This is a genomic window from Enterobacter cloacae complex sp. ECL414, assembly GCF_021869685.1.
Taxonomy (GTDB): domain Bacteria; phylum Pseudomonadota; class Gammaproteobacteria; order Enterobacterales; family Enterobacteriaceae; genus Enterobacter; species Enterobacter kobei.
The window spans coordinates 4,755,332-4,813,002 of the sequence record NZ_CP091481.1 but is presented as its reverse complement, the minus strand read 5'-3'; the positions used below and the strand labels follow the sequence as shown (position 1 = coordinate 4,813,002).

Sequence of the window (57,671 nt, the reverse complement as noted above, 5' to 3'; positions counted from 1 at the left end):
AGCCATCGTCAGACCAGTCAGCGCAACGCGCAGACGGTTTCCTGGTGGCTCGTTCATCTGGCCGTAAACCAGGGATACTTTGTCCAGAACGTTGGAGTCGGTCATTTCGTGGTAGAAGTCGTTACCCTCACGAGTACGTTCACCTACGCCCGCAAATACAGAGTAACCGGAGTGCTCGATCGCGATGTTACGGATCAGCTCCATCATGTTTACGGTTTTACCTACACCCGCACCACCGAACAGACCAACTTTACCGCCCTTCGCAAACGGACACATCAGGTCGATAACTTTGATGCCGGTTTCCAGCAGTTCCTGAGAGCTTGACAGCTCTTCGTAGGAAGGTGCCGCGCGGTGGATAGCCCAACGCTCTTCTTCACCGATGTCGCCTTTCATGTCGATTGGCTGACCCAATACGTTCATGATACGACCCAGTGTTGCTTTACCTACAGGCACTTCGATCGGGTGCTCAAGGTCTTTCACTTCCAGACCACGACGCAGACCGTCGGAAGAACCCATCGCGATGGTACGCACGATACCGCCGCCGAGCTGCTGCTGAACTTCCAGCACCAGGCTCTCGTTACCATTCTGTACCTCAAGCGCGTCGTACACGCGTGGTACGGCGTCCTGAGGGAACTCGACGTCCACCACGGCGCCGATTACCTGGACAATCTTTCCAGTAGCCATCTTGAATCCTCTACGTAATTCGTAAACCTGGTTAAACCGCGGCGGCCCCCGAGACAATCTCGGTGAGTTCCTGAGTAATGCTGGCCTGACGAGCTTTGTTGTAAACCAACTGCAGCTCTTTAATCAGGCTGCCGCCATTATCGGTCGCGGCTTTCATCGCCACCATTCGTGCGGCCTGCTCGCTGGCCAGGTTTTCTACAACGCCCTGATAAACCTGAGATTCAACGTAACGACGCAGCAGGGTATCCAGCAGCGGTTTCGGATCGGGTTCATACAGGTAATCCCAGGCTTTCTGCTTCAACTCGTCATCTTCTGATGCCGGTAAAGGCAGCATCTGAGTGATCGTAGGCACCTGAGACATGGTGTTAATAAATTTGTTGCTGACAACGTACAGTCTGTCCAGACGGCCTTCATCATAGGCCTGCAACATCACTTTAACCGGGCCGATCAGTTCGGACAGGGACGGGTTATCACCCATACCGGTCACCTGAGCGACAATGTTGCCACCAACGGAGTTAAAGAAAGAGACGCCTTTAGAGCCAATCAGTGCCAGATCGCACTGAACGCCTTTATCGGACCAGCCTTTCATATCCGCCAGCAGTTTTTTGAACAGGTTAATGTTCAAGCCGCCACACAGACCACGGTCAGTCGACACCACCAGGTAGCCCACGCGCTTAACGTCGCGTTCTTCCAGGTAAGGGTGCTTGTATTCCAGATTACCGTTTGCAAGGTGACCAATCACTTTGCGCATGGTCTCTGCATAAGGACGGCTGGCCGCCATGCGATCCTGCGATTTACGCATTTTGGAAGCGGCGACCATCTCCATCGCTTTAGTGATCTTTTGCGTGTTCTGGACGCTTGCGATCTTACTACGTATCTCTTTTGCGCCGGCCATGAGCTTCTCCTCAATGCCAGGCGGCTTGTCCTGAGACAAGCCGCCGGACGATTACCAGGATTGGGTTGCTTTGAAGGAATCGAGGATAGCTTTCAGCTTGCCTTCGATTTCGTCGTTATAGCCACCGGTCTGGTTGATCTCTTGCATCAGCGGAGCGTGATCACGGTCGACGTAAGCCAGCAGAGCGGCTTCGAAGCTACCGATTTTCGCCAGTTCCACATCTTCGAGGTAACCGCGTTCAGCCGCGAACAGTACCAGGCCCTGCTGAGCAACAGACATTGGTGCGTACTGTTTCTGCTTCAGCAGCTCGGTCACTTTCTGACCGTGGCTCAGCTGTTTACGGGTTGCTTCGTCCAGATCGGATGCGAACTGAGAGAACGCAGCCAGTTCACGATACTGTGCCAGCGCGGTACGGATACCACCGGACAGTTTCTTGATGATCTTGGTCTGAGCAGCACCACCAACACGGGATACGGAGATACCCGGGTTAACCGCCGGACGAATACCGGAGTTAAACAGGTTGGTTTCCAGGAAGATCTGACCATCGGTAATGGAGATTACGTTGGTCGGAACGAACGCAGAAACGTCACCCGCCTGGGTTTCAATGATCGGCAGTGCGGTCAGAGAGCCCGTTTTACCCTTCACTTCACCTTTGGTGAAGTTCTCGACGTATTCCGCGTTAACGCGGGAAGCACGCTCCAGCAGACGAGAGTGGAGGTAGAATACGTCGCCCGGGAATGCTTCACGTCCTGGTGGACGACGGAGCAGCAGGGAAACCTGACGATAAGCAACAGCCTGTTTAGACAGGTCATCGTATACGATCAGTGCATCTTCACCGCGGTCACGGAAGTATTCGCCCATTGCGCAACCCGCGTATGGCGCCAGGTATTGCAGTGCAGCAGATTCAGAAGCGGTAGCCACAACCACGATGGTGTTAGACAGCGCGCCGTGCTCTTCCAGTTTACGAACCACGTTAGAAATGGTGGACGCTTTCTGGCCGATGGCCACGTACACACATTTGATGCCGGAGTCACGCTGGTTGATGATGGCGTCGATTGCCATCGCGGTTTTACCGGTCTGACGGTCACCGATGATCAGTTCACGCTGACCACGACCGATTGGGATCATGGCGTCAACAGACTTATAGCCTGTCTGAACAGGCTGATCGACGGACTGACGATCGATAACGCCTGGTGCGATAACTTCGATTGGTGAGAAGCCATCGTGCTCAACCGGACCTTTACCGTCGATTGGCGCACCCAGGGTGTTAACAACGCGGCCCAGCAGGCCACGGCCAACCGGCACTTCCAGAATACGGCCAGTACACTTAACCTTCATGCCTTCGGCGAGGTCAGCGTATGGACCCATCACAACCGCACCTACGGAGTCGCGCTCCAGGTTCAGTGCGATAGCGTAACGGTTACCCGGCAGGGAAATCATCTCACCCTGCATACAATCGGCCAGGCCGTGGATGCGGATAACACCGTCACTTACAGAAACAATAGTACCTTCATTGTGAGCTTCGCTCACAACATTGAACTGAGCAATGCGCTGCTTGATCAGTTCGCTGATTTCGGTGGAATTCAGTTGCATGCTCCAGTCCCCTTAAGACTGCAAGACGTCTGCAAGGCGTTCAAGACGGCCGCGTACGCTGCCATCAATGACCATATCACCCGAGCGGATGATTACGCCTGCCATTACAGACTTATCGATTTTGCAATTCAGCTTAACTTTGCGTGACAGACGTTTTTCCATCGCGGCGGTGATTTTCGCAAGCTGTTCATCACTCAGTTCAGTCGCTGAAGTCACTTCGACTTCAGCTGTTGCTTCACTAAGGGCACGTAAGTGCTCAAACTGCTCGAGAACATCCGGGAGCACACGGAGACGACCATTTTCTGCCATCACCTTAATCAGGTTCTGGCCGTTGGCATCCAGTTGCTCTCCGCACACGGCGATAAACGACGCGGCGAGAGTTTCAGGCGCTAACGCACCGGAAAGCAACTCGGCCATTTGTTCGTTTTTCGTCACCTCAGCGGCAAACGCCAGCATATTCTGCCAGCGATCGACATTTTGGTGTTCGATAGCAAAGTCAAAAGCTGCTTTGGCGTAGGGGCGAGCTACCGTAACAAATTCAGACATCAGCCCCTCCCTCCTTACAGTTCAGCGACAAGTTTGTCCACGATGTCGCTGTTAGCAGCTTCATCCACGGAACGTTCGATGATCTTCTCGGCGCCAGCAACAGCCAGAATCGCAACCTGCTTACGCAGTTCTTCACGAGCACGTTTACGCTCAGCTTCAATTTCAGCCTGAGCCTGTGTCACGATCTTAGTACGTTCCTGTTCTGCTTCAGCTTTGGCTTCGTCCAGGATCTGCGAACGGCGTTTGTTAGCCTGTTCGATGATGACCTGAGCTTCCGCTTTCGCTTTTTTCAGCTGGTCTGTCGCGTTGGCCTGGGCAAGGTCCAAATCTTTCTTAGCGCGTTCTGCAGAAGCCAGACCGTCAGCAATTTCTTTCTGACGTTTTTCGATGGCAGCCATTAAAGGCGGCCATACATACTTCATGCAGAACCAGACAAAGAGAATAAACGCGATGGCCTGGCCGAGGATTGTTGCGTTCATGTTCACAGCACAATACCTCTTAAATTTCTGTGGCTTGGGGTTTTAAAACAACTACTACGCGACAGCAAACATCACGTACAGACCCAGACCTACAGCGATCATTGGGATAGCATCCACCAGACCCATAACGATAAAGAACTGAGTACGCAGCAGAGGAATCAGATCAGGTTGACGCGCTGCGCCTTCCAGGAATTTGCCCCCGAGGATGCCGATACCGATCGCAGCACCGATAGCCGCCAGACCCATCATCACAGCGGCAGCCATGTACAGCAGATCCATATTCAGGTTTTCCATGACAGTCTCCAGTTTGTTTCAATTAAAACGTAGTAGTGTTGGTAAAAAATCAGTGCTCTTCAGACGCCATCGACAGATAGACGATCGTCAGAACCATGAAGATAAAGGCTTGCAGCGTAATGATCAGGATGTGGAAAATGGCCCATGGCACATTCAGAATCCACTGTGACCACCACGGCAGAAGACCCGCGATCAGAATGAAAATCAGCTCACCCGCATACATGTTGCCGAACAGTCGCAGACCCAGTGAAACAGGTTTGGACAGCAGGCTAACGCCTTCCAGGATCAGGTTGACCGGAATAAACGCCCAGTGGTTGAACGGCTGCAAGGTAAGCTCTTTCACAAAGCCGCTTACGCCTTTCATTTTGATGCTGTAGAAAAGAATCAGGATAAACACGCCCAGCGCCATCGACAGAGTGATGTTCACGTCCGCAGACGGTACAACACGCAGCGCAGGCAGGCCGAAGATGTGCTCGCCGATGAACGGCAGCAGGTCAATTGGAAGCAGGTCCATCAGGTTCATCAGGAAGACCCAAACGAACACGGTCAAGGCCAGCGGAGCAATCAGCTTGCTCTTACCGTGGTACATGTCTTTGACGCTACCATGGACAAAGCCGATGATCATTTCGACGAACGTCTGGAATTTCCCTGGAACACCACTGGTCGCTCGTTTAGCAACACCGCGGAACATGGCCAGGAACAGAAGACCCAACACCACCGAGAAGAACATGGAGTCGATGTTGATCGTCCAGAAGGTGGCCGGGGGGTTATGCGGATCCACCAGCGAGAATGTACGCAGGTCCAGCTGAAGGTTATTCAGATGGTGACCTATGTAATCCTGCGGCGTCATATTTTCTGAAGCCATGATGCCTTTTACCCTTTGTTATTGATTACAGCTGGAGCCAGAACTTGTACCACCAGCACCAAAACCCACGTTGCTATCAGCGGCATGAAGACCACTTTCAAAACCGCCAGCGCCATCACCAGTAGAGCAAAGGTCAGCAACACCTTACACACTTCGCCAAGAGCGAAGGACCAGGCCACGCGGCCTTTGGCGGGTGTATGCGCCTGATGACGCCAGGCAAAAATCATAAACAACACGTTTGGCAGCACAACTGCCAAACCCCCGCACACGGCGGAGATGCCCCAGAAGGGGTCTTTGAGGCTAAACAGCAGTCCACTTGCTATCACAGCCAGAAACTGAATGAACAGAAGCTTACGAGCAACGTTTCTACTCAAGAGCGACACAGACATCACGTTTTTACTCCTGCTCCCTTCGAGGTATGCCGCGTGTCGTATAAAACGTCCTTTAAGGCTCAGAGTCAAGCATCAAAAAGCGGACAAATTATACGGTGCGTACCCGTGATTTCAAACATTAAGTAGCGAAAAGGTGAATAAATGTTTAAATATTTTTCCCCACCGCTATTTTTCAACTTTCGCTGAAAGCATCGACCTTCGAGCAAAACTGCAAACAGCGCGAAAACGTTGACTACAAAGCGTGCACGAGATCACAAAACACACATTTGCGATAAGGTTGTATTTATCAAAGCCGTAAATCGCACAGGAGTATCTTTCTGAAATCAAAGATAAAATATCGCAACTATTTTCAAAACAGCCCCGTACACAATAAAAACCTTTTATTGACATTCTTAATAAATAATTAACATCACACTCTGATTACAGTCTTCCACTTTTAGCAGACTGATATTTTCATAGTTGACTATCTTCACGGTGAATAATAGGCGCAACGTTAACCATAAGAAAAACCATGGTAAAAAAGAGGTTAAATGCTAACGGGTAAATCCATGTGAGTTGTGCTGTTTTTTAACATCACCAGAACAGCACAAATTCCACATTTTTTATTAATTTTTTAAAAATTGTTTGGCTTAATTATCACCAGATGACGTTCACCGTCGAGCTGAGGAATGTTTAATTTCTCGATGGATTCAACGGCAAAACCGTCCGGAAGCTGTTCAATTTCATCGCCCGGCAGTTGCCCTTTCAGCGCATAGAAACGCCCTTTCTCTTCTGCGGGCAAATGTTTACACCAGCTCACCATGTCATTGAGTGAAGCAAAGGCGCGGCTGATAACACCGTCAAACGGCGGTTCTGCCGGAAACGCCTCTACCCTGCTTTGAACGGGCGTGATGTTCTCAAGCTTCAGCTCATGCTGAACCTGTCGTAAAAAGCGCACGCGCTTACCGAGGCTGTCCAGCAGCGTGAAATGACTTTCCGGCCGGACAATCGACAGCGGAACCCCTGGCAGACCGGGCCCCGTGCCAACGTCGATAAAACGCTCACCCTTCAGATACGGTGCCACAACGATGCTATCGAGAATATGGCGTACCAGCATCTCGTTGGGGTCGCGTACCGACGTCAGGTTGTACGCTTTGTTCCATTTGTTCAGCATATCGACATAGGCCACCAGCTGGTTTTTCTGGTGATCGGTGAGCGAAATACCTGCCTGATCCAGCAGACGAGAGAGTTTGTTGAGCACGGTGAATACCTGTTGGAAAACTTAGGTGGCGGGTGGCGCTTCGCTTACCCGCCCTACGGGTTCAGTAGGCCCGGTAAGCGCATCGCCACCGGGCAATGTTCTGGGCATTACGCGCTGCGGCGCAGCATACCCTGTTTCTTCAACCACACCAGCAGAATCGAAATCGCGGCAGGCGTAACGCCAGAGATACGTGATGCCTGGCCGATGGATACCGGTTTATGATCGTTCAGCTTAGCGATCACTTCGTTGGAAAGCCCCGTCACCTGACGGTAGTCCAGCATTTCCGGCAGCAACGTGTTTTCGTTACGCTGCTGTTTTTCAATCTCATCCTGTTGGCGCGCGATATAGCCTTCGTACTTCACCTGAATTTCGACCTGTTCAGCGGCTTCGGCATCTTCAAGACCCGGGGCGAACGCGGTGAGTTTCACCAGATTCTCATAGGTCACTTCGGGACGACGCAGCAGATCTTCACCGCTGGCTTCACGTGAGAGCGGCGCAGTTAAGTGAGCGTTCACTTCGGCAGCGGTTTCCGCCTGTGGATTAACCCACGTGGTTTTCAGACGCTGACGTTCCTGTTCAATGCGCTCCAGCTTCTCGTTAAAGCGTGCCCAGCGTTCATCATCGACCAGACCCAGCTCGCGGCCCATTTCAGTCAGACGCAGGTCGGCGTTATCTTCGCGCAGCATCAGGCGATATTCCGCACGAGAGGTAAACATACGGTACGGTTCTTTGGTGCCCAGGGTGCAGAGATCGTCAACCAGTACGCCCAGATAGGCCTGAGAACGCGCCGGGGCCCAGCCCTCTTTTTCGGCAGAGAAACGGGCAGCGTTCAGACCGGCCAGCAGACCCTGTGCAGCCGCTTCTTCGTAACCGGTGGTGCCGTTAATCTGGCCCGCGAAGAACAGACCGTGGATGAATTTGCTCTCCAGGGTTGGCTTCAGGTCACGCGGGTCGAAGAAATCGTACTCAATAGCGTAGCCAGGGCGAACGATTTTCGCATTCTCCATGCCCTGCATTGAGCGAACAATCTGCATCTGCACATCGAACGGCAGGCTGGTGGAGATACCGTTCGGATAAATTTCGTTTGAGGTCAGCCCTTCAGGCTCCAGGAAGATCTGGTGCTGGTTACGATCGGCAAAGCGCATCACTTTGTCTTCGATCGACGGGCAGTAACGCGGACCGATCCCTTCGATCACACCGGCGTACATTGGGCTGCGATCGAGGTTATTGCGGATCACGTCATGGGTTTTTTCGTTGGTATGCGTGATGTAGCACGGTACCTGCTGCGGATGTTGCGCCGCATTGCCCATGAACGAGAAGACCGGCATCGGGTTATCACCGTGCTGTTGCGCAAGCACGCTGAAATCAATGGTGCGCGCGTCAATACGCGGCGGTGTGCCAGTCTTCAGGCGGCTTACGCGCAGTGGCAGTTCACGCAGACGACGAGAGAGCGGAATGGATGGCGGATCGCCTGCACGGCCACCGCTGTAGTTATCCAGACCAATATGAATTTTCCCGTCCAGGAAGGTGCCGACGGTCAGTACCACCGCTTTGGCGCGGAATTTAAGGCCCATCTGGGTCACTGCACCCACGACGCGATCGTTCTCAACGATAAGATCTTCTACCGCCTGCTGGAAGATCATCAGGTTTGGCTGGTTCTCCAGCGCGGTACGTACGGCCTGACGATAAAGCACGCGGTCTGCCTGTGCACGAGTGGCACGCACTGCCGGCCCTTTACTCGCGTTTAGTATCCTAAACTGGATGCCTGCATGATCGATCGCTTTCGCCATCAGGCCGCCAAGCGCATCCACTTCTTTTACCAGGTGTCCTTTCCCAATGCCGCCAATCGCCGGATTACAGGACATTTGTCCCAGCGTGTCGATATTGTGTGTCAAAAGCAGGGTCTGTTGACCCATACGCGCTGCGGCCATTGCGGCCTCAGTGCCTGCGTGACCCCCGCCAATGATGATGACGTCAAAAGGATCCTGATAAAACATGGTGGTCTGCCTCGCGTAAAGCGGTATGAAAATGGATTGAAGCCCGGGCCGTGGATTCTACTCAACTTTAGTCTTTCGAGAAAGCATTGGGATCCTGGGCTATTAAAAAGAAGATCTTTTTATTTAGAGATCTGTTCTATTGTGATCTCTTATTAGGATCGCGTACTTGTGTGGATAAGTCCGATCCGGCAAATAAGATCATGCAGTTAGGAAGGATCGTTTGCTGTGAATGATCGGTGATCCTGGACCGTATAAGCTGGGATCAGATCGCTACTTTATACACAGGCTAAAAACGATACAACAGTTGTTCTTTGGATAACTACGGGTTAATACGAGCTTTTAACCAGAGTTATCCACATCTGATCGCGCGATCTTTAATCGTTTTTGAGTAAATTTTTCCATTCACCCAACCAGATCTCGGCCGGATCCTCCGGAATATCATGATCGAGGATGTTGATCTTGAGTGTTTCACCCAGCTGTTTTGCTCCGCAAGAGGTGACAACAGCTTCGACTTTCTCTATTGCCCCGCAAAAGGTGTCATATTCACGACTGCCGATCCCCACAGCGCCAAAACGGACCTTTGAGAGGTCAGGCTGCTGTTCCTGCAGTTCGTCATATAAAGGTTGCAGGTTATCCGGCAGATCGCCCGCGCCATGCGTGGAGGTGATCAGCAGCCAGACCCCGTCAGTCGGGAGATCTTCAAGCAGCGGTCCGTGCAGGGTTTGTGTTGAAAAGCCCGCATCTTCCAGCTTCTCAGCCAGATGTTCCGCTACATATTCCGCACCACCGAGGGTGCTGCCGCTGATAAGGGTAATGTCCGCCATTGATCGCTCGCTCAGATAAAGAGGGAGATATTGTACGCTGTGAACGAGCTGGGATCTACCTGTGGAAAATGTGGGAATGAATTTGCCCGATCATGGGCGGATGGTACGCATGATCGGGTTTTGCAGGGAGATCAGTGTCTCGGTGGACTGAATTTCATCAATTGTTTGGATCTTGTTGATAAGTACCTGCTGGAGGGCATCGATGGATCGGCACATCACTTTTATAAAGATGCTGTAGTGCCCCGTGGTGTAGTACGCCTCGGTGACCTCATCCAGCGCATTGAGCCTGGCCAGGGCGGAAGGATAGTCTTTTGCGCTTTTAAGAATGATGCCGATAAAGCAGCAGACGTCGTAACCCAGCTGCTTCGGGCTAACGTCAATGCGCGCGCCGGTAATGATCCCCGCCTGCTTCATTTTCTCTACGCGAACGTGAATGGTTCCCGGGCTGACACCAAACTGTTTCGCCAGTTCGGCGTAGGCGGTACGGGCATTGGCCATTAACGCCTCGAGTATGCCGCGGTCGAGATTGTCGATCTGATAATTTTCCATAGCTTTTTCTTATGAAGATTGATGATTCTTTCTATTCTAGCCTCATATTTTATCGATTCAAAAGTGAAGTCGGCTTTTTGTTGTTGAGTTATTGAATTAAGTGCCGGTTCTGTTGCTTAATCATTACCAACAGGACGCAGGAGTATAAATAATGAAAACCGCTTACATCGCAAAACAACGCCAGATCAGTTTCGTTAAATCCCATTTTTCCCGCCAGCTGGAAGAGAAGCTTGGGCTGATTGAGGTTCAGGCACCAATTTTGAGCCGGGTGGGCGACGGGACGCAGGATAACTTGTCTGGATGCGAAAAAGCGGTACAGGTGAAAGTGAAAACACTGCCAGATGCCCAGTTCGAAGTGGTTCATTCCCTGGCGAAGTGGAAGCGTCAGACCCTGGGACAACACGACTTCAGCGCGGGCGAAGGGCTTTACACGCACATGAAAGCCCTTCGCCCCGATGAAGACCGCCTCTCACCTATTCACTCTGTTTACGTTGACCAGTGGGACTGGGAGCGCGTGATGGGTGATGGCGAGCGTCACCTCGGCACGCTGAAATCCACCGTTGAGGCGATCTACGCCGGGATCAAAGCGACTGAAGCGGCCGTGAGCAAAGAGTTTGGTCTGGCACCGTTCCTGCCGGAAACGATCCACTTTGTTCATAGCCAGGCACTGTTGAGCCGTTTCCCGGATCTTGATGCCAAAGGCCGTGAACGTGCGATTGCGAAAGAGTTGGGTGCAGTATTCCTGATCGGCATTGGCGGCAAACTCTCTGATGGCAAACGCCACGACGTCCGTGCGCCGGATTATGATGACTGGAGCACCGCGGGCGAGCACGACTATGCCGGGCTGAACGGCGATATCCTGGTCTGGAACCCGGTACTGGAAGATGCATTTGAGCTCTCCTCTATGGGGATCCGCGTGGATGCCGACGCGCTGAAACGCCAGCTGGCGGTGACCGGTGACGAAGATCGTCTCAAATTAGAGTGGCACCAGGCGTTGCTGCGCGGCGAAATGCCGCAGACCATCGGGGGAGGGATCGGCCAGTCCCGTCTGACCATGCTGCTGCTGCAACTGCCGCATATTGGTCAGGTACAGTGTGGCGTCTGGCCGCAGCAGGTGCGTGACAGCGTGGGATCTCTTCTTTAATTAACGCTGCCAGCGTCTGAGCAGGCGGCTACGCAACCCGGTATCAAAGCGCCAGATATGATCGAAGATGCGCATGATGCCGGGTTTACCATGAGCGGACATCGCGACGGCGTGAAAACGGTGCTGATGCACCCGCTGTAACTCCTTCACTTTATTAACCACATCATCCGGCAGTCGCTGGGCTATAAAATCGGAAATGACGACCGCATCGGCGTCGTACCAGTCACCCCCCTGCATCCGCTCAACGATGCTGCGAAAGCAGCTGGCCAGGTCAGTGCCCCCGCGAAAACGCTGGCTTAAAAAACGGATTGCCTGCTCTATTCCCTGCTGGTTCGTCAGCTCATAACCCACGACTTCGCTGGAGAAGAGCATGATGAAGCAGCGACGGCGGTCGGCGAGCGCCACGCGCATCAGTGCCAGGCAAAACGCTTTTGCACACTGTTCGTTAAATCCGCCCATCGAACCGGACGTATCCACACAAACAATAAACGGCCCGCGCGGCTGTTCATCAAAATCCTGATGGACGACCGGACGCTGGCTAAGTTTCTCGCGCCACGCTTCGCCGTGCAGCCGGTAGGTAAGAAGCTGTTTTTCCACCAGCCGACGGTAGAACTCATACTCCAGCTCGGTCATTCCGAGCGTGCTCAGTTCGGTGGGCAGCAGGCGCAGAATGTCATCGCTCTGCTGGAGCCCGTCGACCTGTTCTGGCACGGTTGCCGGTTCACGCACCAGGGTGCGGAAGGTTTCCATCGGGGCATCCTTCTTTGGAACCGATTTTGCCTCCCTTGAGCGCCCCAGCTGTTCAGCAAGCTTCATCAATTCCGGCTGCTGCGCCAGAAAATCGCCGTATTTGACGATCAACTGGTAATCTCCGCGTTTGAGCTGACCGGCACTCATGTCCCAGAGACGTCCTGCGGCGTTTTCATTTTCCACCAGCACCTGCTCAAGCTGACCGCTTAAGGTCATGCGTTCCTGAACTTCACTGAGCAGCTGTTCACGTTCTTCATCCAGCAACTGCTGGTTTAACGTTGTGGCCTGAACCACCAGACTGAGGCGCCAGCGTTGTAAAAAGAGAGTATGCAGTGCGGGGGTAAAGGTGGCGTTATCCGTGACCAGCGCCCGGGCCTGGCTGGCAAACGGAGAGTGGACGTTATCGAGTACTGCCAGGGTTTGTGGGAGCTGGACGATAAACTGCGTCGTGGAGAGCCGTTGACACTGTTGATAGGCCGCGACTTCCTCCGTCAGTTCCGGCGGAACTTCAGTCTCTTTGAATCGCTGTCGCAGATTATCTCGCCAGCGCGGAAGATCGTCGGTCATCGCCTTTTTGAGCTTCGGGAATTTTTCAAAAAACGCCGCCAGCTGTGGCGACGCCAGAAGGGTAATCACCACCTCCTCGATCAACCCTTCCTCGCTGACCGCCAGCATCACGTTGAGCGTGTCCAGCGTTAGCATTGACGCGCCTGTTTGATCTGCGCGCTGACATCCTGCAGGCTGGCTTCGATGCGACCTAACCAGTCGCTATGAATAAAGAGGCATTTTTGCTGTTCGCTAAAGCGGGTGTGCTGCTGGTGCCATTCGGTATCCAGGGCGTCCAGCTGCTGTTTGATCTCTTCCGGCACGCTGTCAGAAGCGGTGCCAGGAAGCGCAAGACGCGAGCCCTGCAGGCTGACGTCGCGGATCACCAGGTGCTGGCTGCTGTCTACTTCCATCGTGAGCGGCTGCGCGAAACCGATGCCGTTGAGTTTTCCGCGGATCTCACCGCCTTTGTCGAGCCACTGAGATAGCGCCTCGCGCTCAACCGTAATGTGTACCACCTGCATATCATGCAGTTTGAGCGGCTGCTGGAGCAGCAGCGTTAGCGTCGTACCGGTCAGATCGGCGGGGAGCTCGTAATGCGGTTTGCGGGCGAACATACCGCCCAGACGATTGACTTTCAGCGCCGTTTTATCACTTTGCTGCTGTTGGAGCTGGATGCGGCGTTGAGTAATCGCCCCCAGCTGGTTGAGCATCGCCTGCTGCCCCCATGCGTGTCCGGTCATCAATACGTCCAGCTGCTGCTGCATCAGGTTCATGCCTTCTGCGTCGTGCCAGAGGCAGTCTTTCAGCAGGATCAGATCGATGGGCGCGACGGCATCACGACCGCTGAACAGGGCGCTTGCCTGGAGCAGACGAATCGCCTTTTTCCAGCGACGGTCCGAGACATACGGTGCGGAAGGAAGTAAATCAAGCTGCTGGCGCAGCATGAAGATCAGTTCAAAAACGGCATCGGGCAGTTTGATTTTGCCGATCTCTTCCTGCCACTGGTAATACTCCTCGTCCGTCACCTGCAAAGAAGCCGCCACCGGGTTTTCGTTCTCATCCTGCTGGCTGACCAGCATAGAGCGGAAGTTTGACTTGTCCTGGACTTTATCGAGCCACAGGCGGATCAGCATACGGTCATACAGCGCTTCCAGGCTGCTGTCGGCTTCGGGCAGTTCGTTTGACGCGGCCACCAGCAGACGCATGGGGATTTTCTCTTCGCTGGCCCCGTTGCGAAACCGGCGTTCGTTAATCGCCGTGAGCAGGGTGTTCAGGATTGCCGGGCCGGCTTTCCAGATCTCATCGAGAAAGACAATTTCTGCTTCCGGAAGATAACCCGCTGTCAGACGCTCATAACGCCCCTCGTCTTTGAGGGCCTGAATAGAGAGCGGACCGAAAACCTCTTCGGGGGTGGAGAAGCGCGTCATGAGATATTCAAAGGCGCGAGCATTCTGAAAAGCGAACTTCAGGCGGCGTGCGATCAGGCTTTTGGCAATGCCCGGCGGACCCAGCAGAAACACGCTTTCACCGCTCAACGCTGCCAGTAAGCAAAGGCGAATGGCGTGGCTACGCTCGAAAAGGCCTTTCTCTAGCGCACTGCTGAGGCGGGAAATTCTTTCTGCTAATAAATGTGAGTGAGCCATAATAGTTTTGCATCCTTTCGCCGTCGTGGCGGCCAATTGAAGCGAGTATAGACGTTTCAGTCAGAGCTGGTAATAGGCTGAAGTGCGGCGCAATTTTCTTTGCGCTACATTAATGCGGTTGCATTTAGGGGTTCGATTTTGCAACGAATCGTGCATACTGTGCGCTTTTTGTGGGCCAAGGGACCGGGAACACATTTGTTATTTAAACGAAAAGACTAGTCTATGAGCACTGATAATAAGCAATCATTACCCGCAATAACGCTTGCTGCGATCGGGGTTGTCTACGGTGATATCGGTACCAGCCCGCTTTATACGCTTCGTGAATGTCTGTCCGGCCAGTTTGGCTTTGGTGTTGAGCGTGATGCCGTGTTTGGCTTCTTGTCACTCATCTTCTGGCTGCTGATCCTGGTTGTTTCTGTTAAATATCTCTCCTTCGTTATGCGTGCAGATAACGCGGGCGAAGGCGGGATCCTGACCCTGATGTCCCTTGCCGGGCGCAACACCTCCGCCAGAATGACGTCCGTGCTGGTGATTATCGGCCTGATCGGCGGCAGTTTCTTCTACGGAGAGGTGGTTATCACACCCGCCATTTCGGTCCTCTCGGCGATAGAGGGCCTGGAGATTATTGCGCCACAGCTCGATACGTGGGTGGTTCCGCTGGCGATAATCGTATTAACGCTGCTGTTTGCGATCCAGAAGCACGGTACCGGGCTGGTGGGTAAACTGTTTGCGCCGATTATGCTGGCCTGGTTCCTGATCCTCGCGGCCCTCGGTTTGCGCAGCATTATTGCTAACCCTGAAGTGCTGCATGCCCTGAATCCTTACTGGGCCGTGCATTTCTTCCTCGAATATAAAGTTGTTTCCTTCGTGGCGCTTGGCGCGGTCGTGCTCTCCATCACTGGCGTGGAGGCGTTGTATGCCGATATGGGTCACTTCGGGAAACTGCCTATCCGCGTGGCATGGTTTATTGTGGTGCTGCCGTCGCTGGTGCTGAACTACTTCGGTCAGGGCGCGCTGCTGCTCAAGAACCCGGAAGCGATTAAGAACCCGTTCTTCCTGCTGGCGCCTGACTGGGCGCTGGTACCGATGCTGATTCTGGCGACGCTGGCGACCGTCATTGCTTCTCAGGCGGTGATTTCGGGGGTGTTCTCTCTGACGCGCCAGGCCGTGCGTCTGGGGTATCTCTCGCCAATGCGCATCATCCATACTTCAGAGATGGAGTCGGGTCAGATCTACATTCCGTTCGTTAACTGGCTGCTCTATTTCGCGGTTGTGATTGTTATCGTGAGCTTTGAGCACTCCAGTAACCTGGCGGCGGCGTACGGTATTGCGGTAACCGGTACGATGGTGCTGACATCGCTTCTTTCCACCACCGTGGCGTACCGAAACTGGCACTGGAATAAATTCCTTGTGGCAATGATTCTGGTGGGCTTCCTGTGCATCGACGTGCCGTTGTTCTCTGCGAACCTCGACAAGATTGTCTCCGGCGGTTGGCTGCCGCTGACGCTGGGTCTGGTGATGTTCATCGTGATGACCACGTGGAAGAGCGAGCGCTTCCGTCTGCTGCGTCGTATGCATGAGCACGGTAACTCTCTGGAGGCGATGATCGCTTCCCTGGAGAAATCCCCGCCGGTGCGCGTGCCGGGAACGGCGGTGTATATGTCTCGTGCCCTGAACGTCATCCCGTTCGCGCTGATGCATAACCTCAAGCACAACAAGGTTCTGCACGAGCGCGTGATCCTGCTGACGTTGCGTACCGAAGATGCGCCGTACGTTCACAACGTGCGTCGCGTGCAAATCGAGCAGCTGTCCCCGACATTCTGGCGCGTGGTGGCGAGTTACGGCTGGCGCGAAACGCCAAATGTGGAAGAGGTGTTCCACCGCTGCGGTCTTGAAGGGTTAAGCTGCCGGATGATGGAGACGTCGTTCTTTATGTCGCACGAGTCGCTGATTATCGGCAAGCGTCCCTGGTATCTGCGCCTGCGCGGTAAGCTTTATCTTATCCTGCAGCGTAACGCTCTGCGTGCGCCTGACCAGTTTGAGATCCCACCTAACCGCGTGATTGAGCTGGGAACGCAGGTCGAGATTTAAGTCCTTCTGCGGGCTGATGCCCTCACCCCGAGCCTCTCCCACAGGGAGAGGGCGCAAACATAAAAAACGGTAACCTGACGGTTACCGTTTTGCATTTACCTCCCCCTCTATTTCACTTAGCGAAACGTTTCGACGTTGATCACAAATCTGTTACGCCATGATGGTTTTCTGAACACTCTTGCGGCTACACTCTTTTTAGCGAAACGTTTCGCTAGTGGAGCAGAAAATGAAGAAAGGCACAGTTCTCAACTCAGAAATCTCATCGGTCATTTCCCGTCTTGGGCATACCGATACGCTGGTGGTTTGCGATGCAGGCTTACCGGTTCCGCGCAGCACAACCCGTATTGATATGGCGTTAACGCAGGGAGTTCCTTCGTTTATGCAGGTACTGGATGTGGTGACGTCGGAGATGCAGGTTGAGGCGGCCATTCTCGCGGCGGAAATCAAACAACATAATCCGCAACTCCACGAAACGTTGCTTAAGTTTATTGAGCAACTGCAGCAACACCAGGGAAACACCATAGAAATTCGTTACACAACGCACGAGCAGTTCAAACAACAAACCGCAGACAGTCAGGCGGTGATTCGCAGCGGGGAGTGTTCCCCGTATGCGAATATCATTCTCTGTGCTGGCGTCACCTTCTGAGGCCATCATGGACGCATTACTGCAACTCAAGGGGATCGATAAATCGTTCCCGGGCGTAAAAGCCCTCTCCGGTGCGGCGCTGAATGTCTACTCCGGTCGCGTGATGGCGCTGGTGGGCGAAAACGGTGCGGGCAAATCCACCATGATGAAAGTGCTGACCGGGATTTACCAACGTGATGCCGGTTCGCTGCTCTGGCTGGGTAAAGAGACCACCTTTAACGGCCCGAAATCTTCTCAGGAAGCGGGTATCGGTATCATCCACCAGGAGCTAAACCTGATCCCGCAGCTCACCATTGCGGAGAACATCTTCCTCGGCCGTGAGTTTGTGAACCGGTTTGGCAAAATCGACTGGAAAACCATGTACGCCGAAGCGGACAAGCTGCTCGCGAAGCTGAACCTGCGCTTTAAGAGCGACCGTCTGGTAGGCGAGCTCTCCATCGGCGATCAGCAGATGGTGGAAATCGCGAAGGTGCTGAGCTTTGAATCCAAAGTCATCATCATGGATGAGCCGACCGACGCTCTGACTGATACCGAAACCGAATCCCTGTTCCGCGTGATCCGCGAGCTGAAATCGCAGGGTCGTGGGATTGTCTATATTTCTCACCGCATGAAAGAGATCTTCGAGATTTGCGATGACGTCACCGTCTTCCGCGACGGGCAGTTTATTGCCGAGCGCGAAGTGGCGACGCTGACCGAAGATACGCTCATCGAAATGATGGTGGGACGTAAGCTGGAAGATCAGTATCCGCGTCTGGATAAAGCACCGGGTGAGATCCGCCTGAAGGTGGATAACCTCTGCGGTCCGGGCGTTCACGATGTGACCTTTACCCTGCGCCAGGGTGAGATCCTCGGTGTCGCGGGTCTGATGGGCGCGGGACGTACCGAACTGATGAAAGTGCTCTACGGCGCACTGCCGCGCACCAGCGGTTATGTCACCCTCGACGGTCATGAAGTGGTGACGCGCTCTCCGCAGGATGGCCTGGCGAACGGTATCGTCTATATCTCTGAAGACCGCAAGCGCGACGGTTTAGTGCTGGGCATGTCGGTAAAAGAGAACATGTCGCTTACCGCGCTGCGCTATTTCAGCCGCAGCGGCGGCAGCCTTAAGCATAAAGACGAGCAGCAGGCGGTCAGTGATTTTATCCGTCTCTTTAACGTCAAAACGCCGTCAATGGAGCAGGCGATTGGCCTGTTGTCCGGTGGTAATCAGCAGAAAGTGGCGATTGCCCGCGGGCTGATGACGCGCCCGAAAGTCTTGATCCTCGACGAGCCAACCCGCGGCGTAGACGTTGGCGCAAAGAAAGAGATCTATCAGCTGATTAACCAGTTCAAGGCCGACGGGCTGAGCATCATTCTGGTCTCTTCCGAGATGCCAGAAGTATTAGGCATGAGCGATCGCATTATCGTCATGCATGAAGGGCATCTCGGCGGTGAATTCACTCGCGAGCAGGCCACCCAGGAAGTTCTGATGGCTGCCGCTGTGGGCAAGCTTAATCGCGTGAATCAGGAGTAAGAAGATGACTACCCAGGCTGTTTCTGGTCGCCGCTATTTCACAAAGGCATGGCTGATGGAACAAAAATCGCTGATTGCCCTGCTGGTGCTGATCGCGATTGTGTCGACCATGAGTCCGAATTTCTTCACCGTTAATAACCTCTTCAACATTCTGCAGCAGACGTCTGTGAACGCCATTATGGCGGTCGGGATGACGCTGGTGATTTTGACCTCGGGTATCGATCTGTCCGTCGGTTCCCTGCTGGCGCTCACCGGTGCGATCGCCGCTTCGCTTGTCGGGATTGAAGTCAACGCGCTGGTGGCGGTTGCCGCTGCACTGGCAGCAGGCGCGGCGATTGGCGCTGTAACCGGCGTAATCGTGGCAAAAGGGCGTGTTCAGGCGTTTATCGCCACGCTGGTCATGATGCTGCTGCTGCGTGGTGTGACCATGGTCTACACCAACGGTAGCCCGGTCAATACCGGGTTTACGGATAATGCCGATCTGTTTGGCTGGTTCGGTATTGGCCGTCCGCTGGGCGTCCCGACGCCGGTCTGGATCATGGCTATCGTCTTCCTGGCGGCGTGGTACATGCTGCATCACACCCGTCTGGGTCGTTACATTTATGCGCTGGGCGGTAACGAAGCGGCAACGCGTCTGTCCGGTATTAGCGTCAATAAAGTCAAAATTATCGTTTACTCCCTGTGCGGCCTGCTGGCCTCTCTGGCGGGCATCATCGAAGTGGCGCGTCTTTCTTCTGCGCAGCCAACGGCGGGTACGGGCTATGAACTGGATGCCATCGCGGCGGTGGTTCTGGGCGGTACGAGTCTGGCGGGCGGTAAAGGTCGCATTGTTGGGACATTGATCGGCGCACTGATCCTCGGTTTCCTGAATAATGGTTTGAATTTGTTAGGTGTTTCCTCCTATTACCAGATGATCGTTAAGGCAGTGGTGATTTTGCTGGCGGTACTGGTAGACAACAAAAAACAGTAACTGACGACACTACAGGACATCTTAGATATGAACATGAAAAAACTGGCTACCCTGGTTTCCGCTGTCGCGCTGAGCGCAACCGTAAGTGCTAACGCCATGGCGAAAGACACCATCGCGCTGGTTGTCTCTACCCTGAACAACCCGTTCTTCGTCTCCCTGAAGGATGGTGCGCAGAAAGAAGCTGACAAGCTGGGTTACAACCTGGTCGTGCTGGATTCTCAGAACAACCCGGCGAAAGAGCTGGCGAACGTTCAGGACTTAACCGTTCGTGGCACCAAAATCCTGCTGATCAACCCAACCGATTCTGACGCCGTAGGTAACGCCGTTAAAATGGCAAACCAGGCGAAAATTCCGGTGATCACGCTGGACCGTCAGGCGAACAAAGGCGATGTAGTCAGCCACATCGCGTCTGATAACGTGCTGGGCGGTAAAATCGCCGGTGATTACATTGCGAAGAAAGCCGGTGAAGGCGCCAAAGTCATCGAACTGCAGGGTATTGCCGGGACGTCCGCAGCGCGTGAGCGTGGCGAAGGCTTCCAGCAGGCTGTTGCTGCACACAAATTCAATGTCCTGGCGAGCCAGCCAGCAGACTTCGACCGTACTAAAGGTCTGAACGTTATGCAGAACCTGCTGACCGCACATCCTGACGTGCAGGCTGTGTTTGCACATAACGATGAGATGGCGCTGGGTGCGCTGCGTGCCCTGCAGACTGCGGGTAAATCTGATGTGATGGTTGTCGGATTTGACGGTACGCCGGATGGTGAAAAAGCGGTAAATGATGGCAAACTGGCTGCGACCATCGCTCAGCTGCCTGAGCAGATTGGCGCGACTGGCGTACAAACTGCCGACAAAGTGCTGAAGGGCGAAAAAGTTCAGGCCAAATACCCTGTTGACCTGAAGCTGGTCATCAAGCAGTAAAAGGCGAATCAGGCAGTCGCTGGCTGCCTGAGGGACACCAATAAAGAAAAGTGTGGCATACGCCACCGGGTAACACCGGTGGCGCTCTCAGATGGACAATCCAACCATGAAAACCGCAGGTAACCTCGTCGTCCTTGGCAGTATCAATGCCGATCACATTCTTAACCTTGAATCATTCCCTGCACCGGGCGAAACCGTCACGGGTAATCAGTACCAGGTAGCATTTGGCGGTAAGGGCGCAAACCAGGCCGTCGCCGCCGGACGCAGTGGGGCGAATATTGCGTTTATCGCCTGCACGGGTGATGACGATACCGGTGAGCGCGTACGTAAACAGCTGGCCAGCGATAATATTGATATCGCGCCGGTCAGCGTTGTTGCGGGGGAGTCTACCGGCGTGGCGCTGATTTTCGTCAACGCTGAAGGTGAGAATGTCATCGGTATTCATGCGGGTGCTAACGCTGCGCTGACGACGGCGCGCGTAGAAGCGCAACGAGCACTCATCGGTGGAGCCGAAGCCCTGCTGATGCAGCTGGAGTCACCGGTTGAAAGCGTGCTGGCCGCCGCCAAAATTGCGCATGAAAATCATACCACTGTCGTACTTAACCCTGCTCCAGCCCGTGTATTATCAGACGAGTTGTTGGCGCTGGTGGACATCATTACGCCAAACGAAACCGAAGCGGAAAAGCTGACGGGCATTCGTGTTGAAAATGATGATGATGCCGCGCGTGCGGCGAAAGTGTTGCATGAAAAGGGCATCGGGACCGTTATCATTACTCTTGGCAGCCGTGGGGTGTGGGCAAGCGTAAACGGCGAAGGGCGTCGCGTGCCGGGCTTCAGGGTTAAAGCCATTGATACGATTGCCGCAGGCGATACCTTTAACGGTGCGCTGGTGACGGCGCTGCTGGAAGGCAAAGTGATGGATGATGCGATCCGCTTTGCGCATGCCGCCGCCGCAATTGCGGTGACGCGTAAAGGGGCACAGCCTTCCGTACCGTGGCGCAAAGAGATCGATGAATTCTTAAGTCAGCAGGGGTAACGCTTGGCTACGATGAAAGATGTCGCCCGCATGGCGGGCGTTTCTACTTCGACTGTCTCTCACGTTATTAATAACGATCGTTTCGTTAGCGAGGCGATTCGGGAGAAAGTCGAAGCCGCAGTAAAAGATCTCAACTATGCGCCGTCGGCGCTGGCGCGCAGCCTTAAGCTTAACCAGACGCGCACCATCGGTATGCTGATCACCGCCAGTACCAACCCTTTTTATTCTGAACTTGTTCGCGGCGTAGAGCGCAGCTGCTTCGAGCGTGGCTACAGTCTGGTGCTGTGCAATACCGAGGGTGACGAACAGCGTATGAACCGTAACCTGGAAACGCTGATGCAAAAACGCGTCGACGGGTTATTGCTGCTCTGTACCGAAACCCATCAGCCGTCGAAAGAGATTATCCAGCGCTACCCTTCAATTCCTACGGTGATGATGGACTGGGCACCGTTCGATGGGACCAGCGATCTGATTCAGGATAATTCCCTGCTGGGCGGCGACATGGCAACTCAGCATCTGATCGATAAAGGTCATACCCGCATCGCCTGCATTACCGGCCCGCTGGATAAAACCCCGGCGCGCTTGCGTCTGGAAGGTTATCTCTCGGCGATGGAACGCGCGGGTCTTGCCATCCCTGACGGCTACCGGATCACCGGTGATTTCGAATTTAACGGCGGCTTTGAGGCGATGCAGACATTGCTGATGCAAGAGCCGCGTCCGCAGGCGGTATTTATCGGTAACGATGCGATGGCATTTGGTGCTTATCAGGCGTTGTATCAGGCGGGGTTACGCGTTCCGGACGATATGGCGATCATTGGCTACGATGATATCGAACTGGCGCGCTACATGACGCCGCCGCTGACCACCATTCATCAGCCGAAAGATGAACTGGGTGAGCTGGCCGTTGATGTGTTGATCCACCGAATGGCGCAGCCCACGCTGCAACAGCAACGTCTGCAGCTTACTCCTGTTCTGATGGAACGGGGTTCGGTTTAGCCTTTGCTTTGTGGCGCTCTTTGATCAGATTTCGGCCGTCTTTCGGTTTTAACAGCATAAAGACCAGCGCCGATACCACCGTGAGTGCGCCCATCGTAATAAAGGTATAGTGGAACTGCTCAACGGTATTCGCGCTGTCAAAACCCTCATAAAAGCGCAGCACTGCTGCACTTACCGCCACCCCTAAACTGATCGACAGCTGCTGCGTTACCGCCAGCACGCTGTTGCCGCTACTGGCATTCTCGTCAGTCAGATCGGCAAGGGTAATGGTGTTCATCGACGTAAACTGCGTCGACATTGCCATGCCCAGCACAAACAACGGCAGGATCAGCATCCAGACGGGAAGAGAGGCGGATTGCAGAGAGAATTGCGCAATCATCAGGCCGATAAAGACCGTCACGCCAACCAGCGTCTTACGATAGCCAAACCAGCGCAGTACCTGCGTGACGGTTGATTTTGCCAGAATTGAACCCATTGCCGTGGGCGCCATCATGCAGCCGGCAATCAGGGCCGGATAGCCAAAACCTACCTGCAACATCAATGGCATCAGGAACGGTACGCATCCTGTCCCCAGGCGTGAAGCTATGTTTCCTGCAATCCCGACGGAGAAGGTCCGGGTGTTAAACAGCGATAAAGAGATAAGCGGTGTCGGGTGGCGACGCGCATGACGTATATAAAGAAGGAAAAGCAGAATACCGCTGAGGATGACGGCCAGTGCCAGCCACGTTTCAACGATTTTCTCACCAAACAGCTCCATCCCGCTGGAGAACAGCACCAGGCTTAGACCAAACAGGAAAAATCCGCCCATATCGAAGCTGCGTCTTGGCGTGGTGAAGTTGGGCATATATTTGCGAGCGTAGAACAGCCCTGCCACACCAATCGGGATATTAATCAGGAAGATCCAGTGCCAGCTTGCCCAGGTCACAAACACGCCGCCGAGTACCGGGCCCAGTATCGGGCCGACGAGGCCCGGCATGGTGACGAAGTTGAGCACGGGAAGCAGCTCGCTGCGTGGGTAGGCACGCAGCAATGCCAGGCGCGCCACGGGCATCATCATCGCGCCGCCAATGCCCTGTAACACGCGGAAGATAACCAGCTCTGTTAAGGATGTGGAGAGCGCGCAGGCCAGCGAACCCAGGGTAAAGAGCGTTACGGCCAGCATGAAAACTCTGCGGGTACCGAAGCGGTCAGCCAGCCAGCCGCTTACCGGGATCAGCATCGCCACCGTCAGGGTATAGCTGATGATGGCGGACTGCATTGCCAGCGGGGAGCGGTTGAGGCTTTGTGCAATGGCGGGAAGCGCTGTGTTGAGGATGGTGGCATCCAGTGCCTGCATAAAGAACGCCATGGCTGCAATCCACGGCAATCCGGCCATGCTGCGCGCTTTTTTCTTTGTCATTTATCTACCTGCTGGTGGGTTGGCGCGGCCAGCAATGCCTGGCACGCACTCAGGGCTCGCTGCCCGTCGCTCTCCTGAATGGCATCCACTATCGCCTGATGCAAATCCAGCTTTACCACTTCGTCTTGTGTAATAGAGGAAAAGTAGGTGTGGTACACCGAATGGAATAACGAGGCAAAGGAGGTCAGGAAGGGATTGGCGCTCATCATATAGATATGTTCATGCCAGGCCATATCGACCTCAACCCAGCGTTCCCGGTTGAAGTGTTTTTTCAGGAACACCATTTCTTCCATCAACGCGTTAAGTTGCGCTTTCTGCTCTGCTGTTCCGAGCGTGGCGGCAAGCAGGCAGGCCTGGGGTTCAAGGCTGCTACGCATCACGAGGAAGTGATCGACCACCTGATGAAAGTTATCTTCGGTCATCCACCAGGAGAGCAGCTCCTGATCGAGAAAATTCCAGTTACTCTGCGGCATCACGCGCGTACCAATGCGCGGGCGCGGGAGAACCATCCCTTTTGCCGTCAGGGTTTTCACCGCTTCACGAACGGCGGTACGGCTCACCCCAAACTGCTCGCCCAACTCCATTTCACCCGGCAGGATGCTGCCCGGGGCATATTTTCCCGCTAAAATCCGCTGCGCCAGCTTTTCTGCCAGCACATAGGAGAGGTTTTTTTGGGCGGCCAGCTGTTGTGCGCTTAATGGCATCGCGTTTATTCCTTAATGTTTCATGCTGATAATTATGCCACCTCGAATGTGATTGTGGTTGTAGATACATCAAATAGAACAATTTGTAGCTTGATTTCACCGCTATTGGTGAAAAAAAACACGGACGGAAACTTTTTTTAAATTTCCTCTTGTCACTGTGAAATAACTCCCTATAATGCGCCTCCACTGACACGGAACAACGGCACACACGCCGCCGGGTCAGCAGAGAAAAGCAAAATAAACGCTTGACTCTGAAGCGGGAAAGCGTAATATGCACACCCCGCGCCGCAGAGAAAACGAAGCGGCACTGCTCTTTAACAATTTATCAGACAATCTGTGTGGGCACTCAAAGTGACATGGATTCTTAACGTCGCAAGACGAAAAATGAATACCAAGTCTCTGAGTGAACATACGTAATTCATTACGAAGTTTAATTCACGAGCATCAAACTTAAATTGAAGAGTTTGATCATGGCTCAGATTGAACGCTGGCGGCAGGCCTAACACATGCAAGTCGAACGGTAGCACAGAGAGCTTGCTCTCGGGTGACGAGTGGCGGACGGGTGAGTAATGTCTGGGAAACTGCCTGATGGAGGGGGATAACTACTGGAAACGGTAGCTAATACCGCATAACGTCGCAAGACCAAAGAGGGGGACCTTCGGGCCTCTTGCCATCAGATGTGCCCAGATGGGATTAGCTAGTAGGTGGGGTAACGGCTCACCTAGGCGACGATCCCTAGCTGGTCTGAGAGGATGACCAGCCACACTGGAACTGAGACACGGTCCAGACTCCTACGGGAGGCAGCAGTGGGGAATATTGCACAATGGGCGCAAGCCTGATGCAGCCATGCCGCGTGTATGAAGAAGGCCTTCGGGTTGTAAAGTACTTTCAGCGGGGAGGAAGGTGTTGTGGTTAATAACCGCAGCAATTGACGTTACCCGCAGAAGAAGCACCGGCTAACTCCGTGCCAGCAGCCGCGGTAATACGGAGGGTGCAAGCGTTAATCGGAATTACTGGGCGTAAAGCGCACGCAGGCGGTCTGTCAAGTCGGATGTGAAATCCCCGGGCTCAACCTGGGAACTGCATTCGAAACTGGCAGGCTAGAGTCTTGTAGAGGGGGGTAGAATTCCAGGTGTAGCGGTGAAATGCGTAGAGATCTGGAGGAATACCGGTGGCGAAGGCGGCCCCCTGGACAAAGACTGACGCTCAGGTGCGAAAGCGTGGGGAGCAAACAGGATTAGATACCCTGGTAGTCCACGCCGTAAACGATGTCGACTTGGAGGTTGTGCCCTTGAGGCGTGGCTTCCGGAGCTAACGCGTTAAGTCGACCGCCTGGGGAGTACGGCCGCAAGGTTAAAACTCAAATGAATTGACGGGGGCCCGCACAAGCGGTGGAGCATGTGGTTTAATTCGATGCAACGCGAAGAACCTTACCTACTCTTGACATCCAGAGAACTTTCCAGAGATGGATTGGTGCCTTCGGGAACTCTGAGACAGGTGCTGCATGGCTGTCGTCAGCTCGTGTTGTGAAATGTTGGGTTAAGTCCCGCAACGAGCGCAACCCTTATCCTTTGTTGCCAGCGGTCCGGCCGGGAACTCAAAGGAGACTGCCAGTGATAAACTGGAGGAAGGTGGGGATGACGTCAAGTCATCATGGCCCTTACGAGTAGGGCTACACACGTGCTACAATGGCGCATACAAAGAGAAGCGACCTCGCGAGAGCAAGCGGACCTCATAAAGTGCGTCGTAGTCCGGATTGGAGTCTGCAACTCGACTCCATGAAGTCGGAATCGCTAGTAATCGTAGATCAGAATGCTACGGTGAATACGTTCCCGGGCCTTGTACACACCGCCCGTCACACCATGGGAGTGGGTTGCAAAAGAAGTAGGTAGCTTAACCTTCGGGAGGGCGCTTACCACTTTGTGATTCATGACTGGGGTGAAGTCGTAACAAGGTAACCGTAGGGGAACCTGCGGTTGGATCACCTCCTTACCTTAAAGAACCTGCCTTTGTAGTGCTCACACAGATTGTCTGATGAAAAGTAAATAGCAAGGCGTCTTGCGATTGAGACTTCAGTGTCCCCTTCGTCTAGAGGCCCAGGACACCGCCCTTTCACGGCGGTAACAGGGGTTCGAATCCCCTAGGGGACGCCACTTGCTGGTTCGTGAGTGAAAGTCACCTGCCGTCATATCTCAAAACTGACTTGCGAGTCATGTTTGAGATATTTGCTCTTTAAAAATCTGGATCAAGCTGAAAATTGAAACGACACACATGTTATGTGTGTTCAAGTCTCTCAAATTTTCGCAAGCCGATGATGAATCGAAAGAAACATCTTCGGGTTGTGAGGTTAAGCGACTAAGCGTACACGGTGGATGCCCTGGCAGTCAGAGGCGATGAAGGACGTGCTAATCTGCGAAAAGCGCCGGCGAGGTGATATGAACCTTTGACCCGGCGATGTCCGAATGGGGAAACCCAGTGTGTTTCGACACACTATCGTTAACTGAATACATAGGTTAACGAGGCGAACCGGGGGAACTGAAACATCTAAGTACCCCGAGGAAAAGAAATCAACCGAGATTCCCCCAGTAGCGGCGAGCGAACGGGGAGCAGCCCGGAGTCTGAATCAGCTTGTGTGTTAGTGGAACGGTCTGGAAAGTCCGACGGTACAGGGTGATAGTCCCGTACACGAAAATGCACAGGTTGTGAACTCGAAGAGTAGGGCGGGACACGTGGTATCCTGTCTGAATATGGGGGGACCATCCTCCAAGGCTAAATACTCCTGACTGACCGATAGTGAACCAGTACCGTGAGGGAAAGGCGAAAAGAACCCCGGCGAGGGGAGTGAAAAAGAACCTGAAACCGTGTACGTACAAGCAGTGGGAGCCTCTTTATGGGGTGACTGCGTACCTTTTGTATAATGGGTCAGCGACTTATATTCTGTAGCAAGGTTAACCGTATAGGGGAGCCGAAGGGAAACCGAGTCTTAACTGGGCGTTAAGTTGCAGGGTATAGACCCGAAACCCGGTGATCTAGCCATGGGCAGGTTGAAGGTTGGGTAACACTAACTGGAGGACCGAACCGACTAATGTTGAAAAATTAGCGGATGACCTGTGGCTGGGGGTGAAAGGCCAATCAAACCGGGAGATAGCTGGTTCTCCCCGAAAGCTATTTAGGTAGCGCCTCGTGAACTCATCTTCGGGGGTAGAGCACTGTTTCGGCTAGGGGGCCATCCCGGCTTACCAACCCGATGCAAACTACGAATACCGAAGAATGTTATCACGGGAGACACACGGCGGGTGCTAACGTCCGTCGTGAAGAGGGAAACAACCCAGACCGCCAGCTAAGGTCCCAAAGTCATGGTTAAGTGGGAAACGATGTGGGAAGGCACAGACAGCCAGGATGTTGGCTTAGAAGCAGCCATCATTTAAAGAAAGCGTAATAGCTCACTGGTCGAGTCGGCCTGCGCGGAAGATGTAACGGGGCTAAACCATGCACCGAAGCTGCGGCAGCGACACTATGTGTTGTTGGGTAGGGGAGCGTTCTGTAAGCCGTTGAAGGTGGCCTGTGAGGGTTGCTGGAGGTATCAGAAGTGCGAATGCTGACATAAGTAACGATAAAGCGGGTGAAAAGCCCGCTCGCCGGAAGACCAAGGGTTCCTGTCCAACGTTAATCGGGGCAGGGTGAGTCGACCCCTAAGGCGAGGCCGAAAGGCGTAGTCGATGGGAAACAGGTTAATATTCCTGTACTTGGTGTTACTGCGAAGGGGGGACGGAGAAGGCTATGTTAGCCGGGCGACGGTTGTCCCGGTTTAAGCATGTAGGCGGAGGTTCCAGGTAAATCCGGTACCTTTTAACGCTGAGGTGTGATGACGAGGCACTACGGTGCTGAAGTAACAAATGCCCTGCTTCCAGGAAAAGCCTCTAAGCATCAGGTAACATCAAATCGTACCCCAAACCGACACAGGTGGTCAGGTAGAGAATACCAAGGCGCTTGAGAGAACTCGGGTGAAGGAACTAGGCAAAATGGTGCCGTAACTTCGGGAGAAGGCACGCTGATATGTAGGTGAAGCCCCTGCGGGTGGAGCTGAAATCAGTCGAAGATACCAGCTGGCTGCAACTGTTTATTAAAAACACAGCACTGTGCAAACACGAAAGTGGACGTATACGGTGTGACGCCTGCCCGGTGCCGGAAGGTTAATTGATGGGGTTAGCGGTAACGCGAAGCTCTTGATCGAAGCCCCGGTAAACGGCGGCCGTAACTATAACGGTCCTAAGGTAGCGAAATTCCTTGTCGGGTAAGTTCCGACCTGCACGAATGGCGTAATGATGGCCAGGCTGTCTCCACCCGAGACTCAGTGAAATTGAACTCGCTGTGAAGATGCAGTGTACCCGCGGCAAGACGGAAAGACCCCGTGAACCTTTACTATAGCTTGACACTGAACACTGGTCCTTGATGTGTAGGATAGGTGGGAGGCTTTGAAGCGTGGACGCCAGTCTGCGTGGAGCCAACCTTGAAATACCACCCTTTAATGGCTGGTGTTCTAACGTAGACCCGTGATCCGGGTTGCGGACAGTGTCTGGTGGGTAGTTTGACTGGGGCGGTCTCCTCCCAAAGAGTAACGGAGGAGCACGAAGGTTAGCTAATCCTGGTCGGACATCAGGAGGTTAGTGCAATGGCATAAGCTAGCTTGACTGCGAGAGTGACGGCTCGAGCAGGTGCGAAAGCAGGTCATAGTGATCCGGTGGTTCTGAATGGAAGGGCCATCGCTCAACGGATAAAAGGTACTCCGGGGATAACAGGCTGATACCGCCCAAGAGTTCATATCGACGGCGGTGTTTGGCACCTCGATGTCGGCTCATCACATCCTGGGGCTGAAGTAGGTCCCAAGGGTATGGCTGTTCGCCATTTAAAGTGGTACGCGAGCTGGGTTTAGAACGTCGTGAGACAGTTCGGTCCCTATCTGCCGTGGGCGCTGGAGAATTGAGGGGGGCTGCTCCTAGTACGAGAGGACCGGAGTGGACGCATCACTGGTGTTCGGGTTGTCATGCCAATGGCACTGCCCGGTAGCTAAATGCGGAAGAGATAAGTGCTGAAAGCATCTAAGCACGAAACTTGCCCCGAGATGAGTTCTCCCTGAGACTATAAGTCTCCTGAAGGAACGTTGAAGACGACGACGTTGATAGGTCGGGTGTGTAAGCGCAGCGATGCGTTGAGCTAACCGATACTAATGAACCGTGAGGCTTAACCTTACAACGCCGAAGCTGTTTTGGCGGTGAGAGACGATTTTCAGCCTGATACAGATAACAGAATTTGCCTGGCGGCTTTAGCGCGGTGGTCCCACCTGACCCCATGCCGAACTCAGAAGTGAAACGCCGTAGCGCCGATGGTAGTGTGGGGTCTCCCCATGTGAGAGTAGGGAACTGCCAGGCATCAAATAAAAGAACCCCGTACCGTAAGGTGCGGGGTTTTTTGCTTTGGGCTTCTCTCTCCCACAGGAAGAGGGCATCAAACCGCACTCCACGTCGTAATAAACTCCGCTATCCCATCCACATCATTTAAATCCAACAGCGGAACCTCAAGCGGCAATACAACATCACTGGCCACCGCAATCACATGCTCATCAAGCGTTAACTCGCTAACATCATGCCCGGCATCGCTTCGGAACAGCAGGATCTTAGGTACAGCCTCATGCTTAAACCCCTCGACCAGCACCAGATCCAGGCTGGAATGATCCATCCGGCTGACCAGATAAGCCAGATCCAGCGGTGCCTCATCTGGCGTTTCTGTCATTAATGCCCAGCGCTGATTGCTTGCCACGATTGTCTGCGCGGCACCCGCTTTACGCAGCTCATAGCTGTCTTTTCCCGGTTTATCGACATCCATGTTATGGTGCGTATGCTTAATCAATCCGGGGCGAATACCTTTCGCACACAGTGCGGGTATTAGTTTCTTCAGCAGCGTGGTTTTCCCTGTGCCGCTCCATGCGGAAATAGCTAAAACGGGGATCATCTCTTCTCCTGCATCCTCTGCAAATCTTCACTCGTATTCACGTTCACAAAAGCCGATTTGAAATCGCTAAAATCAACAGGATGGCCGCCAGACTGGCGCATAAACACCATCACTCTGCGTTCTCCCGCCGCCAGATACGCCTCCAGAGAAGACACTAGCGAGCGGTGCATTAAGGCAATAGCAGGATGGTCGCGCTCGCCGTCATGTACCCAAACCACGGATGCTGTGCCACGAAGCTGAACCAGACGCTCAACGAGACAGGATGGAATAAACGGGGTATCGCAGGGACAGAACAGAAACCACTCACTGTTCGACTGCTGCATCACTGAGAGCATACCGGCCAGCGGCCCCGGGTAATCCTCAATATTATCCTGATACACGGCATACCCGCTGTGCTGATACGTGTCGATATGCCTGTTCGCGCTGATGGCCAGGGTTGTCACCTGGCCGGCGAGCGTATCAGCGACACATTGCCATAAGGGTTTGCCATTCAGGAGCTGGAGCCCCTTATCTTTCCCTCCCATCCGCGTTGCTCTGCCACCTGCCAGAACGACCCCAATGATTTCCTGGCTAAGATTCACGAATATCGCCTCTTTTATTGTGGGATTGACCCTGCTAACGTGTCACTCTAAATGAAAGGAGCACCACCATGAAATGTAAACGTCTGAATGAAGTTATTGAACTCCTCCAGCCAGCCTGGCAAAAAGAGCCAGAGCTTAATCTGATGCAATTCTTGCAGAAACTGGCAAAAGAGTCAGGTTTTGACGGCGAACTGGCAGACCTTTCTGATGACATCCTGATCTACCACCTCAAAATGCGCGATTCTGCCAAAGATGCTGTTATTCCTGGTATTCAGAAGGATTATGAGGAAGATTTTAAAACGGCGCTGCTGCGCGCCCGTGGCGTAATTAAAGAGTAAAAGCTTGTAAGCGGAGCCACCGAAATCGCCACAAGATGATATCCTGAATCATTCGTATAATTTCCGGATGAACGGATGAACGACCAGGCTTTTACTTTCCAGACATTACACCCGGATACCATTATGGATGCCCTGTTTGAACAGGGCATTCGTGTGGATTCGGGGTTAACGCCTTTAAATAGCTACGAAAACCGTGTCTATCAATTTCAGGATGAGGATCGTCAGCGCTTTGTCGTGAAGTTCTACCGGCCTGAACGTTGGACCGCAGAACAAATTCAGGAAGAGCATCAGTTTGCTCACGATCTGCTGGATGACGATGTCCCGGTTGCCGCACCGATAAAATTCAACAACCAAACGCTGCTGACGCATGAAGGCTTTTATTACGCTGTATTCCCAAGCCTGGGTGGCCGCCAGTTTGAAGCGGATAATATCGATCAAATGGAGTGGGTTGCCCGCTATCTGGGTCGCATTCACCAGACGGGAAGAAAAACGGCATTCACAGCCCGACCGACGATCGGTATTCAGGAATATCTTATCGAGCCGCGCCAGGTATTCGAAACCTCTGCACTGATCCCCACTGGGCTAAAGGCTGATTTCCTCAGCGCCACCGATAAACTTATTGCTACGGTAAAAACCTGCTGGCGCGATGATATTTCCGTCCTGCGCCTGCACGGCGATTGTCACGCCGGAAATATACTCTGGCGCGATGGCCCGCTGTTTGTCGATCTTGATGATGCGCGCATGGGGCCCGCGGTTCAGGATCTGTGGATGCTGCTGAATGGCGACAAAGCCGAGCAACGCATGCAGCTTGAAACCATTATTGAAGCCTATGAAGAATTTAGCCCGTTTAATTCAGACGAAATTGCCCTGATTGAACCTTTACGTGCGATGCGTTTTGTATATTATCTCGCGTGGTTAATCAGGCGTTGGGACGATCCCGCATTTCCCCGTAATTTCCCGTGGCTTACCGGGGAAGATTACTGGCGCAGCCAGATATCTACATTCACTGAGCAGGTTAAGGTTCTTCAGGAACCCCCGCTGCAATTAACGCCGATGTATTAATAGGACACACCCAGGAGAGAGTTAATCATGAAAAAAATTTGGCTGGCGCTGGCAGGTATGATTCTGGCATTTAGCGCTTCTGCTGCACAATTTACCGACGGCAAACAGTACACTACGCTGGAGAAGCCGGTTGCTGGCGAGCCACAGGTTCTCGAGTTCTTCTCGTTCTACTGCCCGCACTGCTACCAGTTCGAAGAAGTGCTGCATGTTTCTGACAACGTGAAGAAAAAACTGCCGGAAGGCACCAAAATGACCAAGTACCACGTTGAGTTCCTGGGCCCATTGGGTAAAGACCTGACTCAGGCGTGGGCGGTTGCGATGGCACTGGGCGTGGAAGATAAGATCACCGCCCCAATGTTTGAAGCCGTGCAGAAAACCCAGACCGTTCAGACCACAGCGGATATCCGTAAAGTGTTCGTTGATGCTGGTGTGAAAGGGGAAGAGTATGACGCCGCGTGGAATAGCTTTGTGGTGAAATCTCTGGTTGCTCAGCAGGAAAAAGCGGCGTCTGACCTGCAGCTTCAGGGCGTTCCGGCGATGTTCGTTAACGGTAAATATCAGCTGAACATGCAGGGCATGGACACCAGCAGCATGGATATTTTCGTTCAGCAGTATGCTGACACCGTGAAATACCTGGTTGAGAAAAAGTAAGTTCTTAGAGATGAAAACGCCGGTCACTGACCGGCGTTTTTGTATGAAGATTTAATGCTGTCTATCTGCTCGTCTTTTTCTTTCCAGAGTGTATTAAGCCACTGCTGGAAACGACGTTTGAAATTTTTATCGTTAACGTAGCCGCCATGCAGTTCGGCATCGACGGGAACTAAATTCACCCGCACAACAATGTGTGTCAGCTTGCCGCTGAGCATATCGAAGAACGGGGTGTTATCGTTCTTCGGGTAGCAGAGCGTGACGTTGAGTAACTTATCGAACTGAGCACCCAGTACATTAAGCGCCATCGCAATGCCCGCCGCCTTTGGCGGCAGCAGGTTTTGATACGGGGAGCGTGTTTGCTGACGTTTCTCTTCCGTAAACCGGGAGCCTTCCACAAAGTTCACAATGGTTGTTGGATGCGCGCGAAACTTTTCGCAGGAACGGCGGGTGGTCTCTACATCCTTACCACGACGCTCCGGATGACGAAGCAAATAGCTGCGCGAATAGCGTTTCATAAACGGCATATCGAGCGCCCAGCAGGCCAGCCCAATAAAAGGTACCCAGGCAAGTTGTTGCTTGAGGAAGTATTTATTCATCGGGATGTGTTTGCGGAAAAGCACGCATAACACCACGATGTCGGCCCAGCTGTGATGATTACAAATCAGCAGATACCAGTTCTTTTTATTGAGGTTATCCAGTCCTTCGACATCCCACTTCAGATGCGGGTTCAGACACAACAGGATCGCCAGCCCTTCACACCAACAGTACATCATGAAGTTACAAAACGCTGACACGGCTCGCCACACCGAGGGCACAGGCAGCAGCAGTTTAATGATCCCGGCGATGATGATCGGCACGGAACAGGCGATCGTCACCAGAATAGTTAAAATGATGCTTAACAGTAAGGTTATTGCAGCGAGCAATCTCGACATGATGAGTTTTTTCAGGTGGTTAGCGGTAAGAGCGCGGCCGACACGTCGGCGCTGGGCGCTGATTTTACCAGAAAAACGACAAAGTATTGGCGCTTTCACGCCGTCATTTGACCGCTTTTACCCTGACGCAGAAGATTTCTCTAATATTGCGCACTAATCAGGACTTATATCCACATAGACTAAATTGCCATCAGTAAGCTGTTTTTATGTGATGCGCTTAATTAACAATATGATATCTAATGATTTATTATCAGTCTTGATCTGCAATGGCTGTCTGTTTTTCATTTGAAGTGAAAATATTCACAAACTTATCCACAGTTTGATTTTTGCGAGCGATCCTCACGATCGCAAAATCTTTTTCTGTATCGGGACTGAATAACTGATGTTTTCATCCTTATGTGGCATCCTTTACGCATAAATTGATTAAAGGCACGGACATTATGGTTCAGATCCCAGAAAACCCACTTATTCTCGTCGATGGCTCATCTTACCTGTATCGGGCATACCATGCGTTTCCTCCTCTGACCAATAGCGCAGGGGAACCTACCGGCGCAATGTACGGCGTGCTGAATATGCTGCGCAGCCTGATTCTTCAGTATCAGCCAACCCATGCGGCAGTCGTTTTTGATGCGAAAGGCAAAACCTTCCGCGATGAGTTGTTCGAGCATTACAAATCCCACCGTCCGCCTATGCCTGACGATCTACGTGCGCAAATTGAGCCGCTGCACGCCATGGTGAAAGCGATGGGCCTGCCGCTGCTGGCTGTCTCTGGCGTGGAAGCCGACGACGTCATCGGTACGCTGGCGCGAGAAGCAGAAAAAATGGGTCGTCCGGTACTGATCAGCACCGGTGATAAAGATATGGCACAGTTGGTGACGCCAGGCATCACCCTGATTAACACTATGACCAATACCATTCTGGGGCCAGAAGAGGTGGTCACTAAGTATGGCGTGCCGCCGGAACTGATGATCGACTTCCTTGCCTTGATGGGCGACTCCTCGGATAACATTCCTGGTGTGCCCGGCGTCGGTGAAAAAACCGCGCAGGCGTTGCTTCAGGGGCTGGGTGGGTTGGATACGCTTTACGCCGAATCAGACAAAATTGCAGGCCTCTCCTTCCGTGGCGCAAAAACCATGGCCGGCAAACTGGAAGAGAACAAAGAGGTGGCTTATCTCTCTTATAAGCTGGCAACAATCAAAACCGATGTCGAACTGGAACTGGGCTGTGAGCAGCTGGAAGTGCAACAGCCTTCTGCTGACGAATTGCTGAGCCTGTTTAAGAAATACGAATTCAAGCGCTGGACCACTGACGTGGAAGCGGGTAAGTGGCTGCAGGTGAAAGGGGCCAAACCTGCTGCAAAGCCAAAAGAGACGATTGTCGTTGATGCCGAAGAGCAGGCAGAAGAAGAAGCCACAGTCCTCTCCTTCGATAACTACGAAACCATTCTTGAAGAGTCGCAGCTGATCGCCTGGATCGAGAAACTGAAAAAGGCACCGGTGTTTGCCTTTGATACCGAAACTGACAGCCTCGATAATATCTCTGCCAACATGGTGGGTCTGTCCTTTGCAACAGAGCCGGGTATGGCAGCCTATGTGCCTGTGGCGCACGACTATCTGGATGCACCAGAGCAGATCTCTCGCGAACGCGTGCTTGAGCTGCTGAAGCCGATTCTGGAAGACGAAAAGGCGCTGAAGGTCGGGCAAAACCTCAAGTATGACCGCGGTATTCTGCAAAACTACGGCATTGAACTGCGTGGGATTGCCTTTGACACCATGCTCGAATCCTACATTCTGGACAGCGTCGCGGGTCGTCATGATATGGATTCCTTATCTGACCGCTGGCTCAAGCACAAAACCATCACCTTTGAAGAGATTGCCGGTAAAGGAAAAAATCAGCTCACCTTTAACCAGATAGCGCTCGAAGAAGCAGGGCGCTACGCGGCGGAAGATGCCGACGTCACGCTGCAGCTGCATCTGAAAATGTGGCCGAAACTGCAGAAGCATGAAGGTCCGCTCAACGTGTTCCAGCATATCGAAATGCCGCTGGTTCCCGTGTTGTCGCGTATTGAACGCAACGGCGTAAAAATCGACCCTACGGTGCTGCATAACCACTCCGGAGAGTTGGCACAGCGTCTGACCGAGCTTGAGCAGAAAGCCCATGAGCTTGCAGGCGAGCCGTTTAACCTCTCTTCACCGAAACAGTTGCAAACCATCCTGTTTGAAAAACAGGGCATCAAGCCGCTGAAGAAAACCCCTGGCGGTGCGCCATCCACCTCTGAAGAGGTGCTGGAAGAACTGGCACTGGATTACCCGCTGCCAAAAGTGATCCTGCAGTACCGTGGTCTCGCGAAGCTGAAGTCTACTTATACCGACAAACTCCCGCTGATGATCAACTCGAAAACGGGCCGGGTGCATACGTCATATCATCAGGCGGTTGCGGCAACCGGTCGACTCTCGTCAACCGATCCAAACCTGCAGAACATCCCGGTGCGTAATGAAGAGGGGCGTCGCATTCGCCAGGCCTTTATTGCACCTGATGACTACCTGATTGTCTCGGCTGACTACTCGCAAATTGAGTTGCGCATTATGGCGCACCTGTCCCGTGACAAAGGCCTGCTGACGGCATTTGCGGAAGGGAAAGATATTCACCGGGCGACCGCAGCGGAAGTGTTCGGTTTGCCGCTGGACAGCGTGACAAACGAGCAGCGCCGCAGCGCAAAAGCGATCAACTTCGGTCTGATCTACGGTATGAGCGCTTTCGGCCTTTCACGCCAGCTCAATATCCCGCGTAAAGAGTCGCAGAAGTATATGGATCTCTACTTCGAACGTTACCCGGGCGTGCTGGAGTACATGGAACGCACTCGCGCTCAGGCGAAAGAGAAAGGTTACGTCGAAACCCTGGATGGCCGCCGTCTTTATCTTCCGGACATCAAATCCAGCAACGCGGCGCGGCGCGCTGGCGCAGAACGTGCCGCGATCAACGCCCCGATGCAGGGAACTGCAGCAGACATCATCAAGCGTGCAATGATAGCCGTGGATGCCTGGCTGGAGAAAGAGAAGCCGCGCGTGAAAATGATCATGCAGGTACACGATGAACTGGTGTTTGAAGTGCATAAAGACGATCTCGACACCGTGTCGAAAAAGATCCACGAACTGATGGAAAGCAGCATGACGCTTGACGTGCCGTTGCTGGTGGAAGTGGGGAGTGGTGAAAACTGGGATCAGGCTCACTAACGGTTCTGTGAATAACGCGCTTTTTATGTAAGTTAGCAACATAACCACGTGCGTTTTGTGACGATCATTAGAATTCCCTATGTAAAGAATGAAAAAAAACTACAAAAAGTGCTTTTTCTGCAGCAAAAAAAGGGGTAGAGTTATCGACGTAGGGTACAGAGGTAAGATGTTCTATCTTTCAGACCTTTTACTTCACGTAATCGGATTTGGCTGAATATTTTAGCCGCCCCAGTCAGTAATGACTGGGGCGTTTTTTATTGTGGCAAAGAAAAGTTCAGGTAAAAAAAAGCGCGGGCATTGCCGCGCTCAATATTACTCTTCTTCCGCTTCTGTCGCGGGTTCCAGCTCGTTAAACCAGCTATCAAGCTTCTGGCGCAGCTTGTCTACACCCTGTTTTTTCAGCGAAGAGAAAGGCTCCACCTGTACATCGCCATTGAAGGCCAGTACCGCTTCGCGAACCATATTCACCTGCGCTTTACGCGCACCGCTTGCCAGCTTATCGGCTTTTGTCAGCAGCACCAGCACGGCAATATCGCTTGCGACGGCCCAGTCGATCATCTGCTGATCGAGATCTTTCAGCGGATGGCGAATGTCCATCAGCACCACCAGACCTTTCAGGCACATGCGTTTTTCCAGGTATTCGCCCAGCGCACGTTGCCATTTTATCTTCATCTCTTCTGGCACCTGCGCATAACCATATCCCGGCAAGTCGACCAGGCGTTTGCCTTCAGCCACTTCAAAGAGGTTGATCAGCTGGGTACGGCCAGGCGTTTTTGAGGTGCGCGCCAGGTTCTTCTGATTGGTCAGCGTATTCAGGGCGCTGGATTTCCCCGCATTGGAGCGGCCAGCAAAAGCCACTTCAATACCGGTATCAGATGGCAGGTGGCGAATATCGGGCGCACTGGTGACAAAATGCGTCTGTTGGTAGTTCCAGGTAGTCACGTGGTCGTCTCCAAAATCGTAATCTGGGGGGGATTATACCCGAATGCCAACAAAAGGCTTTTCTCATTACACAGAGCTTGCAGGGGAAAGCCCGCACTTGTGTGAGAGATCGGCTCGTCATGCTATGGGAGATTTAAGAGAATTCGCAGGTGTCAAAAAAGTCAAACTGTTTTAAATCATAAGCTTATTTCCGGGTAATTGTCTGAAAATCTCTTTTTGCACCGTTTCGTTGCTTGTTAGTTTAAGCGAACAAGGTAAAGTATGCGTCAGGGCGAGGAAGCCAACAGGAATTCGACTTAAGGATTAGGGTCAGGAGCGCCAGGAGGCGAAGACGCAGGACAGTCAGGACGACCGGCGCCTGGAGGCGTTTTAAAAGGAAAGGGAACCGTACACGGACGGTATCAGCCAAGGGATAAACAGGGTTTGTTGTTGGTAAACATGGAATGTCTGACCCGCTAAGGGTTGTGAGTCAGGAAAAAAGGCGACAGATTGCTCTGTCGCCTTTTTTCTTTGCTTGCTTTCTGCTAGATTTCGCCGCAATTCTATACTGAAGAAAACGACTTAAAGACAAAACATCATGAAAAAACCAACCTCCGCAGCGGGTGCTAAACGCCCTGCGAAAGCACGCCGCAAAACGCGCGAAGAACTGAACCAGGAAGCGCGCGATCGCAAACGCGATAAAAAACATCGTGGCCATGCTGCGGGAAGCCGTGCGAACGGCGGTGGTGCAGCGGGCGCTTCTGCAAAAGGCAAACAGCAGAAAGATCCTCGTATCGGCAGTAAAACTCCCATTCCACTGGGCGTGACAGACACCCCGGTCACTAAGCAGCACAAACCAAAGAGCGAGAAACCTATGCTTTCACCGCAGGCTGAGCTGGATTTGCTGGAGAACGATGAGCGCCTGGACGCGCTGCTGGAACGTCTTGAAGAGGGTGAAACCCTGACCGCTGAAGAGCAGTCATGGGTGGATGCCAAACTGGACCGCATTGATGAGCTGATGCAGAAGCTGGGTCTGTCTTATGACGACGAAGACGACGAAGAAGAAGATGAAAAGCAGGAAGATATGATGCGTCTTCTGAAGGGTGGAAACTAACATTTGCACCCGGCAGGTACGATAGTCCTGCTTATAACCCTTCCGGTTATATGTTATCTGGTGTGGTTATTCGTTAAACTACGGCGGTTGTCGCGGCGACAGAAGTGGCTGCGCACCCGAATGATGGCCCGCAACGGGGCCAGAACGGGCCGCCGTATACGAACGCGACACCAACGGAAGGAGTGAGCATGTCAGCACCAACTATCGACTGGGATTTGGCCCTAATCCAGAAATATAACTATTCCGGGCCGCGTTATACGTCATACCCCACTGCGCTGGAGTTCTCCGATGCCTTCGGCGAGGCGGATTTTCAGCAGGCTGTTGCGCGCTATCCTGAGCGCCCGCTGTCGCTCTACGTCCATATTCCGTTCTGCCACAAGCTCTGCTACTTCTGCGGCTGCAATAAAATCGTTACCCGTCAGCAGCATAAAGCCGATCAGTATCTCGATGCGCTCGAACAGGAAATTCTTCACCGTGCACCGCTGTTTAAAGGGCGTCACGTCAGCCAGCTTCACTGGGGCGGCGGCACGCCAACCTACCTGAATAAAGCGCAAATCACGCGTTTGATGACGCTTTTACGTAGCCACTTTAATTTTAACGACGATGCTGAAATCTCGATCGAGGTTGACCCGCGTGAAATTGAGCTGGATGTCCTGGATCACTTACGCGCGGAAGGCTTCAACCGTCTGAGCATGGGCGTGCAGGATTTCAACAAAGAGGTCCAGCGTCTGGTGAACCGCGAGCAGGACGAAGAGTTTATCTTTGCCTTGCTCAATCATGCGCGTGAAATCGGCTTTACGTCGACCAATATTGACCTGATTTACGGCCTGCCAAAACAGACGCCAGAGAGCTTCGCCTTCACGCTGAAGCGTGTGGCCGAGCTTAACCCGGACCGCCTGAGCGTCTTTAACTATGCGCACCTGCCGACGTTGTTTGCCGCCCAGCGTAAAATCAAAGATGCGGATCTCCCTTCTGCTCAGCAGAAACTGGATATCCTGCAGGAAACCATTACTTCGCTGACCGAGACCGGCTATCAGTTTATCGGTATGGATCACTTTGCTCGTCCGGATGACGAACTGGCGATCGCCCAGCGAGAAGGGGTGCTGCACCGCAACTTCCAGGGATACACCACGCAGGGTGATACCGATCTGCTCGGTCTGGGCGTCTCCGCGATAAGCATGATGGGCGACTGCTACGCGCAGAACCAGAAAGAGCTGAAGCTGTATTATCAGCAGGTGGATGAAACCGGCAACGCCCTGTGGCGCGGCATTGCGTTAACCCGTGATGACTGTATCCGTCGCGATGTGATCAAGGCGCTTATCTGCAACTTCCGTCTCGAATTCAGCGATGTTGAGGCGCAGTGGGATCTGCACTTCAGGGATTACTTCGCGGAAGATCTGAAGCTTCTGGCACCGCTGGCGAAAGATGGGCTGGTGGAGGTGTCGGAGAGTGCCGTTGAGGTCACGCCGAAGGGGCGTCTGTTGATTCGTAACATCTGTATGTGCTTTGACGCGTATCTGCGCCAGAAGGCGCGCATGCAGCAGTTCTCGCGGGTAATTTAAGCGGCAATGCCGGGTGTCGCTTCGCTTACCCGGCCTACATTTCGCGCTTTTGTAGGCCGGGTAAGGCGAAGCCGCCACCCGGCTTTTCATTGACAGCTCGTTAGCTAAACAGCCCCACCAGCGCCGCACACAAAACAGCCGCAACGGCGGTTTGTGGCGTGTGGCTTTCAACGGCTCCGCTAGAGAGCATATTTACCAAAGTTTCCAGCATGATCGACACCCTCAATTTCCGGGCACGATCATACAAAACTCATCAGAACAGTAAAGCGCAAAATAACGGCAATTTGCGCTCAATTAATAACCTTTACACTTCGGGTAAGATTACTCCATTCCCAGCTCTTTAAGCTTGCGCGTCAGGGTATTACGCCCCCATCCCAACAGGCGGGCGGCTTCCTGCTTATGGCCTTGCGTATGACGAAGCGCGGTGGTCAACAACGTACGTTCCATCTCTGGCTGGGCTTCAGACAACAAGTTTTGATGACCGGAACGCAGCGCGCGGTCGGCCCATTGTGCCAGCAGCGTCGCCCAACTGTCCGGCAACGCGTGACCGGTACTGCTCTCAGGCGCGGTCGCTTCAAACAGTTCGGCCGGTAAATCCTGAATTAACACTTCCTGCCCGGCTGCCATCACGGTTAACCAGCGACAGGTATTCTCCAGCTGACGCACGTTGCCAGGCCACGCCAGACGCGTCAGGGCGGCATCGGTTTCCGGGTGAAGCTGCTTGGCTTCCACACCCAGCTCGCGGGCGGCCACCTGCAGGAAATGGCGCGCCAGGCGGGGAATATCTTCCCGGCGCTCACGCAGCGGCGGCAGATGAACGCGAATCACGTTCAGGCGATGGAATAAATCCTCACGGAATTTGCCTTCCTGTACGCGTTGCTCCAGGTTCTGGTGCGTCGCGGCGATAATGCGCACGTCCACCTTCACCGGCGCGTAGCCGCCCACGCGATAAAACTGCCCGTCGGCCAGCACGCGCAACAGGCGGGTCTGAACATCCAGCGGCATATCGCCGATCTCGTCCAGGAAAAGCGTCCCGCCATCAGCCTGTTCGAAGCGCCCCTGGCGAATGGTATTCGCGCCGGTAAACGCCCCCTTCTCGTGGCCGAACAGCTCGGACTCAATCAAATCTTTTGGGATCGCGGCCATATTCAGGGCGATAAACGGCGCTTTTGCTCGCGGGCTGTGGCGATGCAAGGCATGCGCCACAAGCTCTTTACCGGTTCCCGACTCACCGTTGATCAGCACGCTGATGGATGAACGCGACAGACGGCCAATAATGCGAAACACATCCTGCATCGCTGGCGCTTCGCCGATGATGTCGGTGGTAGGCCCAAAATCGGGCGCGTGGCGCGGCTGTTGCTGCTCCTGGTAATGGCTAATCGCACGCTCAACCAGTGCCACCGCCTCATCGATATCAAACGGTTTGGGCAGATAATCGAACGCCCCTTGCTGATAGGCACTCACAGCGGCATCCAGATCGGAGTGTGCCGTCATTATGATGACCGGAAGCATAGGGTGGCGTTGTTTGATCTGCTTTAAAAGCGCCAGCCCGTCCATGCCCGGCATGCGAATATCCGAAAGCAGAACGTCTGGCGTTTTGGTGGTGAGTGCATCGAGCACGTCGCTGCCGCTCTCAAACGTCGTGCAGCTTAATCCTGCCCCTGTGAGCGCGCGTTCAAGCACCCAACGGATGGAGCTATCGTCATCGACTACCCAGACTATCCCTCGTTGCATAAACGTCACCTTTATTTTTTAATCGGCAGGAAAACCGAAAATTCGGTATGTCCCGGCCAACTGGTAAATTCAATTTTTCCGGAGTGCTGATCGATCAAGCTGCGGGCGATAGATAAGCCCAGGCCGGTCCCGCCTTCGCGACCGCTGACCATCGGATAAAACAGAGTGTCCTGAAGATGGGAGGGAATACCGGGCCCGTTATCCTCGACGTCAATGCGCGCCGCCAGCCGATAGCGCACGCCATGTAAGGTGAGCTGGAAGGCGGTACGGGTACGTAAAATAATCTCGCCCCCTTCCGGTCCCAGCGCCTGCAGGGCATTGCGGACAATATTCAACAGGACCTGCTCAATTTGATCCGGGTCATGCGCCAGTTCCGGCAGGCTGGGGTCGTAATCACGCACCAGCGTGACGTTCTCTGGCAGCTCCATCGAGACGAGTTTCACGACGCGCTCAGCCACCTTATGAATGCTTTCCGTAACATGCATTCCCGGCTGTTGCGGCCCCAGAAGACGGTCAACCAGATTACGCAGACGGTCCGCCTGCTCAATGATGACGTTGGTGTACTCCGCCAGCGCAGGATCGGGTAACGCCTTGGTCAGAAGCTGCGCCGCACCGCGTAACCCACCCAGCGGGTTTTTGATTTCATGCGCCAGACCACGCACCAGGTCACGGGCGGCAATTTGCTGCGCATGCTGGAGCTGCTCCTGGCTCAGGCGACGCTGATTATCCATCGGCGCCATTTCAAGCAGGATCATCCCTTCTGGAAGCCGTTGCGCAGTCAGCGACAGAATATGCGAGCGCCCGTCGATCACCAGCGTCACTTCGTTATCGGTAAACCCCTGGCCGGCCTGCAAACTTTCCTGCATCAGGCCAATATTCAGCGAAAAATAGCTCAGGAGTTCCGGAAGCGGGGTACCAAACAGTTTCCGCGCGCTTTGGGCCAGCAGCTGCTGCGCCGCCGGGTTGGCGTAATGAACGGCCAGCTCGTCGTCGACCAGCAAGATACTGTTAATTAAAGAATTGAGGATCTGCCCAGCATCGGGCAGCGTGCCAGTTGCCATTCAGCAGTCTCCTGGAGTCGTTGCACTGTTTTAGTGCAGTATAGCTTTTTCGGCGTAAAAAGCGCGTGAGATCAGGTTGTTGGTGGAGAAAAAAGCCCATCCGGAGATGGGCTAAAAGTTTCCACGGCAACTACTCCCGGCGCTTGTCACGCCGGGTAAAACAACTTAATTAAACGCTGTAGTACAGTTCGAACTCAACCGGGTGCGGCGTCATGCGCACGCGGTCGTTCTCTTCGGTACGCAGGGCGATGTAAGCATCGATAGCGTCGTCAGTGAACACGCCGCCCGCCGTCAGGAACTCACGGTCTGCGTCCAGCGCCTGCAGGGCTTCTTCCAGAGAGCCAGCAACCTGTGGGATCTCTTTCGCTTCTTCTGGCGGCAGGTCGTACAGGTTTTTGTCCATCGCTTCGCCTGGGTGGATCTTGTTCTTGATACCGTCCAGACCGGCCATCAGCAGTGCTGCGAAGCACAGGTATGGGTTAGCCGCTGGGTCCGGGAAGCGAACTTCGATACGACGCGCTTTAGGAGACGCCACCACCGGGATACGGATAGAAGCAGAACGGTTACGCGCAGAGTAAGCCAGCATGACTGGTGCTTCGTAGCCCGGGACCAGACGCTTGTAGGAGTTCGTGGTTGGGTTCGCCAGGGCGTTGATCGCTTTCGCGTGTTTGATAACGCCGCCAATGTAGTACAGCGCCTGCTCAGACAGACCAGCATATTTGTCGCCAGAGAACAGGTTGGTGCCGTTCTTGGACAGAGACATGTGGCAGTGCATACCGGAACCGTTATCGCCAAACATCGGTTTTGGCATGAAGGTCGCGGTTTTACCGAAACGGTGCGCAACGTTATGCACAACGTATTTGTAGATCTGAATTTCGTCCGCTTTTTTGGTCATGGTGTTGAAGCGGGTAGCCACTTCGTTCTGACCCGCAGTCGCGACTTCGTGGTGGTGAGCTTCAACCACCAGGCCCATCTCTTCCATCACCAGACACATGGTGGAACGGATGTCCTGTGCAGAATCGACCGGTGGAACCGGGAAGTAACCGCCTTTCACGCCTGGACGGTGACCTTTGTTACCACCTTCGTATTTGGTGGAGGAGTTCCATGCACCTTCGATGTCGTCGATTGCTACGTGGGAGCCAGAAATAGAGGCACCGAAACGGATGTCATCGAACAGGAAGAACTCTGGCTCTGGCCCGAACAGCACGGTGTCCGCGATGCCGGTAGAACGCAGGTACTCTTCAGCGCGTTTAGCGATAGAACGTGGGTCGCGGTCGTAGCCCTGCAGCGTGCCTGGCTCGAGGATGTCGCAACGGATGATCAGGGTTGGTTCTTCGAAGAACGGATCAATGACCGCGGTGGTCGCATCTGGCATCAGAACCATGTCGGATTCGTTAATGCCTTTCCAGCCACCAATGGAGGAGCCGTCAAACATTTTGCCTTCTTCAAAGAATTCGGCGTTCACCTGATGAGCAGGGATTGTGACGTGCTGTTCTTTACCTTTGGTATCAGTGAAGCGCAGATCAACAAACTTCACTTCATGTTCGTTCAGCATCGTCAAAACGTGTTCAGCGGACATACTTAACTCTCCAGATTGGTCATTGTCGTCGTGGTAACGAGTTCTTCAATTTCTGTTTGTACTGGCCGTGTGCCATGTATTTTTATAAAGCGAAATCTGTGCCAACTTTTAAAACACCCCAAAAAGGCGTTATCATGCGCACCATAGTGCAAAAGGGCTGCACCACAATGGATTTGTTGCACCAGTATAGTGCTTCAATGTGAACATTGAGCACCATATTGGTGCAATTTACGTTAAAGCGCCCTTTTACCGCTCCGTGAAAGCGATCACAAAGCATCTCTGCAATACTTGTTTGCGGGGGATGTTTGTGATCCTGTTTTGTAGTGCGATTAATCCGTGTACAATAACGCGCTATTTCTAAATGCCTGAGGCAAAGTTGTGATCGAAAATTTGCGTAACATCGCCATCATCGCGCACGTAGACCATGGTAAAACTACCCTGGTTGACAAGCTGCTGCAGCAATCCGGTACGTTTGATGCGCGTGCCGAAACCCAAGAACGCGTGATGGACTCCAACGATTTGGAGAAAGAGCGTGGGATTACCATCCTCGCGAAAAACACCGCGATTAAATGGAATGACTACCGTATCAACATCGTTGATACCCCAGGGCACGCCGACTTCGGTGGTGAAGTTGAACGTGTAATGTCCATGGTAGACTCCGTTCTGCTGGTCGTTGACGCAATGGATGGCCCAATGCCACAGACGCGCTTCGTGACCAAAAAAGCTTTCGCCCATGGTCTGAAGCCAATCGTTGTTATCAACAAAGTTGACCGTCCTGGCGCGCGTCCTGACTGGGTTGTTGACCAGGTCTTCGACCTGTTCGTTAACCTCGACGCGACCGACGAGCAGCTGGACTTCCCTATCGTTTACGCGTCTGCGCTGAACGGTATCGCTGGTCTGGACCATGAAGACATGGCTGAAGACATGACCCCGCTGTATCAGGCGATTGTTGACCGTGTTCCTGCGCCAAACGTTGACCTGGACGGCACCCTGCAGATGCAGATCTCCCAGCTCGACTACAACAACTACGTTGGCGTCATCGGCATTGGTCGTATCAAGCGCGGTAAAGTGAAGCCTAACCAGCAGGTCACTATCATCGATAGCGAAGGCAAAACCCGTAACGGTAAAGTCGGTAAAGTTCTGACTCACCTGGGTCTTGAGCGTATCGAGAGCGACATCGCGGAAGCGGGCGACATCATCGCGATCACCGGTCTGGGCGAGCTGAACATCTCCGACACCATCTGCGATCCGCAGAACGTCGAAGCGCTGCCTGCTCTGTCCGTTGATGAACCAACCGTATCCATGTTCTTCAACGTCAACACCTCTCCGTTCTGTGGCAAAGAAGGTAAATTCGTTACCTCTCGTCAGATCCTTGACCGCCTGAACAAAGAGCTGGTGCACAACGTTGCGCTGCGCGTTGAAGAAACTCAGGATGCTGACGCATTCCGCGTTTCGGGTCGTGGCGAGCTGCACCTGTCAGTCCTGATCGAAAACATGCGTCGTGAAGGTTTCGAGATGGCGGTTTCCCGTCCGAAAGTTATCTTCCGCGAAATCGACGGCCGTAAACAAGAGCCGTTTGAGAACGTAACGCTGGACGTTGAAGAGCAGCACCAGGGTTCTGTTATGCAGGCACTGGGCGAGCGTAAAGGCGACCTGAAAAACATGAATCCAGATGGCAAAGGCCGCGTACGTCTCGACTACGTGATTCCAAGCCGTGGCCTGATCGGCTTCCGTTCTGAGTTCATGACCATGACCTCCGGTACCGGTCTGCTGTACTCCACCTTCAGCCACTACGACGACGTGCGTCCGGGCGAAGTGGGCCAGCGTAACAACGGCGTGCTGATCTCCAACGGTCAGGGTAAAGCGGTTGCGTTCGCGCTGTTCGGTCTGCAGGATCGCGGTAAGCTGTTCCTGGGTCACGGTGCAGAAGTTTACGAAGGCCAGATCATCGGTATTCACAGTCGTTCTAACGACCTGACCGTAAACTGCCTGACCGGTAAGAAACTGACCAACATGCGTGCGTCCGGCACTGACGAAGCAACGGTTCTGGTTCCACCGATCAAGATGACTCTGGAGCAGGCTCTGGAATTCATCGATGATGACGAACTGGTCGAAGTGACTCCACAGTCAATTCGTATCCGTAAACGTCACCTGACTGAGAACGATCGTAAACGTGCAATGCGCGGTGCGAAAGAAGAGTAATACAGTCAATCTGTAGGCCGGGTAAGCGTGCGCGCCTCCCGGCAACTAAAAAGCCGCTGATTTCTCAGCGGCTTTTTTATTAGAACGAGTACCGTAACCCCAGCCGAATCCGGTACTGCTCGCGGTTGTAATCATTCCATCTGTCCAGCCACTGAAGTTCGAGGTACGGCAGCCAGTTTCTGTCGATCTTATAGCTGAATTTATTGGTGATTTCCCAGTGATGGTCTTTGCCATTTTTGCTGTGATAATCATTCACCCGCTGGAAAAAGTGCGGTTCAAACGTGTAGAAAAACGCATCCGTTACTTTGAAATTCCAGTAGTTGGCAAACTCGTGCGTGTCGTTCTTATCCATCTGACCGTTATAGTCCGGCGTATCGTAATTGTTATGGTTATAGCGATAGCGGAAGGTCAGGTTAAACCAGTCGATGAATTTATAGTTGGTGTCCAGATAGACGGCACCACCCGAACCTGCGCTGCTGTCATTAATCAATCCGCCGGGCTGGAAGGTGAGTTTGTCGGTGGGTTTAAAGAGCGGATACCATCCCTCTATTTCGTTATAGCTGTGCTTCAGCTCATCCCATTTCCCCACGTTATAGGCATTAGTGAACATCAGCCCCGCGCCCATATCAAAGTTATATCCCGCACGCAGGATCACCTCGTGCAGTTCAGAGGCCGTATTGTAAGCTTCGCGGGTTTCGACATAGGCCCCGGCAAATACCGGGCAGGACACAGACGACACGATCAGTACAGTGATGATTCTTTTCATAATTTGTCCATGTATCAGGTACAGAAAGGCCTCCCTCCTGATTAACAGGAAGGACATATTGGCCGGATTTATTGTTATAAAGTGACTGCTGACGCTTTATTGTTGGTGGTTATCTTAGGGGTATTCGCTGATTGTTTTTTCCGTTTTCCAATCTCCTCGATAATAAAGGCGAAGCGCGCTTCGTTGAGTTTATAAAACAGCCCCATGGTCACAGCGGCGACGATTGCCAGACCGCATGGCCAGAGGAAAATAAGCTGACGCAATCCCAGCAGCGTGCCCGCGCTTTGAACGGCATGGGGAACGTAGCCAATCTGGGTCAGCATGATGCCGGGCAGGAAGCCAGCGAGGGCGGCGGATATTTTGCGCGAGAAGGTATAACCGGTGTAAACCGACCCTTCGGCGCGGATGCCGGTTTTCCATTCGCCATAGTCGACGGTATCCGGCACCAGCGCCCAGTTCAGGCTGTTCACAAACGCCGTGCCGAAGAAGGCCATACAGGAAAACAGCACGAACAGCAGGGAGCTGGTCCCCCAGAAGAAGTTCAGCACGTCACCCACTGCCCACAGTGCCAGCCCACCCAGATACACCGGCTTCTTGCCAAAGCGCTTCACCGCGCCGGGCACCAGAAACACGCCAATCAGAATACAGCCCATGCTGAAAAAACCCATCCACGACAGCAGATGAAGATCGTTCAGCACGTACTGGGTGTAATAGACCTGAATCGCCAGCTTGATGTTAAACGCGGCGAGGGTACACAGGTTGGCGATGCACAGCACCAGCAGTGGCGGGTTGCGGAAAATCGCGCAGAACGATTTAAGAATGCCGGGCTTATGGTGATCGGGCGTGAGCTCCACGTAGCGCTCTTTCACACCGCTGTAGCACCACCACATGCAGAACAGGCCACCCGTCACAAACACCAGCGCGGCCACCAGATAACCGAGTGAGGGCTGGTGGACGAACAGTGCCTGAATGGGCATAAAGCCCACGGTGCAGAGCAACAGCCCCACCGTCGCGCCGCCCTGACGCCAGGCGGCCAGCTGCGCACGCTCGTTCGGGTTTTTGGTTATGGCCGGAACCATCGCGCCGTAGGAGCAATTCATCAGGCTGTAGCACAGGCCAAACAGCATAAAGAGCACCGTGGCGAGCGCCGTTTTCACCGTCAGGCTAAAGTCGTTGGCCATAAACTGCGCCGTCGCGACCAGCGCCACCGGGACGGAGGCGTAGAGAATGAACGGCCGGAATTTCCCCTTCTTACCGATATTCCGCCGGGAGTCCAGCAGCACGCCGGTCAGCATGTCGGTAAACGCGGTGAAGAATTTCGCCACCAGGAAAATAATGCCGCCATAGAACGCGGGCATGCCCAGTTCATCGGTGTAAAACTTCAGCAAATACAGCGTGCCAATACACAGCATCAGGTTCGAGCCAAAATCGCCCATCCCGTAGGCGCACTTCTCACGCAGGCTCAATTTCAGGGTTAACGGATCAGTATTATCTCTCATGGTCGATCCTCAGAGCGCCCCGCAGGGCGCTCTATCACGTCATTTATGCCGTACGCTTGCGCAGTTCGATCTCTTCGACGATGCGCACATACATCTTCTCGTTGAGGTTGTAGAAGCAGCCCATCGCCACGATGGTGATGACCGCCAGCAGGCTTGGATAGATAAATATCAGCTGCCGCAGCCCTTCAACCGTACCGGCGGATTGCACTACGTTGGGCACATAGCCGATCTGCGTGAGCATGATCCCCGGGAAGAAGCCCGCCAGCGCCTGAGATACCTTGCGGAAGAAGGTAAAGCCGGTATAGACCGTTCCCTCAGAGCGCACGCCGGTGCGCCACTCGCCGTACTCCACGGTGTCGGAGACCAGCGCCCAGTTCAGGCTGTTCACAAACGCGGAACCGAAGAACGCGAGGCAGGAGAACGCCACAAAGCTCACCGAGCCGCCGCCGAAGAAGTAGTTGAGCAGATCGCCCGCCACCCAAATCATCAGCCCGCTGATGTAGACCTTTTTCTTACCGAAGCGCCGCACCGCGCCGGGCATCATAAAGACGCCGATAAAAATACAGCCCATGCTGAAGAAGCCCATATACGACAGCAGAATCGGGTCGTTCAGCACGTACTGCGTGTAGTAGACCTGGATGGCGAGCTTGACGTTAAAGGCACCCAGCGTGCACAGGTTTGCAATGCACAGGATAAACAGCGGACGGTTCCCGGCGATGGCGCGAAAAGACTGTAATAGCCCAGGCTTTTGCGCCGGATTGGCAGGCTGCATCTCGACGTAACGCTCGGTCACGCCCTTATAGCACCACCACATAAAGAACAGCCCGAACAGCGAGAAGAGGGTGGCGGCAAAGATATAGCCCAGCTGATCGTTGCCCTCAATCAGGTTCATCACCGGGACAAATCCCACGGTACAGAGCAGCAGGCCGAGCGTGGCACCGCCCTGACGCCATGCGGCCAGCGAGGCACGCTCGTCCGGGTTTTTGGTAATGGCGGGCACCATCGCACCGTAAGAACAGTTCATCATGCTGAAGAACAGGCCGTACAGCATAAACAGCACGGTTGCCATCACCGTTTTACCGGTCACCTCAAACGGCGTGCCGACGAAGTTGGCAATCGCCAGCAGCGTCACCGGGAAGGCGGCGTACAGCACGAACGGGCGGAATTTCCCTTTCGGGCCAATCTTGCGCCGGGAGTCGAGCATGATCCCGGTGCCCATATCGGTGAAGGCGGTAAAGAACTTCGCAATCAGGAAGATGATCCCGCCGTAGGTGCCCGGCAGCCCCAGCACGTCGGTGTAAAACTTCAGTAGATACAGCGTGCCGATATCCAGCAGGATGTTAGAGCCGAGATCGCCCATCCCGTAGGCGAGTTTCTCTTTAAACGGCAGGCGCAGGGTTGCCGGATCAGAAGTATGTTGACTCATTATTGTTCTCCGTCTGCCCGCAGGTTTCCCTGCGGGCGAGCCTTATCAGATATGACGTAAGGTGCTAAACAGATCTGCCCATTCACTGTGCTGGCGATAGAAGACCGGTGGCTTGCCGAGTGGGGCATCAACGGTCACGTCACCGCCCTGGCAGCATTCCCCGGTCCACGCATTCACCCAGTTGTCCTGCGGCAGATAGAGCGTCCAGTCCGTGCGCCCCTCTTCGTGAACGGGCGCCACCAGCAGATCGCGGCCAAACAGATACTGGTATTTCAGCGTGTAGGCGCGTGCGTCGTCCTCGTAGTGCAGGAACAGCGGGCGCATCACCGGCAGGCCGCTTTTCGCGTTCTGCGCGACGGCGGCTTTGATATACGGCTTCAGGGTGGTGAAAACGGTGGTCATGCGCGCGAAGTGCGCGATGGTTTCCGCATCGCCGTCGAACTGCCAGTTATCGCCAGGACGGTTACCTTCGTGGGTGCGCATCATCGGCGTGAAGGCGTTAAAATCGCACCAGCGCAGCAGCAACTCTTTACTGCGCTTCATCTCGAACAGGGTGGTATAGCCGCCGATGTCGCTGTGGTGCAGGCCGTGCCCGGTCATCGCCAGAGACAGCGCCGCAGGCACCACGGACGCCAGACCGTCGTCCAGGCTCCAGTCGACGTTCTGATCTCCCGCCCACATCATCACCGAGTGCTTCTGACTGCCGGTGTAGCCTGCGCGCATAAAGAACAGGATCTCGCCAAGTTTGCCGGTCTCCTCCAGCGCCTCGTAGTTACATTTGGCCCACAGGGCTGGCCACGCGTTGTGCATGATCTCTGCGCTAACGCCGTTGTGCAGGAACGTGTCAGTCGGCAGATACTCTCCGAAATCGGCCATCCAGCCGCCGCAGCCCAGTTCGATCAGGTTCTTTTTGATAACCTCTTTGTACCAGTCGTAGGCTTCAGGATTGGTCAGGTCGATGACGCCCGCATAGAACTCGCCAAACTCGACGTGGTAGTCCTTGCCGTCGGCATTTTTAGTCAGATAGCCGCGTTTCGCTGCTTCTTCGCAGAGATCTTTATCGCTGGCGACGTACGGGTTGATGTAGGAGAGGAACTGCACGCCTTCCTGTTTCCATTGTGGAATACGCTCGTCAAGCTGTGGGTACAGCTCGCTGTTCCACTTCCAGTTCCACATCACGCGTTTGCCGAAGGAGGTCATGCGAATGCCGGACCAGTCCTGCGCCCAGATGCCGTTCACCTTCACGCCCCCTTTGCGCATGACGTCGAGCTTCTGCTGACAGACCTCGGTGCCGCCCTGAATACCCAGCGTCACGCCGTCGTAAACCCAGTCTGGCAGTTCAGGCTGACGCCCCAGCAGTCCGGTGAGTTTTTCCAGCAGGCCGACGTAGGTTTCCGCACAGTCGAAGCGCAACGTGGCGGTATCTTCCCAGAACGCCAGTTCGTGGAAGTCCGGCGCGCTGAAGTCAAAATTCATGTAGCAGCTGTTGTCCACGTGGCAGTAGTACTTCTGGGTGCTCACGAAGGTAGGCTGTGGGAAGAAGGTCCAGTAGTAATCGCCGCCTGCGTTCTCTTTGCAGTCGGCCTGCCAGGTCACGTAGGTTTGCTTGTTACGGCCCACGCCCTGTTCGCTGGTCCACAGCGGGAACGGCTTGCCGCGCAGATCGAAATAAGAGAACTGCTCGCCGCAGCCGTAAATGTGATCTTCTGGCTGAGCCGCCAGCCGCAGCCAGATGCGGTTATGGCGGGTGGCATCGTTTTTAAGCTTCATCTCCAGGCGGCCTTCGCCATCCACGCCCACCAGCAGCGTCGCGCTGACCGCATCGCCACGGGTAAAGCGGATCGCCCAGCCCGCGCTTTGCTGCGTGACGGTTGCGTCCGTCAGCGCGATCTTTTCGTTCAGTTTGTCCTTGATGCTGAAATTGCCGCGAAACATCTCAATATCGGCGACGCCTGCACCGATCCACAGGCAGGGCGCATCCGCGGTATGGGACAAAATCAGGCGGTTTTCCCAGTGCAGGGTGAAACCCCTTTCGTTATTTTTCAGGTCAATATTGTGTAGGGTACGCATAAAAACTCCGTCTTTTATTATTTGGCCAGGCAGTCCAGCAAACCGGCGGCCGTTGCCGGGGCTAAGCCCGGTGCCAGCGGCAAACGTGGGATCACCAGGCAGTGCAGCAGATGGTAAATATCCTGCTTGCCGTCCCAGACTTTGGTTGTCACTTCGTTATGGGTATCCAGCTCCTGCCACCAGGAACCGTTCTCGTAATCCATCAGGTACTTAATGCAGTAATCCCACCACTTCTGATACCAGGCTTCGTACTGTGCTTCGCCGGTCACGGTGTAGAGCGCGTAAGCCGTGCCCATCGCCTCGACGATAGGCCAGCGCACGCGTTCACGGACAATAGGCTTACCATCCCAGCCTACGGAGTAGACGAAACCATCGGCCCCGTCCGGTGCCTAGGCGTCGCGGATGGTGGCATGGAACAGTCCTTTCGCATCTTCCAGCAGCCACTCCGGCGGGGTTTCAAAACGGGCTTCCAGCGCGGCGCGCAGGTGCAACATCAGGCGGCCCCACTCGATCCAGTGGCCCGGCGTGCCGCCGTAGGCGCGGAAGCGGTGGGCAGGATTGTCGATGTTGTAATCGCGGATCGGGTTCCAGTCGGTGTCGAAATGCTCATTAACGCGGTACTCACCTTTGCGCGCTACGTCGTGAATAATCACCGAGGCGATGCGCAGGGCACGGTCGAGCCACTTACGGTCGTGCGTGACGTCATAGACGATCAGGAACGCTTCAACGGCATGCATGTTGGCGTTGCCGCCGCGATAATCCTCGGTTTTGCTAAAGGCCTCGTCCCAGGATTCGAGGCACATTTGTTCTTCCTCGCTCCAGAAATAGCGCTCGATCACCTCAATCGCATCGTCCAGCAGTTTGCGCGCCTGCGGATGGCCGGTGGTCACGGCGCTCGCCGCGCCCAGCAGCACGAAGAAATGCTGATAGCCCTGCTTGGAGGCGTCGATCACGCCTTCATCGTTCACACAGGCGTACCAGCCGCCGTGCTGTTTGTCGCGCAGCGGGCCGTTGAGGGCATTAATGCCGTGCTCAACCAGGGCATACGCCCCGGGACGCCCCATATTGGCGGCCACCGCATACACGTGCAGCATGCGGGCGGTGATCCACAGATGTGTGCCCATATCGCTACGCACCTGGCCGTTATTGCCCAGCCAGCCAAAGCCGGTCGGCACGGCGGCGTTTTTACCGAAATCGAAAATACGGTCGGTCTCTTGTTCGAGCCAGCGGTTATGGCTCAGGGTGTTAAACCATTTCATGTTCGGGTCCTTTCTTAGCGGCGAGCCATCATTTCGTCGACGATCTCACCCAAACGCTGCAGTTTTGGCACAGAGACGTCGCGTAGCATCATTTCAGTATCCGGCAGCCCCACCACGGAGGACCACACGGCACGACCGGCTAAAAAGCCTGAAGCCCCCGCCTGCATGGCAACCTGCACCGCGCGCGGGAAGAGCTTGTCATCCACGCCGGAAGAGAGGATCACCCACGGCATATTGATTTCCGCGTTCAGCTTTTGCGAGGCGGCCAGCAGTTCCTGCTGCGTACCTTTACCGAACAGCGGCATCTCCACTTTGTAGAGGTCGGCACCGCTATCGCCCAGCTCTCTGGCGGCGTCGATAATCGCCTGCTCGCGGTTGAACGCGGCACCGCGACGCGGCGGACGCACCACCGGTTCGATAATGCTAAGCAGTCCGTTGCTATGGCACAGCGTATTGAACGCCTTCACCATCTCCAAACGTTGCTGCGGATCTTCATCGCTGCGCCACAGCACCAGCAGCTTCAGCGCCTTGCCGCCATCGCGTTTTACTGCCTGCGCGTCGATGTTCTTGTCGATCACCACGCTGTCGACCGGAATACCGTTGCCCGGTATAAACTCGTCGGCGGCCACAATCATCGCGCAGTTTTTGGCGACGGCCTGCTGCTCAACGATCTGGCGATAGCAGAACTGCTGGTCAACCAGAATAGCGGAGGCATACGGCGACAGGATTTTCGCCGCGTTAACCTTAAAATCCGTAAGGTGCTGGTCGGTTACCGGCACCGGCGCGCCTGCCGCAGCAAACATCAGGCGCATCGCTTCGCGCTGGTCCACGGCCAGCATGGCAAAACCGCCGGAAGGTCGGGTGATATCTTTCAGGGTGTACATCGTCATTCCTCAGTCCTTTCGTATCAGTGTGATTTTTTCAGCCCGGCAGATGCGCGAACCTGTTCAAGAATGGCCGTCCAGTCTTCGCGCCCGCGCCCGGCGGCGCGAGCCTGGTTGTAAACTTCACGGGAAGCCGCGCCGAGCGGCATGGGAACGTGGAGCTGGTTGGCAACGTCCAGGGCGATCCCCAGATCTTTATGCGCAAGGTCGATCATGAAGGCGGGTGAAAGATCCCCTTTCAGCACCTTGTTCGGCCATGAGGTTGTGAAGTGGCCTTTGCCTGCCGGCGTGCCGCTCATGACCTTGAGCGCCACGTCGAAGGAGAGGCCGAGCGCTTCGCACAGTACGGCCGCCTCTGCTGAAAGCGCGTTCAGGGCGATGCTCATGTAGTTATTGATAAGCTTCACGCGGATACCCATGCCCGGCCCGCCAGCGTTGATCAGCTCATTGCCCATCGCCATTAATACCGGCGTGGCGCGCTCAACCTGCTGCGCCGTGCCGCCTGCCAGCAGAAGTAACGTACCGGCGATGGCATGGTCAGACGTTCGTCCGACGGGGACGTCCATCAGGCTGAAGCCGCGCTCCGCCATGTCACGGATCAGCGCGTCAGTTTGCAGTGGATGAATAGTGGACATATCGATCACCAGCGCGTCGCGGGATAACCCTTCGCAAACGCCGTGCTCACCAAACAGTACGCTGCGCACCAGGTCGCCGTTGGGCAGCATGGTAATGACGAATTCGGCATCCGCAGCGGCCTGCGCTGGCGTCGCCACTGCCTGTGCGCCGCTCTCCACCAGCGTCTGAACGGCCTGCGGGTTCACATCAAAGACCTGAAGCCGGTGACCTTGTTTCAGCAGATTCTTCGCCATTGGCGCGCCCATCTGCCCTAAACCGATAAATGCGATTGCTGACATGCCTTTCTCCTGTCACATCGTGTCAATTTTTGCGCGTTTGTGTTGTCTGTTTTTGATCGTATTTGTAATTTATAGTCAAAAAATTGACAGGGGTCACTTTTTAAACATTTGATGAAATTAAAATGGCAGCATCAGAAATCGCACAAGGAATCACCATGACTCGCATCGTTTGTGTCGGCATTACCGTGCTGGATCGCATCTGGTATCTCGATGATTTACCAAGGGAAGGTGGGAAATATGTCGCAAAAGATTATACGGAAGTGGGCGGTGGCCCGGCGGCAACTGCGGCGGTGGCGGCAGCGAAACTGGGGGCTGAGGTGGACTTTATTGGCCGCGTGGGTGACGACGAGACCGGAAGACGCCTGCTCGCGGAGCTGGAATCCCTGGGGGTGAATACCCGCTACACGCGCGTGTTTAAAGGGGCCCGATCGTCACAATCCGCAGTGCTGGTGGACGCCAGCGGGGAGCGCGTGATTGCGAACTACCCCAGCCCCGATCTTCCCGCTGAGGCTGACTGGCTGCAAGACGTCGACTTCTCACAATGGGATATCGTATTAGCAGACGTGCGCTGGCATGACGGGGCAAAACAGGCGTTTATCCGTGCTCGCCAGCAGGGCGTACCCACCTTACTTGATGCGGATGTCACTCCGCAGGACATCGCGGAACTGATCGCCCTAAGCGATCATGCCGCCTTCTCCGCGCCGGGACTGCGGCGTTTAACGCAGCTGGATGAAGCTGAAGACGCGCTGAAAAAAGCACAAATGCTCACAAATGGACATGTGTACGTTACGCAGGGGCGAGACGGTTGCTTCTGGCTGGAAAGCGGCAGGTTATGTCATCAGCCTGGCTTTGAGGTCGAGGTGGTTGATACCACGGGGGCGGGCGACGTTTTCCACGGTGCGCTGGCGGTCAGTCTGGCGCAGCAAGCGTCCGCCGCTGACGCCGTGCGTTTTGCCAGCGCCGTCGCCGCCCTGAAATGCACCAGGCCCGGCGGGCGTGCGGGTATACCCGACTGTGATCAAACCCGCTCTTTTTTGTCACTTTTTGTATAAAATGCGGGGCGTGATGGTTTTCAGAGGACAGCCCATGAGTCTTACCGAACTGACCGGCAACCCGCGTCACGATCAGCTGCTGACGCTGATTGCCGATCGCGGCTA

49 protein-coding genes, 1 tRNA gene, 3 rRNA genes and 1 pseudogene (2 of these 54 running past the window's edge) are annotated in these 57,671 nt (G+C 54.1%); 23 read left to right on the top strand and 31 right to left on the bottom strand.

Annotated features, from left to right (window positions below; translation table 11 throughout):
• From atpD to asnC, 12 genes are all read right to left on the bottom strand, one after another.
• On the bottom strand, positions 1-684 hold the 5' portion of the coding sequence (gene atpD / locus L3068_RS23180; RefSeq protein ID WP_003862362.1) for a F0F1 ATP synthase subunit beta. 699 nt of this gene lie to the left of the window's left edge; the window shows 684 of its 1,383 coding nt (coding positions 1-684); it begins with the start codon at positions 682-684; its stop codon lies off the left edge, out of view.
• A gap of 31 nt (positions 685-715) precedes the next feature.
• Positions 716-1,579, bottom strand: a complete 864-nt coding sequence (atpG, locus tag L3068_RS23175) for a F0F1 ATP synthase subunit gamma (protein ID WP_014881884.1) — start codon at positions 1,577-1,579, stop codon at positions 716-718.
• A 51-nt stretch (positions 1,580-1,630) separates the two neighbouring features.
• A complete protein-coding gene (gene atpA / locus L3068_RS23170) occupies positions 1,631-3,172 on the bottom strand; it encodes a F0F1 ATP synthase subunit alpha (RefSeq protein ID WP_003862367.1) in 1,542 nt (513 codons plus the stop codon).
• A gap of 12 nt (positions 3,173-3,184) precedes the next feature.
• On the bottom strand, positions 3,185-3,718 hold the full coding sequence (gene atpH, locus L3068_RS23165) for a F0F1 ATP synthase subunit delta (RefSeq protein WP_008500192.1): 534 nt from the start codon (positions 3,716-3,718) through the stop codon (positions 3,185-3,187).
• Between the two features lie 14 nt (positions 3,719-3,732).
• Positions 3,733-4,203 (bottom strand): F0F1 ATP synthase subunit B, encoded by a 471-nt coding sequence (atpF, locus tag L3068_RS23160; RefSeq protein ID WP_003862370.1) that lies wholly within the window; start codon positions 4,201-4,203, stop codon positions 3,733-3,735.
• Between the two features lie 48 nt (positions 4,204-4,251).
• Complete coding sequence (gene atpE / locus L3068_RS23155; protein WP_000429386.1) at positions 4,252-4,491, bottom strand: F0F1 ATP synthase subunit C; 240 nt, start codon at positions 4,489-4,491, stop codon at positions 4,252-4,254.
• 49 nt (positions 4,492-4,540) lie between these two features.
• Positions 4,541-5,356, bottom strand: a complete 816-nt coding sequence (gene atpB, locus L3068_RS23150) for a F0F1 ATP synthase subunit A (RefSeq protein ID WP_100167517.1) — start codon at positions 5,354-5,356, stop codon at positions 4,541-4,543.
• A gap of 8 nt (positions 5,357-5,364) precedes the next feature.
• Positions 5,365-5,745 (bottom strand): F0F1 ATP synthase subunit I, encoded by a 381-nt coding sequence (gene atpI, locus L3068_RS23145; RefSeq protein WP_008500194.1) that lies wholly within the window; start codon positions 5,743-5,745, stop codon positions 5,365-5,367.
• 616 nt (positions 5,746-6,361) lie between these two features.
• On the bottom strand, positions 6,362-6,988 hold the full coding sequence (rsmG, locus tag L3068_RS23140) for a 16S rRNA (guanine(527)-N(7))-methyltransferase RsmG (RefSeq protein WP_014881881.1): 627 nt from the start codon (positions 6,986-6,988) through the stop codon (positions 6,362-6,364).
• 107 nt (positions 6,989-7,095) lie between these two features.
• A complete protein-coding gene (mnmG, locus tag L3068_RS23135; protein WP_008500196.1) occupies positions 7,096-8,985 on the bottom strand; it encodes a tRNA uridine-5-carboxymethylaminomethyl(34) synthesis enzyme MnmG in 1,890 nt (629 codons plus the stop codon).
• Between the two features lie 374 nt (positions 8,986-9,359).
• Entirely contained in the window at positions 9,360-9,809 is a 450-nt protein-coding gene (gene mioC / locus L3068_RS23130; RefSeq protein ID WP_023331654.1) for an FMN-binding protein MioC, read from the bottom strand.
• 90 nt (positions 9,810-9,899) lie between these two features.
• The gene (asnC, locus tag L3068_RS23125) at positions 9,900-10,358 is read right to left on the bottom strand and encodes a transcriptional regulator AsnC (protein WP_014881879.1); all 459 of its coding nucleotides are present in this window, start codon (positions 10,356-10,358) and stop codon (positions 9,900-9,902) included.
• 151 nt (positions 10,359-10,509) lie between these two features.
• On the opposite strand from asnC, the gene asnA reads away from it, so the two are divergent.
• The gene (gene asnA, locus L3068_RS23120; RefSeq protein WP_014881878.1) at positions 10,510-11,502 is read left to right on the top strand and encodes an aspartate--ammonia ligase; all 993 of its coding nucleotides are present in this window, start codon (positions 10,510-10,512) and stop codon (positions 11,500-11,502) included.
• Here the strand turns inward: asnA and viaA are convergent, their stop codons facing one another.
• Entirely contained in the window at positions 11,503-12,954 is a 1,452-nt protein-coding gene (gene viaA, locus L3068_RS23115; RefSeq protein ID WP_023331651.1) for an ATPase RavA stimulator ViaA, read from the bottom strand.
• Positions 12,948-14,444 (bottom strand): ATPase RavA, encoded by a 1,497-nt coding sequence (ravA, locus tag L3068_RS23110; protein ID WP_023331650.1) that lies wholly within the window; start codon positions 14,442-14,444, stop codon positions 12,948-12,950. The genes viaA and ravA overlap by 7 nt, the downstream gene beginning before the upstream one ends.
• Before the next feature lie 222 nt (positions 14,445-14,666).
• On the opposite strand from ravA, the gene kup reads away from it, so the two are divergent.
• The 7 genes from kup to rbsR all read left to right on the top strand — a co-directional run bounded on the left by kup (position 14,667) and on the right by rbsR (position 22,614).
• Positions 14,667-16,535, top strand: a complete 1,869-nt coding sequence (kup, locus tag L3068_RS23105) for a low affinity potassium transporter Kup (protein WP_014881875.1) — start codon at positions 14,667-14,669, stop codon at positions 16,533-16,535.
• A 226-nt stretch (positions 16,536-16,761) separates the two neighbouring features.
• A complete protein-coding gene (rbsD, locus tag L3068_RS23100; protein ID WP_014881874.1) occupies positions 16,762-17,181 on the top strand; it encodes a D-ribose pyranase in 420 nt (139 codons plus the stop codon).
• Between the two features lie 7 nt (positions 17,182-17,188).
• Positions 17,189-18,694 (top strand): ribose ABC transporter ATP-binding protein RbsA, encoded by a 1,506-nt coding sequence (gene rbsA / locus L3068_RS23095; RefSeq protein WP_023336493.1) that lies wholly within the window; start codon positions 17,189-17,191, stop codon positions 18,692-18,694.
• Between the two features lie 4 nt (positions 18,695-18,698).
• A complete protein-coding gene (gene rbsC, locus L3068_RS23090; RefSeq protein ID WP_014881872.1) occupies positions 18,699-19,664 on the top strand; it encodes a ribose ABC transporter permease in 966 nt (321 codons plus the stop codon).
• A 27-nt stretch (positions 19,665-19,691) separates the two neighbouring features.
• Positions 19,692-20,582 carry a ribose ABC transporter substrate-binding protein RbsB gene (rbsB, locus tag L3068_RS23085; RefSeq protein ID WP_117582126.1) on the top strand — a complete coding sequence of 297 codons (891 nt, stop codon included), beginning with the start codon at positions 19,692-19,694 and terminating at the stop codon, positions 20,580-20,582.
• A 106-nt stretch (positions 20,583-20,688) separates the two neighbouring features.
• Complete coding sequence (gene rbsK / locus L3068_RS23080; RefSeq protein ID WP_047027517.1) at positions 20,689-21,618, top strand: ribokinase; 930 nt, start codon at positions 20,689-20,691, stop codon at positions 21,616-21,618.
• Positions 21,619-21,621: 3 nt separating this feature from the next.
• Complete coding sequence (rbsR, locus tag L3068_RS23075; protein WP_117582128.1) at positions 21,622-22,614, top strand: ribose operon transcriptional repressor RbsR; 993 nt, start codon at positions 21,622-21,624, stop codon at positions 22,612-22,614.
• Here the strand turns inward: rbsR and mdtD are convergent.
• Positions 22,580-24,013, bottom strand: coding sequence for a multidrug transporter subunit MdtD (mdtD, locus tag L3068_RS23070; RefSeq protein WP_023331646.1), 1,434 nt, complete (start codon positions 24,011-24,013; stop codon positions 22,580-22,582). The genes rbsR and mdtD overlap by 35 nt on opposite strands.
• The gene (locus tag L3068_RS23065; protein WP_014881867.1) at positions 24,010-24,717 is read right to left on the bottom strand and encodes a FadR/GntR family transcriptional regulator; all 708 of its coding nucleotides are present in this window, start codon (positions 24,715-24,717) and stop codon (positions 24,010-24,012) included. The genes mdtD and L3068_RS23065 overlap by 4 nt, the downstream gene beginning before the upstream one ends.
• Before the next feature lie 452 nt (positions 24,718-25,169).
• Between L3068_RS23065 and L3068_RS23060 the strand changes: the two genes are divergently transcribed.
• From L3068_RS23060 to rrf, 4 genes are all read left to right on the top strand, one after another.
• Positions 25,170-26,709 (top strand): 16S ribosomal RNA (locus L3068_RS23060).
• A gap of 85 nt (positions 26,710-26,794) precedes the next feature.
• A tRNA-Glu gene (locus L3068_RS23055) sits at positions 26,795-26,870 on the top strand.
• A gap of 192 nt (positions 26,871-27,062) precedes the next feature.
• Positions 27,063-29,966: ribosomal RNA gene (locus L3068_RS23050) — 23S ribosomal RNA — on the top strand.
• A 64-nt stretch (positions 29,967-30,030) separates the two neighbouring features.
• Positions 30,031-30,146: ribosomal RNA gene (gene rrf / locus L3068_RS23045) — 5S ribosomal RNA — on the top strand.
• The 16S, 23S and 5S rRNA genes sit together here with 1 tRNA gene alongside, the layout of an rRNA operon.
• Positions 30,147-30,222: 76 nt before the next feature.
• Here rrf and mobB read toward each other — a convergent pair.
• Positions 30,223-30,726: a molybdopterin-guanine dinucleotide biosynthesis protein MobB gene (gene mobB, locus L3068_RS23040; RefSeq protein WP_050863110.1), complete on the bottom strand. Its 504-nt coding sequence runs from the start codon at positions 30,724-30,726 to the stop codon at positions 30,223-30,225.
• A complete protein-coding gene (gene mobA / locus L3068_RS23035; protein WP_023331643.1) occupies positions 30,723-31,307 on the bottom strand; it encodes a molybdenum cofactor guanylyltransferase MobA in 585 nt (194 codons plus the stop codon). Before mobA ends, mobB begins: the two co-directional genes overlap by 4 nt.
• A 68-nt stretch (positions 31,308-31,375) precedes the next feature.
• Here mobA and L3068_RS23030 point away from each other — a divergent pair, with 68 nt between their 5' ends.
• From L3068_RS23030 to dsbA, 3 genes are all read left to right on the top strand, one after another.
• Positions 31,376-31,645: a YihD family protein gene (locus tag L3068_RS23030; protein ID WP_003861904.1), complete on the top strand. Its 270-nt coding sequence runs from the start codon at positions 31,376-31,378 to the stop codon at positions 31,643-31,645.
• A gap of 75 nt (positions 31,646-31,720) precedes the next feature.
• Positions 31,721-32,707: a serine/threonine protein kinase gene (locus L3068_RS23025; protein ID WP_117582100.1), complete on the top strand. Its 987-nt coding sequence runs from the start codon at positions 31,721-31,723 to the stop codon at positions 32,705-32,707.
• 27 nt (positions 32,708-32,734) lie between these two features.
• Positions 32,735-33,358, top strand: a complete 624-nt coding sequence (dsbA, locus tag L3068_RS23020; protein ID WP_014885768.1) for a thiol:disulfide interchange protein DsbA — start codon at positions 32,735-32,737, stop codon at positions 33,356-33,358.
• 23 nt (positions 33,359-33,381) lie between these two features.
• Here dsbA and yihG read toward each other — a convergent pair whose 3' ends face one another.
• Positions 33,382-34,233 carry a 1-acylglycerol-3-phosphate O-acyltransferase, YihG family gene (yihG, locus tag L3068_RS23015; RefSeq protein ID WP_236904880.1) on the bottom strand — a complete coding sequence of 284 codons (852 nt, stop codon included), beginning with the start codon at positions 34,231-34,233 and terminating at the stop codon, positions 33,382-33,384.
• Here yihG and L3068_RS23010 point away from each other — a divergent pair.
• The 3 genes from L3068_RS23010 (at position 34,130) to spfP (ending at position 37,737) form a co-directional block, all read left to right on the top strand.
• Positions 34,130-34,447, top strand: coding sequence for a hypothetical protein (locus tag L3068_RS23010; protein WP_224955194.1), 318 nt, complete (start codon positions 34,130-34,132; stop codon positions 34,445-34,447). The genes yihG and L3068_RS23010 overlap by 104 nt on opposite strands.
• A gap of 283 nt (positions 34,448-34,730) precedes the next feature.
• Positions 34,731-37,523 (top strand): DNA polymerase I, encoded by a 2,793-nt coding sequence (gene polA / locus L3068_RS23005; RefSeq protein WP_117582098.1) that lies wholly within the window; start codon positions 34,731-34,733, stop codon positions 37,521-37,523.
• Between the two features lie 166 nt (positions 37,524-37,689).
• Positions 37,690-37,737 (top strand): small protein SpfP, encoded by a 48-nt coding sequence (gene spfP / locus L3068_RS25480; RefSeq protein WP_071892919.1) that lies wholly within the window; start codon positions 37,690-37,692, stop codon positions 37,735-37,737.
• Positions 37,738-37,835: 98 nt separating this feature from the next.
• Here spfP and yihA read toward each other — a convergent pair whose 3' ends face one another.
• Complete coding sequence (gene yihA / locus L3068_RS23000; protein WP_014885764.1) at positions 37,836-38,465, bottom strand: ribosome biogenesis GTP-binding protein YihA/YsxC; 630 nt, start codon at positions 38,463-38,465, stop codon at positions 37,836-37,838.
• 577 nt (positions 38,466-39,042) lie between these two features.
• Between yihA and yihI the strand changes: the two genes are divergently transcribed.
• Together yihI and hemN are read left to right on the top strand one after the other, a co-directional pair.
• Positions 39,043-39,558, top strand: a complete 516-nt coding sequence (yihI, locus tag L3068_RS22995) for a Der GTPase-activating protein YihI (protein WP_014885763.1) — start codon at positions 39,043-39,045, stop codon at positions 39,556-39,558.
• Between the two features lie 188 nt (positions 39,559-39,746).
• Positions 39,747-41,120, top strand: coding sequence for an oxygen-independent coproporphyrinogen III oxidase (hemN, locus tag L3068_RS22990; RefSeq protein ID WP_047624616.1), 1,374 nt, complete (start codon positions 39,747-39,749; stop codon positions 41,118-41,120).
• Between the two features lie 100 nt (positions 41,121-41,220).
• On the opposite strand, the gene L3068_RS22985 is transcribed toward hemN, so the two are convergent.
• The 4 genes from L3068_RS22985 to glnA form a co-directional block, all read right to left on the bottom strand.
• Positions 41,221-41,331: a YshB family small membrane protein gene (locus tag L3068_RS22985; RefSeq protein ID WP_023331639.1), complete on the bottom strand. Its 111-nt coding sequence runs from the start codon at positions 41,329-41,331 to the stop codon at positions 41,221-41,223.
• Positions 41,332-41,441: 110 nt separating this feature from the next.
• A complete protein-coding gene (glnG, locus tag L3068_RS22980; RefSeq protein ID WP_014885761.1) occupies positions 41,442-42,854 on the bottom strand; it encodes a nitrogen regulation protein NR(I) in 1,413 nt (470 codons plus the stop codon).
• Positions 42,855-42,865: 11 nt separating this feature from the next.
• Positions 42,866-43,915, bottom strand: a complete 1,050-nt coding sequence (gene glnL, locus L3068_RS22975) for a nitrogen regulation protein NR(II) (RefSeq protein ID WP_014885760.1) — start codon at positions 43,913-43,915, stop codon at positions 42,866-42,868.
• A gap of 169 nt (positions 43,916-44,084) precedes the next feature.
• The gene (gene glnA / locus L3068_RS22970; protein ID WP_008501856.1) at positions 44,085-45,494 is read right to left on the bottom strand and encodes a glutamate--ammonia ligase; all 1,410 of its coding nucleotides are present in this window, start codon (positions 45,492-45,494) and stop codon (positions 44,085-44,087) included.
• Positions 45,495-45,872: 378 nt separating this feature from the next.
• Here glnA and typA point away from each other — a divergent pair, with 378 nt between their 5' ends.
• Complete coding sequence (typA, locus tag L3068_RS22965; RefSeq protein ID WP_023336490.1) at positions 45,873-47,696, top strand: ribosome-dependent GTPase TypA; 1,824 nt, start codon at positions 45,873-45,875, stop codon at positions 47,694-47,696.
• A 79-nt stretch (positions 47,697-47,775) separates the two neighbouring features.
• Here typA and ompL read toward each other — a convergent pair whose 3' ends face one another.
• From ompL to yihU, 7 genes and pseudogenes are all read right to left on the bottom strand, one after another.
• A complete protein-coding gene (gene ompL, locus L3068_RS22960; RefSeq protein ID WP_014885758.1) occupies positions 47,776-48,462 on the bottom strand; it encodes a porin OmpL in 687 nt (228 codons plus the stop codon).
• A 74-nt stretch (positions 48,463-48,536) separates the two neighbouring features.
• On the bottom strand, positions 48,537-49,961 hold the full coding sequence (locus tag L3068_RS22955; RefSeq protein ID WP_117582094.1) for an MFS transporter: 1,425 nt from the start codon (positions 49,959-49,961) through the stop codon (positions 48,537-48,539).
• 43 nt (positions 49,962-50,004) lie between these two features.
• The gene (locus L3068_RS22950) at positions 50,005-51,387 is read right to left on the bottom strand and encodes an MFS transporter (RefSeq protein WP_014885756.1); all 1,383 of its coding nucleotides are present in this window, start codon (positions 51,385-51,387) and stop codon (positions 50,005-50,007) included.
• A gap of 45 nt (positions 51,388-51,432) precedes the next feature.
• Positions 51,433-53,457 (bottom strand): alpha-glucosidase, encoded by a 2,025-nt coding sequence (locus L3068_RS22945; protein WP_023336487.1) that lies wholly within the window; start codon positions 53,455-53,457, stop codon positions 51,433-51,435.
• Positions 53,458-53,474: 17 nt separating this feature from the next.
• Positions 53,475-54,716, bottom strand: a pseudogene (gene yihS, locus L3068_RS22940) (sulfoquinovose isomerase).
• Positions 54,717-54,730: 14 nt separating this feature from the next.
• Positions 54,731-55,606 (bottom strand): sulfofructosephosphate aldolase, encoded by an 876-nt coding sequence (gene yihT, locus L3068_RS22935; protein ID WP_117582092.1) that lies wholly within the window; start codon positions 55,604-55,606, stop codon positions 54,731-54,733.
• Between the two features lie 17 nt (positions 55,607-55,623).
• On the bottom strand, positions 55,624-56,514 hold the full coding sequence (gene yihU, locus L3068_RS22930; protein ID WP_023331632.1) for a sulfolactaldehyde 3-reductase: 891 nt from the start codon (positions 56,512-56,514) through the stop codon (positions 55,624-55,626).
• Positions 56,515-56,669: 155 nt separating this feature from the next.
• Between yihU and L3068_RS22925 the strand changes: the two genes are divergently transcribed.
• Together L3068_RS22925 and L3068_RS22920 are read left to right on the top strand one after the other, a co-directional pair.
• On the top strand, positions 56,670-57,566 hold the full coding sequence (locus L3068_RS22925; RefSeq protein WP_047343715.1) for a sugar kinase: 897 nt from the start codon (positions 56,670-56,672) through the stop codon (positions 57,564-57,566).
• Positions 57,567-57,600: 34 nt separating this feature from the next.
• Positions 57,601-57,671, top strand: the beginning of a protein-coding gene (locus tag L3068_RS22920) for a DeoR/GlpR family DNA-binding transcription regulator (RefSeq protein WP_014885750.1). Its footprint extends 730 nt past the window's final position; 71 of the gene's 801 nt are visible here — the first part of the coding sequence; it begins with the start codon at positions 57,601-57,603; its stop codon lies beyond the right edge, outside the window.

Excerpts from the sequence above, each read along its gene's own strand:
- atpG (WP_014881884.1), bottom strand. The coding sequence starts at position 1,579 with ATGGCCGGCGCAAAAGAGATACGTAGTAAGATCGCAAGCGTCCAGAAC.
- atpA (WP_003862367.1), bottom strand. The coding sequence starts at position 3,172 with ATGCAACTGAATTCCACCGAAATCAGCGAACTGATCAAGCAGCGCATT.
- atpH (WP_008500192.1), bottom strand. The coding sequence starts at position 3,718 with ATGTCTGAATTTGTTACGGTAGCTCGCCCCTACGCCAAAGCAGCTTTT.
- atpE (WP_000429386.1), bottom strand. The coding sequence starts at position 4,491 with ATGGAAAACCTGAATATGGATCTGCTGTACATGGCTGCCGCTGTGATG.
- atpB (WP_100167517.1), bottom strand. The coding sequence starts at position 5,356 with ATGGCTTCAGAAAATATGACGCCGCAGGATTACATAGGTCACCATCTG.
- atpI (WP_008500194.1), bottom strand. The coding sequence starts at position 5,745 with ATGTCTGTGTCGCTCTTGAGTAGAAACGTTGCTCGTAAGCTTCTGTTC.
- mnmG (WP_008500196.1), bottom strand. The coding sequence starts at position 8,985 with ATGTTTTATCAGGATCCTTTTGACGTCATCATCATTGGCGGGGGTCAC.
- mioC (WP_023331654.1), bottom strand. The coding sequence starts at position 9,809 with ATGGCGGACATTACCCTTATCAGCGGCAGCACCCTCGGTGGTGCGGAA.
- asnC (WP_014881879.1), bottom strand. The coding sequence starts at position 10,358 with ATGGAAAATTATCAGATCGACAATCTCGACCGCGGCATACTCGAGGCG.
- asnA (WP_014881878.1), top strand. The coding sequence starts at position 10,510 with ATGAAAACCGCTTACATCGCAAAACAACGCCAGATCAGTTTCGTTAAA.
- viaA (WP_023331651.1), bottom strand. The coding sequence starts at position 12,954 with ATGCTAACGCTGGACACGCTCAACGTGATGCTGGCGGTCAGCGAGGAA.
- ravA (WP_023331650.1), bottom strand. The coding sequence starts at position 14,444 with ATGGCTCACTCACATTTATTAGCAGAAAGAATTTCCCGCCTCAGCAGT.
- kup (WP_014881875.1), top strand. The coding sequence starts at position 14,667 with ATGAGCACTGATAATAAGCAATCATTACCCGCAATAACGCTTGCTGCG.
- rbsD (WP_014881874.1), top strand. The coding sequence starts at position 16,762 with ATGAAGAAAGGCACAGTTCTCAACTCAGAAATCTCATCGGTCATTTCC.
- rbsA (WP_023336493.1), top strand. The coding sequence starts at position 17,189 with ATGGACGCATTACTGCAACTCAAGGGGATCGATAAATCGTTCCCGGGC.
- rbsC (WP_014881872.1), top strand. The coding sequence starts at position 18,699 with ATGACTACCCAGGCTGTTTCTGGTCGCCGCTATTTCACAAAGGCATGG.
- rbsB (WP_117582126.1), top strand. The coding sequence starts at position 19,692 with ATGAACATGAAAAAACTGGCTACCCTGGTTTCCGCTGTCGCGCTGAGC.
- rbsK (WP_047027517.1), top strand. The coding sequence starts at position 20,689 with ATGAAAACCGCAGGTAACCTCGTCGTCCTTGGCAGTATCAATGCCGAT.
- mdtD (WP_023331646.1), bottom strand. The coding sequence starts at position 24,013 with ATGACAAAGAAAAAAGCGCGCAGCATGGCCGGATTGCCGTGGATTGCA.
- L3068_RS23065 (WP_014881867.1), bottom strand. The coding sequence starts at position 24,717 with ATGCCATTAAGCGCACAACAGCTGGCCGCCCAAAAAAACCTCTCCTAT.
- mobB (WP_050863110.1), bottom strand. The coding sequence starts at position 30,726 with ATGATCCCCGTTTTAGCTATTTCCGCATGGAGCGGCACAGGGAAAACC.
- L3068_RS23030 (WP_003861904.1), top strand. The coding sequence starts at position 31,376 with ATGAAATGTAAACGTCTGAATGAAGTTATTGAACTCCTCCAGCCAGCC.
- L3068_RS23025 (WP_117582100.1), top strand. The coding sequence starts at position 31,721 with ATGAACGACCAGGCTTTTACTTTCCAGACATTACACCCGGATACCATT.
- dsbA (WP_014885768.1), top strand. The coding sequence starts at position 32,735 with ATGAAAAAAATTTGGCTGGCGCTGGCAGGTATGATTCTGGCATTTAGC.
- L3068_RS23010 (WP_224955194.1), top strand. The coding sequence starts at position 34,130 with ATGAAGTTACAAAACGCTGACACGGCTCGCCACACCGAGGGCACAGGC.
- polA (WP_117582098.1), top strand. The coding sequence starts at position 34,731 with ATGGTTCAGATCCCAGAAAACCCACTTATTCTCGTCGATGGCTCATCT.
- yihI (WP_014885763.1), top strand. The coding sequence starts at position 39,043 with ATGAAAAAACCAACCTCCGCAGCGGGTGCTAAACGCCCTGCGAAAGCA.
- hemN (WP_047624616.1), top strand. The coding sequence starts at position 39,747 with ATGTCAGCACCAACTATCGACTGGGATTTGGCCCTAATCCAGAAATAT.
- L3068_RS22985 (WP_023331639.1), bottom strand. The coding sequence starts at position 41,331 with ATGCTGGAAACTTTGGTAAATATGCTCTCTAGCGGAGCCGTTGAAAGC.
- glnG (WP_014885761.1), bottom strand. The coding sequence starts at position 42,854 with ATGCAACGAGGGATAGTCTGGGTAGTCGATGACGATAGCTCCATCCGT.
- glnL (WP_014885760.1), bottom strand. The coding sequence starts at position 43,915 with ATGGCAACTGGCACGCTGCCCGATGCTGGGCAGATCCTCAATTCTTTA.
- glnA (WP_008501856.1), bottom strand. The coding sequence starts at position 45,494 with ATGTCCGCTGAACACGTTTTGACGATGCTGAACGAACATGAAGTGAAG.
- ompL (WP_014885758.1), bottom strand. The coding sequence starts at position 48,462 with ATGAAAAGAATCATCACTGTACTGATCGTGTCGTCTGTGTCCTGCCCG.
- L3068_RS22955 (WP_117582094.1), bottom strand. The coding sequence starts at position 49,961 with ATGAGAGATAATACTGATCCGTTAACCCTGAAATTGAGCCTGCGTGAG.
- L3068_RS22950 (WP_014885756.1), bottom strand. The coding sequence starts at position 51,387 with ATGAGTCAACATACTTCTGATCCGGCAACCCTGCGCCTGCCGTTTAAA.
- L3068_RS22945 (WP_023336487.1), bottom strand. The coding sequence starts at position 53,457 with ATGCGTACCCTACACAATATTGACCTGAAAAATAACGAAAGGGGTTTC.
- yihT (WP_117582092.1), bottom strand. The coding sequence starts at position 55,606 with ATGACGATGTACACCCTGAAAGATATCACCCGACCTTCCGGCGGTTTT.
- yihU (WP_023331632.1), bottom strand. The coding sequence starts at position 56,514 with ATGTCAGCAATCGCATTTATCGGTTTAGGGCAGATGGGCGCGCCAATG.
- L3068_RS22925 (WP_047343715.1), top strand. The coding sequence starts at position 56,670 with ATGACTCGCATCGTTTGTGTCGGCATTACCGTGCTGGATCGCATCTGG.